This is a genomic window from Allobosea sp. AAP35, assembly GCF_001295925.1.
GTDB lineage: Bacteria > Pseudomonadota > Alphaproteobacteria > Rhizobiales > Beijerinckiaceae > Allobosea.
The window spans coordinates 1-57124 of record NZ_LJHQ01000018.1 but is presented as its reverse complement, the minus strand read 5'-3'; the positions used below and the strand labels follow the sequence as shown (position 1 = coordinate 57124).

54 protein-coding genes, 1 tRNA gene and 1 riboswitch (1 of these 56 cut by a window edge) are annotated in these 57124 nt (G+C 66.5%); of the genes, 25 read left to right on the top strand and 30 right to left on the bottom strand.

Annotated features, from left to right (window positions below; translation table 11 throughout):
* The 14 genes from IP69_RS07130 to IP69_RS07065 all read right to left on the bottom strand — a co-directional run.
* Positions 1-95, bottom strand: partial view of an FAD-binding protein gene (locus tag IP69_RS07130; protein ID WP_054142125.1) — the 5' end (the start) only. 853 nt of this gene lie to the left of the window's left edge; the window shows 95 of its 948 coding nt (coding positions 1-95); the start codon lies at positions 93-95; its stop codon lies beyond the left edge, outside the window.
* A 3-nt stretch (positions 96-98) separates the two neighbouring features.
* Positions 99-848: an electron transfer flavoprotein subunit beta/FixA family protein gene (locus tag IP69_RS07125; protein ID WP_054142269.1), complete on the bottom strand. Its 750-nt coding sequence runs from the start codon at positions 846-848 to the stop codon at positions 99-101.
* Between the two features lie 187 nt (positions 849-1035).
* A complete protein-coding gene (locus tag IP69_RS07120; protein WP_054142124.1) occupies positions 1036-1731 on the bottom strand; it encodes a rhomboid family intramembrane serine protease in 696 nt (231 codons plus the stop codon).
* 8 nt (positions 1732-1739) lie between these two features.
* Positions 1740-2321: a cob(I)yrinic acid a,c-diamide adenosyltransferase gene (locus tag IP69_RS07115; RefSeq protein ID WP_054142123.1), complete on the bottom strand. Its 582-nt coding sequence runs from the start codon at positions 2319-2321 to the stop codon at positions 1740-1742.
* A gap of 79 nt (positions 2322-2400) precedes the next feature.
* The gene (locus IP69_RS07110) at positions 2401-2853 is read right to left on the bottom strand and encodes an acyloxyacyl hydrolase (protein WP_197279728.1); all 453 of its coding nucleotides are present in this window, start codon (positions 2851-2853) and stop codon (positions 2401-2403) included.
* Between the two features lie 334 nt (positions 2854-3187).
* Positions 3188-3382, bottom strand: coding sequence for a twin transmembrane helix small protein (locus tag IP69_RS07105; RefSeq protein WP_054142121.1), 195 nt, complete (start codon positions 3380-3382; stop codon positions 3188-3190).
* 124 nt (positions 3383-3506) lie between these two features.
* The gene (locus IP69_RS07100) at positions 3507-4790 is read right to left on the bottom strand and encodes a glycosyltransferase (RefSeq protein WP_054142120.1); all 1284 of its coding nucleotides are present in this window, start codon (positions 4788-4790) and stop codon (positions 3507-3509) included.
* Positions 4791-4934: 144 nt separating this feature from the next.
* Complete coding sequence (locus tag IP69_RS07095) at positions 4935-5219, bottom strand: hypothetical protein (RefSeq protein WP_054142119.1); 285 nt, start codon at positions 5217-5219, stop codon at positions 4935-4937.
* Positions 5220-5258: 39 nt separating this feature from the next.
* On the bottom strand, positions 5259-6056 hold the full coding sequence (locus IP69_RS07090; protein ID WP_054142118.1) for a polysaccharide deacetylase family protein: 798 nt from the start codon (positions 6054-6056) through the stop codon (positions 5259-5261).
* The gene (locus tag IP69_RS22485) at positions 6053-7192 is read right to left on the bottom strand and encodes a glycosyltransferase family 4 protein (protein WP_054142117.1); all 1140 of its coding nucleotides are present in this window, start codon (positions 7190-7192) and stop codon (positions 6053-6055) included. The genes IP69_RS07090 and IP69_RS22485 overlap by 4 nt, the downstream gene beginning before the upstream one ends.
* Before the next feature lie 32 nt (positions 7193-7224).
* Positions 7225-8412 carry an ABC transporter permease gene (locus tag IP69_RS07080; protein ID WP_054142116.1) on the bottom strand — a complete coding sequence of 396 codons (1188 nt, stop codon included), beginning with the start codon at positions 8410-8412 and terminating at the stop codon, positions 7225-7227.
* A gap of 14 nt (positions 8413-8426) precedes the next feature.
* Positions 8427-9425 carry an ABC transporter permease gene (locus IP69_RS07075; protein ID WP_054142268.1) on the bottom strand — a complete coding sequence of 333 codons (999 nt, stop codon included), beginning with the start codon at positions 9423-9425 and terminating at the stop codon, positions 8427-8429.
* Between the two features lie 6 nt (positions 9426-9431).
* Positions 9432-11411 carry an ABC transporter substrate-binding protein gene (locus IP69_RS07070; protein ID WP_082359080.1) on the bottom strand — a complete coding sequence of 660 codons (1980 nt, stop codon included), beginning with the start codon at positions 11409-11411 and terminating at the stop codon, positions 9432-9434.
* Positions 11412-11427: 16 nt separating this feature from the next.
* On the bottom strand, positions 11428-13311 hold the full coding sequence (locus IP69_RS07065; protein ID WP_054142115.1) for an ABC transporter ATP-binding protein: 1884 nt from the start codon (positions 13309-13311) through the stop codon (positions 11428-11430).
* Between the two features lie 348 nt (positions 13312-13659).
* On the opposite strand from IP69_RS07065, the gene IP69_RS07060 reads away from it, so the two are divergent.
* The 3 genes from IP69_RS07060 to IP69_RS07050 are packed head-to-tail and all read left to right on the top strand — an operon-like array spanning position 13660 to position 18792.
* Complete coding sequence (locus IP69_RS07060) at positions 13660-16398, top strand: ABC transporter ATP-binding protein/permease (protein WP_197279726.1); 2739 nt, start codon at positions 13660-13662, stop codon at positions 16396-16398.
* Positions 16395-16844 (top strand): Crp/Fnr family transcriptional regulator, encoded by a 450-nt coding sequence (locus IP69_RS07055; protein ID WP_054142113.1) that lies wholly within the window; start codon positions 16395-16397, stop codon positions 16842-16844. The genes IP69_RS07060 and IP69_RS07055 overlap by 4 nt, the downstream gene beginning before the upstream one ends.
* Positions 16845-16860: 16 nt before the next feature.
* Positions 16861-18792, top strand: a complete 1932-nt coding sequence (locus IP69_RS07050; protein WP_156323333.1) for an adenylate/guanylate cyclase domain-containing protein — start codon at positions 16861-16863, stop codon at positions 18790-18792.
* 57 nt (positions 18793-18849) lie between these two features.
* On the opposite strand, the gene IP69_RS07045 is transcribed toward IP69_RS07050, so the two are convergent.
* A complete protein-coding gene (locus IP69_RS07045; RefSeq protein WP_156323332.1) occupies positions 18850-19455 on the bottom strand; it encodes a hypothetical protein in 606 nt (201 codons plus the stop codon).
* Positions 19456-19479: 24 nt separating this feature from the next.
* On the opposite strand from IP69_RS07045, the gene IP69_RS07040 reads away from it, so the two are divergent.
* The 7 genes from IP69_RS07040 to IP69_RS07010 all read left to right on the top strand — a co-directional run bounded on the left by IP69_RS07040 (position 19480) and on the right by IP69_RS07010 (position 27083).
* Complete coding sequence (locus tag IP69_RS07040; RefSeq protein ID WP_054142110.1) at positions 19480-20142, top strand: hypothetical protein; 663 nt, start codon at positions 19480-19482, stop codon at positions 20140-20142.
* Positions 20139-21380 (top strand): glycosyltransferase, encoded by a 1242-nt coding sequence (locus tag IP69_RS07035; RefSeq protein WP_054142109.1) that lies wholly within the window; start codon positions 20139-20141, stop codon positions 21378-21380. The genes IP69_RS07040 and IP69_RS07035 overlap by 4 nt, the downstream gene beginning before the upstream one ends.
* Positions 21377-22564 (top strand): glycosyltransferase, encoded by a 1188-nt coding sequence (locus tag IP69_RS07030; RefSeq protein ID WP_054142108.1) that lies wholly within the window; start codon positions 21377-21379, stop codon positions 22562-22564. The genes IP69_RS07035 and IP69_RS07030 overlap by 4 nt, the downstream gene beginning before the upstream one ends.
* 164 nt (positions 22565-22728) lie before the next feature.
* Positions 22729-23715, top strand: a complete 987-nt coding sequence (gene cobS, locus IP69_RS07025; RefSeq protein ID WP_054142107.1) for a cobaltochelatase subunit CobS — start codon at positions 22729-22731, stop codon at positions 23713-23715.
* Between the two features lie 14 nt (positions 23716-23729).
* A complete protein-coding gene (locus IP69_RS07020) occupies positions 23730-24146 on the top strand; it encodes a GNAT family N-acetyltransferase (protein ID WP_054142106.1) in 417 nt (138 codons plus the stop codon).
* A complete protein-coding gene (cobT, locus tag IP69_RS07015; RefSeq protein WP_054142105.1) occupies positions 24143-26044 on the top strand; it encodes a cobaltochelatase subunit CobT in 1902 nt (633 codons plus the stop codon). Before IP69_RS07020 ends, cobT begins: the two co-directional genes overlap by 4 nt.
* A gap of 34 nt (positions 26045-26078) precedes the next feature.
* Positions 26079-27083 (top strand): esterase-like activity of phytase family protein, encoded by a 1005-nt coding sequence (locus IP69_RS07010; protein ID WP_054142104.1) that lies wholly within the window; start codon positions 26079-26081, stop codon positions 27081-27083.
* A gap of 164 nt (positions 27084-27247) precedes the next feature.
* Here IP69_RS07010 and rpmB read toward each other — a convergent pair whose 3' ends face one another.
* Complete coding sequence (rpmB, locus tag IP69_RS07005) at positions 27248-27535, bottom strand: 50S ribosomal protein L28 (RefSeq protein ID WP_054142103.1); 288 nt, start codon at positions 27533-27535, stop codon at positions 27248-27250.
* A 299-nt stretch (positions 27536-27834) separates the two neighbouring features.
* Between rpmB and IP69_RS07000 the strand changes: the two genes are divergently transcribed.
* Entirely contained in the window at positions 27835-28644 is an 810-nt protein-coding gene (locus IP69_RS07000) for a DUF3108 domain-containing protein (protein WP_054142102.1), read from the top strand.
* 121 nt (positions 28645-28765) lie between these two features.
* Here IP69_RS07000 and IP69_RS06995 read toward each other — a convergent pair whose 3' ends face one another.
* Positions 28766-29110, bottom strand: coding sequence for an SMR family transporter (locus IP69_RS06995; RefSeq protein ID WP_054142101.1), 345 nt, complete (start codon positions 29108-29110; stop codon positions 28766-28768).
* Complete coding sequence (locus IP69_RS06990; protein WP_054142100.1) at positions 29107-30291, bottom strand: pyridoxal phosphate-dependent aminotransferase; 1185 nt, start codon at positions 30289-30291, stop codon at positions 29107-29109. Before IP69_RS06990 ends, IP69_RS06995 begins: the two co-directional genes overlap by 4 nt.
* Positions 30292-30554: 263 nt before the next feature.
* Between IP69_RS06990 and IP69_RS06985 the strand changes: the two genes are divergently transcribed.
* The 7 genes from IP69_RS06985 to denD all read left to right on the top strand — a co-directional run bounded on the left by IP69_RS06985 (position 30555) and on the right by denD (position 36936).
* A complete protein-coding gene (locus IP69_RS06985) occupies positions 30555-32417 on the top strand; it encodes an IlvD/Edd family dehydratase (protein ID WP_082359126.1) in 1863 nt (620 codons plus the stop codon).
* 210 nt (positions 32418-32627) lie between these two features.
* The gene (locus IP69_RS06980; protein WP_054142099.1) at positions 32628-33467 is read left to right on the top strand and encodes an isocitrate lyase/phosphoenolpyruvate mutase family protein; all 840 of its coding nucleotides are present in this window, start codon (positions 32628-32630) and stop codon (positions 33465-33467) included.
* Positions 33464-33790, top strand: coding sequence for a hypothetical protein (locus IP69_RS06975; protein WP_054142098.1), 327 nt, complete (start codon positions 33464-33466; stop codon positions 33788-33790). Before IP69_RS06980 ends, IP69_RS06975 begins: the two co-directional genes overlap by 4 nt.
* Positions 33787-34488 (top strand): GNAT family protein, encoded by a 702-nt coding sequence (locus IP69_RS06970; protein WP_054142097.1) that lies wholly within the window; start codon positions 33787-33789, stop codon positions 34486-34488. Before IP69_RS06975 ends, IP69_RS06970 begins: the two co-directional genes overlap by 4 nt.
* Positions 34489-34525: 37 nt before the next feature.
* The gene (locus IP69_RS06965; protein ID WP_054142096.1) at positions 34526-35272 is read left to right on the top strand and encodes an SDR family oxidoreductase; all 747 of its coding nucleotides are present in this window, start codon (positions 34526-34528) and stop codon (positions 35270-35272) included.
* 168 nt (positions 35273-35440) lie between these two features.
* Positions 35441-35923, top strand: coding sequence for a DUF5615 family PIN-like protein (locus tag IP69_RS21775; protein WP_248306748.1), 483 nt, complete (start codon positions 35441-35443; stop codon positions 35921-35923).
* Positions 35924-35952: 29 nt separating this feature from the next.
* On the top strand, positions 35953-36936 hold the full coding sequence (gene denD, locus IP69_RS06955; RefSeq protein ID WP_054142094.1) for a D-erythronate dehydrogenase: 984 nt from the start codon (positions 35953-35955) through the stop codon (positions 36934-36936).
* Between the two features lie 145 nt (positions 36937-37081).
* On the opposite strand, the gene IP69_RS06950 is transcribed toward denD, so the two are convergent.
* From IP69_RS06950 to rplU, 3 genes are all read right to left on the bottom strand, one after another.
* Entirely contained in the window at positions 37082-37735 is a 654-nt protein-coding gene (locus tag IP69_RS06950; protein WP_082359068.1) for a GNAT family N-acetyltransferase, read from the bottom strand.
* A 152-nt stretch (positions 37736-37887) separates the two neighbouring features.
* On the bottom strand, positions 37888-38154 hold the full coding sequence (gene rpmA, locus IP69_RS06945) for a 50S ribosomal protein L27 (protein WP_054142093.1): 267 nt from the start codon (positions 38152-38154) through the stop codon (positions 37888-37890).
* Between the two features lie 99 nt (positions 38155-38253).
* On the bottom strand, positions 38254-38928 hold the full coding sequence (gene rplU / locus IP69_RS06940; RefSeq protein ID WP_054142092.1) for a 50S ribosomal protein L21: 675 nt from the start codon (positions 38926-38928) through the stop codon (positions 38254-38256).
* 340 nt (positions 38929-39268) lie between these two features.
* Between rplU and IP69_RS06935 the strand changes: the two genes are divergently transcribed.
* Positions 39269-39358: transfer RNA gene (locus IP69_RS06935), tRNA-Ser, on the top strand.
* A gap of 158 nt (positions 39359-39516) precedes the next feature.
* Here the strand turns inward: IP69_RS06935 and IP69_RS06930 are convergent.
* Together IP69_RS06930 and IP69_RS06925 are read right to left on the bottom strand one after the other, a co-directional pair.
* Positions 39517-40653 (bottom strand): MlaD family protein, encoded by a 1137-nt coding sequence (locus IP69_RS06930; protein WP_054142091.1) that lies wholly within the window; start codon positions 40651-40653, stop codon positions 39517-39519.
* Positions 40654-40822: 169 nt separating this feature from the next.
* A complete protein-coding gene (locus IP69_RS06925) occupies positions 40823-41095 on the bottom strand; it encodes a hypothetical protein (RefSeq protein ID WP_054142090.1) in 273 nt (90 codons plus the stop codon).
* Between the two features lie 135 nt (positions 41096-41230).
* Positions 41231-41358: riboswitch (TPP riboswitch) on the top strand.
* 106 nt (positions 41359-41464) lie between these two features.
* Between IP69_RS06925 and IP69_RS06920 the strand changes: the two genes are divergently transcribed.
* The 6 genes from IP69_RS06920 (at position 41465) to IP69_RS06895 (ending at position 47547) form a co-directional block, all read left to right on the top strand.
* Positions 41465-42544 carry a hypothetical protein gene (locus IP69_RS06920; protein WP_197279724.1) on the top strand — a complete coding sequence of 360 codons (1080 nt, stop codon included), beginning with the start codon at positions 41465-41467 and terminating at the stop codon, positions 42542-42544.
* Between the two features lie 4 nt (positions 42545-42548).
* On the top strand, positions 42549-44000 hold the full coding sequence (locus IP69_RS06915; RefSeq protein ID WP_054142088.1) for an acyl-CoA reductase: 1452 nt from the start codon (positions 42549-42551) through the stop codon (positions 43998-44000).
* Positions 43990-44754, top strand: coding sequence for an ABC transporter ATP-binding protein (locus IP69_RS06910; RefSeq protein WP_054142087.1), 765 nt, complete (start codon positions 43990-43992; stop codon positions 44752-44754). The genes IP69_RS06915 and IP69_RS06910 overlap by 11 nt, the downstream gene beginning before the upstream one ends.
* Positions 44751-45500: an ABC transporter permease gene (locus IP69_RS06905; protein WP_054142086.1), complete on the top strand. Its 750-nt coding sequence runs from the start codon at positions 44751-44753 to the stop codon at positions 45498-45500. The genes IP69_RS06910 and IP69_RS06905 overlap by 4 nt, the downstream gene beginning before the upstream one ends.
* 153 nt (positions 45501-45653) lie before the next feature.
* Positions 45654-46613 carry an ABC transporter substrate-binding protein gene (locus tag IP69_RS06900; RefSeq protein ID WP_054142085.1) on the top strand — a complete coding sequence of 320 codons (960 nt, stop codon included), beginning with the start codon at positions 45654-45656 and terminating at the stop codon, positions 46611-46613.
* Between the two features lie 166 nt (positions 46614-46779).
* On the top strand, positions 46780-47547 hold the full coding sequence (locus IP69_RS06895; protein ID WP_054142084.1) for an SDR family oxidoreductase: 768 nt from the start codon (positions 46780-46782) through the stop codon (positions 47545-47547).
* Here the strand turns inward: IP69_RS06895 and IP69_RS06890 are convergent.
* The 7 genes from IP69_RS06890 to IP69_RS06860 all read right to left on the bottom strand — a co-directional run.
* Positions 47544-49895 (bottom strand): xanthine dehydrogenase family protein molybdopterin-binding subunit, encoded by a 2352-nt coding sequence (locus IP69_RS06890; RefSeq protein ID WP_197279722.1) that lies wholly within the window; start codon positions 49893-49895, stop codon positions 47544-47546. The two genes, IP69_RS06895 and IP69_RS06890, sit on opposite strands and share 4 nt — an antisense overlap.
* Positions 49896-49990: 95 nt before the next feature.
* Positions 49991-51616: a glucose-6-phosphate isomerase gene (pgi, locus tag IP69_RS06885; RefSeq protein WP_282568231.1), complete on the bottom strand. Its 1626-nt coding sequence runs from the start codon at positions 51614-51616 to the stop codon at positions 49991-49993.
* Between the two features lie 134 nt (positions 51617-51750).
* A complete protein-coding gene (locus tag IP69_RS06880) occupies positions 51751-52506 on the bottom strand; it encodes a transporter substrate-binding domain-containing protein (RefSeq protein ID WP_054142082.1) in 756 nt (251 codons plus the stop codon).
* A 26-nt stretch (positions 52507-52532) separates the two neighbouring features.
* Positions 52533-53042 carry an RNA pyrophosphohydrolase gene (locus tag IP69_RS06875; protein ID WP_054142081.1) on the bottom strand — a complete coding sequence of 170 codons (510 nt, stop codon included), beginning with the start codon at positions 53040-53042 and terminating at the stop codon, positions 52533-52535.
* An 11-nt stretch (positions 53043-53053) separates the two neighbouring features.
* Positions 53054-54277 (bottom strand): divergent polysaccharide deacetylase family protein, encoded by a 1224-nt coding sequence (locus IP69_RS06870; RefSeq protein WP_054142080.1) that lies wholly within the window; start codon positions 54275-54277, stop codon positions 53054-53056.
* Positions 54278-54411: 134 nt separating this feature from the next.
* Positions 54412-55749 carry a S41 family peptidase gene (locus IP69_RS06865; RefSeq protein WP_054142264.1) on the bottom strand — a complete coding sequence of 446 codons (1338 nt, stop codon included), beginning with the start codon at positions 55747-55749 and terminating at the stop codon, positions 54412-54414.
* Positions 55749-57124: peptidoglycan DD-metalloendopeptidase family protein (locus IP69_RS06860; RefSeq protein ID WP_054142079.1), on the bottom strand; the 1376-nt coding region annotated here is incomplete at its 5' end. The genes IP69_RS06865 and IP69_RS06860, both read right to left, overlap by 1 nt.

Sequence of the window (57124 nt, the reverse complement as noted above, 5' to 3'; positions counted from 1 at the left end):
ACGGGCGCGCCGAGCTGGGTTGCGGCGGTCAGGGCCTTGCGGGTGGCCTCGTTGAGGCTGGCATTGTCGTGCTTGGCGAGAAGCAGCGTCGTCATGATTCAGAGAACTCCGGCTTCGTTCTTGAGCTTGGACACCAACTCTGCGGCGGAGCCGACCTTGATGCCGGCCGAGCGCCCTGCGGGCTCGACGGTCTTGAGCACCTTGAGGCGCGGCGCGACATCGACGCCGAGCGCGTCGGCCGAGGTCTCGTCGAGCGGCTTCTTCTTGGCCTTCATGATGTTGGGCAGCGAGGCATAGCGCGGCTCGTTCAGGCGAAGATCGGTGGTGACGATTGCGGGCAGCTTCAGGCCGACCGTCTGCAGGCCGCCATCGACCTCGCGGGTGACGTCGATCTCGCCGTCGCCGGCCACGACCTTCGAGGCGAAGGTGCCCTGAGGCCAGCCCAAAAGCGCGGCCAACATCTGGCCGGTCTGGTTGGAATCATCGTCGATCGCCTGCTTGCCGAGGATGACGAGCTGCGGGCTTTCCTGCTCGACGACCTTCTGCAGCAGCTTGGCAACGGCGAGCGGCTCGACTTGACCCTCGACCTTGACCAGGATGCCGCGGTCGGCGCCCATGGCCAGGCCCGTGCGGATCGTCTCGGCGGCCTGCGCCGGGCCAATCGAGACCACGACGACCTCGGTCGCCTTGCCGGCTTCGCGGAGACGCAGGGCCTCTTCGACGGCGATCTCGTCGAAGGGGTTCATCGACATCTTGACGTTGGCGAGCTCGACGCCCGAACCGTCCGCCTTGACGCGGATCTTGACGTTGTAATCGACAACCCGCTTCACGGGCACAAGGATCTTCATCGTCATCATCACCGTTCAGAAAAAGAGGCTGACTCAACCGCCGCTTGGCCACACCCTTGGCCGCGGCGCTACCGAGGGCGGGATCGCGGCATTGCGGCGCCCGGATGGAATGCGAAGGGACCGTAGCGACGGCCGTTTGCGCTTGTCAACGCCGCCAATTGCCCATGCGCGGGGCCAAACCGCGCCTTCAACTCCGGACAACGCGCCCAAACAGCGCGACACGGCCGTGGATGAACAAAGGTGTCAGAGCCGCCCCCATGCCAAGCCCGCCGAGATGGGCCCACCAGCCGACATGGCCCTGAGGATCGATGAACGCCTGGGCCAGCTGGAACAGGATCCAGGCCGCGATCGCATAGAGCGCGGTGATGCGCAGCGGAATCCAGTTGAAGGCGAGGCCCCAGATCCGGATGCGCGGATAGAGCATCAGATAGGCGGCGATGACGCCCGAGATGGCGCCGGAGGCGCCGATCAGGGGCTGGTCGGAAGCCGGGTTCACCCAGGCATGCGTCAGGCTTCCGCCGATCCCGCACAGACAGAAAAACGCGAGGAAACGCGAATGCCCCATCGCGTCCTCGACATTGTCGCCGAAGACCCAGAGGAACAGCATGTTGCCAGCCAGATGCGCGAAGCCGAGATGCAGGAGGACGCTGCTCGCAAGGGTCAACCAGGATGGCAGCTGCAACAAGTCGGTGGGAAGTTGCGCCGTGCCAAACAGCACCGACGGAATCAGGCCAAAGCCCGCGGCGACGGCGATCTGGCCCGTTTCGCTCTGGCGCAGGGTCAACAGCAGGTAGACGGCGACGCAGAGCGCGATCAGCCCGTGCGTGACGAAGGGCTTGCGCAGGAAGCGCAAGGGGACGCCGTCATGCAGGGGAATGAACACGCCGTGACCTAGCGATTCTGGCCCGGCACCCAGAGCACATCGCCCCCAGCCCTGGCATTCAGATAGCGCGACGCGACGAACAGGAAATCGGAGAGGCGGTTGACATAGTGCAGCGCCGGCGTGCCGACGATTTCGCCGGGCGTCTGGGCCAGTTCGGTCATCATCCGCTCCGCACGGCGGCTGACCGTCCGCGCCAGATGCAGATGCGTGGCAGCCGGCGTCCCGCCCGGCAGCACGAAGGAGCGCAACGGCGCGAGATCGGCGTTCAGCCGATCAATGTCGGCTTCGATCCGCTCCACCTGAGCCTCGACGATGCGCAGCGGCTCATAGGCCGGCGGCTCACCCGTATCGGGGGTCGACAGGTCGGCGCCGAGATCGAACAGATCGTTGCTGATCAGCCCGAGCATCGTGTCAAGTGTGGGGTCCTCGATGGCGGCATGCAGCCGCGCGATGCCGATGCAGGCATTGGTCTCGTCGATGGTGCCGTAGGTGGCGACGCGCAGATCGTATTTCGCGCGCCGAGGCCCTGCCGCGAGGCCGGTGGTGCCGTCGTCGCCGGTGCGGGTGTAGATTTTGTTGAGCTTGACCATGACCGCCTTATAGCGCGGCGCCTGCCGAACGGAAGGCGTCCCGTGAGCGCAGGCTTGCTTTGTGCCAGCCGTGTCGGCGTCAGAACGTGTAACCGAGTCGGGCCCCGACATTGGCAGGGCCGCGCGGCTGGTTGCGGTCCGAGCAGCCGGCTGTGCTGAAATGCTCGAGCGTCGCCACCAGGCTCCAGCGATCATTGAGGCGCACGCCAAGCGCGGCAGCCTCGCGCGTGCCCGTGTTGCAGCCGAGATTGAGCCGATCCTGCGGTATCACGGCGCCGGTCTTGCCGTCGTTGACGGCAGCGCCGAGGCTGGCCTCGACGAAGACGGTCTTGCTCAGATCCACCGTCCAGGTCGCGCCGGCATAGGCATAGCGCGTGCCGTTGAAATTGGCGCTGGCGCCGAGATGGAAGCGTGGGACGATGGCATTGGCGAAACGGTCGGCCAGGGTGAAGGGCCGTGGTGTCGCGATCTCGCCGCTGAAATTGAGAAGGCCGCTCTCGCGGCCGCCTGGATTGGCGACGGCAGTGCCCACGCGCGCTTCCCAGGACAGGGTTGGTGAGGGTTCGCTTGCCGGGGCATAGCTTGAGACTCCGGCCGGGAGACCCTGCGCCTGTGCCGCCGGAGGCCAGCTTGTCAGGAGACCGGCGAGGAGCAGCAACGCGACGCGAACCATGAGCAATCTGTTCTTCTTGTCGGCAAGATGAGCGTTAGCAGATCGCAAAGACTCGTGACCGGATTATGGCCGCACTGGGGCAAAGCCCCGTTCATCGTCGGGGTCGTTGCGATTTATTGTTTGAAATCAACGACTTGTTCTGGCGTGGGCGCGTCTGCCCGGCGGCGCCCGGTTCAGACCGATGGCGCAGGGCTCAGGCGCTGCGCCACCACATCACAAACAGGATCACCAGGATCGCCACGAATTGCAGGATCACCCGCAGGCGCATCAGTTTCTGGGACGTCCCCGCGCTGCCGCCGCGCAGCATATTGGCCAGGCCCAGCAAAAGAACGACGGCGACCGCGCCGACGGCGACGGGGACGAGTGAACCGGTCAATGTCATGCTCATCCCATAAAGTGCCGCTGCGCGCTTTGCCAGCGCAGGGGCAGGCCAGTGACGCAAGGCCGCAGGAGGTATTTGTGCCGATCGGCGGCTTTGATGAGCCGAGCCGCATCGCGCGTGGCGGGGCGGGCTAGCTGGTCAAAGCCGCGTTCTGCGCGAGCAGACGACTCCGGATCGGCATGGACAGGTCGTCGGCAAGAGCCCGGCTGATGGCAGGCAGACCGTCGAGCAGGCTCGGCACGAAGGCTTGCGATGGCGGCAGGCGTCGCGGCAGCGCATGCAGCGCTGCAGCCATGACGAACGGGTCGCGCTCGCCGTCGCCATTCTCGGACGGATCGTGGAGCACATCGATCAGCTTGAGTTCGTCGGCCCGCTCGGCGCGGATCGCCTGTTCGAGCCGCGGCTTGACGCGCGGCACGATCAGCGCGGGCTTGTCGAAGGACAGCACCTCGCAGAAGGTGTTGTAGCCGCCCATCGCCACGACGCAGTGAGCGCGGTTCATCAGCAATTCGAGGCGTGGCTCGAAGCCCAGCCCTTCCAGCTTGGGGTTCTTGGCGATGCGCTCGGCAAAGTCCTTCCGGCGCTCACGCGACATGAAGGGGCCGAACACAATCAGCGCCGGCAAGGCGATGGTCGGATCGGCCTCATAGGCGGAAATGACCCAGTCGATGACGCCGGCGCCATCGCCGCCGCCACCCGGGGTCACCAGGATAAAGGGCCCCTTGGTGATGCGCGGATAGCGGTTGGGCGGGATCGGGCTCGGCACGGCGCGCTTCAGGTAACCGGTATAACGGATCTTGTGGGCAAAGAGATGCTGGTTAGGCAGGCCGGCCAGCGGCTGGTAGATGCCCTCGAGGCCGTAGACGAAGATGTCGTCATAGATCTGGTCGAGCGCCTCGAGAGCCCCGCTCTGGCGCCATTCCTCAAGCAGTTTGGCGGGCTCGTCGAGAACGTCACGCAAGCCCAGAACGATCCGCGCGCCGCGGCGGCGCAGAATGTCGAGCGCCGGTACCAGTTCGCCGCGCAGGCCGATCGGCTCCTTGTCGACGATGACGACATCGGGATCGAAGGAGAGCACGACCTGCTTGATGATGTCGGTGCGCAGCCGGATCGTGTCGTTCAGGTCGAGATTGAGATGATGAGGCCCATAGCGGCCGTCACTCTGCTTCTCGATGCCCGGAATGCGGACGTAATCGACACCATCCCCGAACTGAAAGCTCGAAATCACCGACGAGCCCGAGACGATGATCACCGAGATGTGGGGATAGCTGGCGACGAGCGAATTGGCGATCGCCCGGCAGCGGCGAATATGGCCGAGGCCGAACGTGTCGTGGCTGTAGATCAGGACGCGTGGCGCATGGGGACTGCGCGGCGCGCGCTCGGTGCCCGAAAGATCGACGACATTGAAAGGCATATCCGCGTCGCCCCCCGCAGATAGATTACACGACCTCGAGCGAGGACGAACGCACCTGAGAATACGCCGGCCGCTTATAGCGTGGCGCCGAAGGCGATCCAAGCCCGGTCATGCGGCGAGAATCATCCCGCCCTGCGACGGTCGTTACGGGCAGATGTATCCCGCGCCGTCTGGCACGCAACGGTTGCCGTTCGGCAGAACCAGCGCGCCGCGTGCATCGCGCAGGACCCGCTCGCCATTGGGAAGCAGGAACCCGCCTGTCGCATCCATCGGTGCGCGCGATCCGTCGGGCAGGACCACCTCGCTGCCGACGATGCTGATGCGTTTGGCCGGTGTGGCGCTCGGCATGCCCTCCAGTTGCGGCCTGGGGGGCGCGCTGCAGGCGGCGAGGGTGAGGGTGGCGAGACAGGCGGCGATCAGTTTTTTCATACGCGCTCAACGTCTTTGATGGGATCGGGTTCCGTCCATTTAACCGGCGTCTTGCCGTGAGGGAATGCCGATCCCAAAGAGTTTGCGCGGATCGGTCGCCACGATGGCGGGATGGCCTAGGGTTAAGGCAAGGAAGGCTTCCAGGAATGCCCAGGCTGTCGCATCATGGTCGAGATGATGGAGCAGAACGCCGAACGTCACCTCGCCCTCCGTGTCATCCCGGTGGGCAGCCAGCAGCCGGCACGTTTCCGCGATCAACTCCGCCGGAGAACGCCCGACCCGGCCGCCGCCCCAGTCCATGATGTCGAGATCGGTGTTGGCGAGACGGGGGCCGCCTGCCGGCCCAAGGCCAAAGCCGCGAAAGCAGGAAAGTCCGCTGAACCCCAAAGCCGGCAGCAGCGCGGCCCGGGCGGGATCGATCCGGTTCCAGGGTGGGACGAAGACCGGCAGGAGCGCCGGCCCGAACAGATCGTCGAGCCGGCTACGGGCTTCGCCAATTTCGCCTGAAATCGCGCCGGCCGAACGCTGCCGCCCAAACTCGGACTTCTTGGCGCCATCAGGGGCAAGATTGCGGTGCCAGCAGCCATGCTGACAGGGCAGCAGCGCCGGCATCGTCTCGAGGGCGCGCGCGAGGGCGGGTTCCGCCAGCATCGGGATGACGGCGAGCAGGACGGGAAGCTCAAAGCGTTCGCCGAGCGCGGCCAAGCAGTCCAGCGAGGGGCTGGGCGCGATCGCGTCGTCGTCGCGCAACCAGAGCCGGATCCTGCGGCCGGCCGCGCTCCAGCGGTCCAGTTCGGCGAACAGCGGATGCCAGTTGTCCTGCGTCGCACCGGTCATGAGGTCTGCTCGCTTTGGCCAACGGCTTCCCGTGCCCGGCGGTTGGCGGCCGCGACTGCCAGAGCCCGTTCGAGAATGACGGACGCCCGCGCGGGGTTGCGCTCGGTCAGGGCGAAGCTGCGCGCGGCCTTGCCCATCGTCATGCGCAGTGCAGGGTCGTCGAGCAGGCGCCGCAGGGCGCGGCCAAAGCCGGGTTCGTCGCCCTCAGCGGCGAGCAGGGCGGTCGTCCCGTCGCAAACGGTGGCGGAGACGCCACCGCTGTCGAAGGCCACGATCGGCAGGCCGACGGCCTGCGCCTCGAGATAGACCAGCCCATAGGCCTCGCGGACGCCGGGCCAGACGAAGATGTCATGGGCCGCCAATTCGGCGACGACGCGATCATGCGGAATGGCGCCGCGCCAGGCGACCCGCCCCTCCGGCAGATCAGCGAAGGCCTGCTCGATATCGCCACGCTTGCGGCCGTCACCGATGATGGTCAGCGTCCAGGCTCGATCCGTCAGGGCGGCGAGCAGGCGGGCGAGAACCCGGTAGCTGTTTTCCTTGGTGCCCTCACGCATCATCGCGACCGTGACGAGGCGCGGCACCGGCGCCGGGCTCGCCCGTGCGGGAGGCTCGTCCTGGAAGGCGATGAAGGGCGGCAATTCCATCAGCGCGGTCTGGGCGCTGCGCCAAGGTTCGAGACCCTGCCTGTCGCGATCGGTGAAATACAGATGCAGGTCGGCGGCTGCCAGTCCGGCACGCACGATATGGGTATGGGCAGCCCAATCGCCGCTGGCGCGCCGCTGGGCATCGCTGGCCTCGGCCACGACATAGGGGATGCGCAGATGGGCGGTGACGGCCGGCCCGAGCAGATCGGGGGCCTTGTAATAGTTGTGATAGGTAAACCAGAGCTCGGGCGGAGGCTCGCCTTCGCGCCAGCGCGCCCGCAGGCTCTCGATGCGGGCGGCCGCCTCATGCTGGTGGCGGGCGAGCCTTTCAGCATCGGAACTCGCCATGAAGTCGCGCGCCGCCAGCACCGGCTCGACGCTATGGCCCAACCCTGTGAGTACGGCGACGAGCTGGCGCGCCATGCGACGGTCGCCCGAGATGCGGCCGTCACCATAGGCATTGAGCGGCGTGTGGAAGGCGATGCGCACCGGTGCTCGGGCTCGAAGGAAACGCCGTGCCCTCAGCGATACGGATCGGCCGCGTCGCGCAGGCCGTCGCCGAGGAAGTTGAAGGCCAGGATGATCAGGATCACCGGCACGACCGGATAGAGCAACCAGGGATACAACGCCACCACGTTGATGTTCTGGGCCTCGTTGAGCATCACGCCCCAGCTGGTGATCGGCGGGCGCAGGCCCAGGCCCAGGAAGCTCAGCGCGGTTTCGCCGAGGATGGTCTTCGGGATCGTGATCGTCGCCGAGGCGATGAGATGGCTCATGAAGCCCGGCACCAGATGCAGGCCGATGATGCGGGCGGGTTTGGCGCCCATCAGCTGCGCGGCGACGACGTAATCCTCCTCGCGCAGCGACAGAAGCTTCGAGCGCACGGCGCGCGCCAGCCCGGTCCAGTCCATCAGGCCGAGGATCACGGTGATGCCGAAATAAACCAGGATCGGGCTCCAGGAGGGCGGCATGATCGCCGCCAGCGCCAGCCACAGCGGGATATGCGGCAGCGACTGCACGATCTCGATCAGGCGCTGGACGACGAGATCGACCTTGCCGCCGTAATAGCCGGCAATGCCGCCGATGATGACGCCGAGCACGAAGGAGACGAAGACGCCGAGCAGGCCGATCGAGAGCGAGATGCGGCCGCCATAGAGAATGCGCGAGAGCATGTCGCGGCCGAGCCGGTCCGAGCCGAGCAGGAACAGCGTGCCCCCCTCCGGCGCGCAGACGAGACGGCGGTTGCCGGGGATCAGACCCCAGAACAGGTAATCGTCGCCCTGGCAGAAGAAGCGCAGCGGCTGCGGACGGCTGCGGTCGACATCGTATTCGCGCTTCAGATTCTCCATGTTGAGGCGCTGGACGTAAGGGTAAACGAAGGGTCCGATCAGGCGCCCTTCATGGAAGAGATGAACCTCCTGCCGCGGCGCCCGGATGAAATCGGTGTTGCGCGTGGTGTAGTGATAGGGGGCCAGGAACTCGGCGAAGGCGGCACAAGCGTAGATCACCAGGATGACGACGCCGGAGATCACCGCCAGCTTGTGGCGACGGAATTTCCACCACATCAGCTGCCATTGCGAGGCGAGATAGACCCGCTCCTGCTCGGGCGTCATCACCTCGACGGCGTTGGGCTCGAAGGGTGCGGTCGATGCCGTATGCGGCAGCGGTGCGCCTTCGGGCGGCAGCGTTGGGGTCGAGGCCCGGCCCATTTGTGCGGTGTCGCTCACTTGGTCGCCGCCCCCTGCAGGCGGATGCGCGGATCGAGAATCGCAAGCGCAATGTCGGAGATCAGCACACCGATCACGGTCAGGAAGGACAAAAACATCAGGAATGAACCGGCGAGATACATGTCCTGGCTCTGCAAGGCGCGGATCAGGAGTGGGCCGGTCGTCTGCAGCGAGAGCACGATCGCGACGATCTCGGCGCCCGAGACGATCGAGGGCAGGATGTCGCCGATGTCCGAGACAAAGAAATTCAGCGACATGCGCAGCGGGTATTTGCGCAGCGCCTTGCCGGGGGGGAGGCCCTTGGCGCGGGCGGTAACGTAATACTGCTTCTGGAGCTCGTCGAGCAGGTTGGCGCGCACGGAGCGGATCATGCCGGCCGTGCCGCCGGCGCCGATGATGATCACCGGAATCCAGAGATGCTCCAGCACGGACATCGCCTTGGCCCAGCTCATCGGCTGGTTGAGATATTGCGGATCGACGAGCCCGCCGATCGAGGTGCCGAACCAGACATTGGCTGTGTACATGAAGACGAGCGCCAGCAGGAAATGCGGCACGGCAAGCCCGATCAGCCCGACGAAGGTCAGGCCGTAATCGCCCCAGCTATACTGATGCGTTGCCGAATAGATGCCGATCGGGAAGGCGACGACCCAGGTGAAGATGATCGTGAAGAAGGAGACGATCATGGTCAGCATCAGGCGATCGCCGACGATCTCCCGCACCGGGCGCTGATATTCAAAGGAGTAGCCCATGTCGCCCTGGAGCAATCCGGTGACCCACCAGAAATAGCGCTCGTGCACGGGCCGGTCGAAACCGTACTCCTTCTTGAGGAATTCGATGCGCGACAGGTCGGCCTTCTCGCCCTGCGCCTGCATCTCGGCGGCCAGCGTCTCGAAATAGTCGCCCTCGGGAAGGTTGATGACCGTGAAGATCAGCGCGCTGGTGATCAGCAGCGTCGGGATCATCACCAGGATGCGCTTAAGGATGTATTTCAGCAGCACGGTTCAGCTCTTGGGCTTGTCGAGACCGGCCGTCTTGGCCGTGTCGAACCAAAAAGTGTCGGGCATGTATCGCCCGAAGAAGGCGCCCGGTTCGAAGCTGTAGAGGCCCTTCTGAGGCACGTTCTTCAGGTCGCGCGAGACCACCACCGGCTGCAGCGTGCCGTTGATGACACCGATCGCAAACAGCTGCTGCGCATTGATCTCCAACATGCGCTGCCAGATCTGCCGGCGTTGAGCCCTGGTCTCGCTGGTTCGCCAGCCATTGTAGAGCGCCACCAGTTCGCGAACCTCGGCGACGTCAGGCTCCTCGCCCTCGCGTCCACCGGTTTCCAGGAACTGCCCCCAGCGCGGCCAGTTGAACTGGGCCGAACTGGTCGGGGCCAGGGCTTCGGGCTCCATATCCGCCGAGACCAGGCCGTTATCCATGCCCGCCCAGGCCGACATGACGGTCTGGCCGGCCACGATGCGGCGGCGGAAGACGTCGCGCTGGGTCGAGCGTGGATAGATCTTGATGCCGACGGCGTAGAAGTCCTGCTTGATCAGGTCGAGGATGTCGGTCTCCTCGGTGCTCTCGCCGGCGGTCTCGATGGTGAATTCGAGCCGGCGTCCGTCCGGCAGCAGGCGCACGCCGTCGCTGTCGCGCTTCCTCAGCCCGGCCTCGTCGAGCAGCCTGTCGGCGAGAGCTGGATCATACTGCATCCACATCCTGGCATAGTCGGGGTTGTGGAGCGGGCTTTCGGGCAAGGCGGTGTTGCCGCTTTCCTTGGCCAACCCGAAGAAGATGACCTGGTTGATGTCCTTGCGGTTGATCGCGACCGACAGGGCCTTGCGATAGCGCAGGTCGCGGTTGAGATCGCGCCAGACGGGGTCGATCGCGTTCATGTTCGGCATCAGCGCGAAATACGAGCCCTCGGCCCGCTTCCACAGCCGGACGTCGAAGTTCATCCGCTTCGAGGCGTCCTTCAGGAAGGTGTAGTTGTCGAAGCGCAGATAGCGCGCCTGGAGATCGGCTTCGCCGGCGGCGGCCTTGGCGGGCACGAGCGAGCTGGTGCCAACGGTCAGCGTGGTCTCGTCGACATAGGGCAGTTGCCGCCCGTTCTGATCGACGCGGTGGAAATAGGGATTGCGCTGGAAGGTGAACTGTTCCGCCGGCAGCGGCGTGATGTTGCGCCAGGGATCAAGCGTCGGCAGGTCGGGATTTTCGGGGCGATACATCCGCGAGAGCCGCTCATGCAGCGCGCCCCAGTCGCGAACGCGGGCCTGCTTGACGCGCGAATGCAGCGTCACCGGATCGGCGTGGTCGATGTGGAACTGCTTCAGATAGCCCGAGGGCATGCAGATATAGGTCGGCTGCGCGCCGGCGAGCGAGGGCAGGAAGATCGGGTTGGGCTTGGCCCAGCTGTAGCGGATCTCGGTCTCGCTCAGCACCTCGAAGACCGGGGGTTCGCCGCCCGCGAGTAGGGCCTGGGGCGGCCCGCCCGGCGACAGCCGCCGATTATTGGCGACATGCTCCCACCAGTAGCGGAAATCTTCTGCCGTAAAGGGCGAGCCGTCCGACCAGCGATGCCCGGGGCGCAGCCGCAGCGTGAAGATGCGGCCGTCGCGTTCCTCGTAGCTTTCGAGCACGTCGGGCACGATGTCGAGATTGGTATCGTAGCCGACGAGCCGCGTGTAGCCGTAGAGCGTCATCATGCGGATGTCGCGCTGGTCGCCCATCAGCATGCGCATCGTGCCGCCATGGCGGCCGGGCCGGCGGTCCTCGCCCGACACCTCGACGATGCGCGGCGATGACGGAAGGCGCTGGGCGATCGCGGGCAGGGTTCCCGCGGCAACCTGCGAGGCGAAGAAGGGGCTGTCGATCCATTCGGTCGGCCGGGCGGTGGCAGCTGGGGCGAGCCGCGGCAGGCCCAGCGAGGCGAGGGCGGCCGACCCCAGCAGCAGGGTATCGCGCCGGGTCGGACGAGACGAGCGTCGCCGGATCATCGCGCAACCTCCCTGATCATGCCATCTCCCGGATGTCGGCGCCCGGGCGGGCGAGAACGAAATGCCCGTCGCCCAGCGGCAGATGGGCCAGCGGCTGCCCATCGGGATCGCGCCTGAAGGCGGGTGCCCAATGGGTCGCGTCGGAGGCGCCGCCCGGCGCTGCGAGCTTGAAGTCGAGCTTGCGGTCGAGATCGGCGAAGGGCACCGATTTGAGCAGCGCCCGGGTGTAGGGGTGCATCGGCTTCGAGAACAGCGCGTGGCGCGGCGCTATCTCGACGATCTTGCCATTGGCCATCACCGCGATGCGATCGGCCATGTAATTCACCACGGCAAGATTGTGGGAGATGAACAGGAAGGTCAGCCCGCGCTCGGCCTGGAGATCCTTGAGCAGGTTGAGGATCTGCGCCTGGACCGAGACGTCGAGCGCCGAGACGGGCTCGTCGCAGATGATCAGATCGGGGTCGAGGGCGAGGGCGCGGGCGATGCCGATGCGCTGGCGCTGGCCGCCGGAGAAGGAATGCGGATAGCGGTTGAGGAAGCGGACATCGAGCCCGACATCCTCCATCAAAGCCTTCACCCGCTCCGTCTGGTCGCTGCCGCTGCCCTTGCCGTGGATGACGAGCGGTTCGCGCAGGATGTTCATCACGGTCATGCGCGGCGACAACGACGAGACCGGGTCCTGGAAGATCATCTGGACACGCGGACGGAAGGCGCGCAGCGCCTCGCCCTCGAGACCCAGCACGTCGACCTGTTCGCTGCCATCGTCGAAGCGGATCGTGCCCGCATCGGGCGTGACGGCGCGCATGATGATCTTGCTGACGGTGGTCTTGCCGCAGCCGCTTTCGCCGACGAGCCCGAGGCATTCGCCGCGCTGGATGTCGAAGCCGACATCATCGACCGCGAGCACCGTCTGCTGCGTACCCTTGCCGAAGAAGCTGCGCGAGCCGGTGGTGTAGGCCTTGCGCAGGCCACGTACCGCGAGCAGCGGCGCGGCTTCGACGCCGGGCTGAGGCGGGGCGACACTGCGTGGCGCGGCCGGCGGGCGCGGCCTGGCTTCGCGCAGCGCCACCAGCCGCTCGCCGTCTTCCATGTCGAAATGCGGCGAGGCCTTGAGCAGGGCCTTGAGATAGGGGTGGCGCGGGCGGCGGAAAATGTCCTCGACCGGGCCGCTTTCCATGATCTCGCCGTGATAGATCACCACGACCTCGTCGGCCATGTTGGCGACGACGCCGAGATCATGGGTGATCAGCAGGATCGCCATGCCCATCTCGGCCTGGAGATCGCGCATCAGATCGAGCACCTGGGCCTGGATGGTGACATCGAGCGCGGTGGTCGGCTCGTCGGCGATCAGCAGGGCCGGCTGGCAGATCAGCGCCATGGCGAGCATGGCGCGCTGGCGCAGGCCGCCCGAGAGCTCGAACGAATAGTTCCCGTAGGCGCGCACCGGATCCTTGAAGCCGACACGGCCGAGCATGGTCTCAATCAATCCGCGGGCTTGCGCCTTGGACATCGGCCGGTGCAGCAGCAGCGCTTCCTCGATCTGGTTGCCGATGGTGTGGACCGGCGAGAGCGAGGACATCGGCTCCTGGAAGATCATGCCGATGCGCCCGCCCCGCAGCGCGCGGATCTCCTTGCCCTCGGCGGGAAGGCTCGCAATGTCGATCGCGGTTTCGGGCGCCAGCGGATCGCGAAACAGGATTTCGCCACCGGTGACGCCGCCGGCGCGCGGCAGCAACCCCATGATGGCCTGCGAGATGACCGATTTGCCGGATCCGGATTCGCCGACGAGCGCAACCGTGCGGCCGGCCGGGACGCGCAGGCTGACACCCTTCACGACTTCGCGAGCGAGCCCGTGAACCGTGAAGCCGATGCGCAAATCGCTGACCCGAAGAATATCCATCGGCCCCTTTCGGCGGAATTAAGTCATTGGCCCGTGACATGGCCCCGAGGCCACTAGACGTGGAAAGTGCCACCTTGCCAATGGCTTTTGACCACAGCCATCGGTACGTCGGACCATGAGCGGGGCAGATGACATCGTCGCAACACGGCCAGGGAGCAAGGTTCGTCAAAGGGGCGGGCCATTCCAGGCGCCTGGGACCGACCCTGGGTCGAGGCTGGCGGCGCCGGGGTCTTTCCTTGTCCCGCGATCGGCTGCCGCGCGCCTCATTGCGGTTTGCGCGAAGCTGGCACACATATGGTCGCTGCGGGCGAGACGGGCGCGCAGAGCTGGCGCCGGCGAGGATTTCCCTTGGAGACCAATCTCTTCCGATATGTCTGGGAGAAGAGCCGCAGCGAACAGATCGTCGTCCTGCTGATCATTCTCGGCTCGATCCCGTTCTACTGGGCTTCTTTCGACGTGCCCAAGCGCATCGTCAACGACGCCATCCAGGGCGGGGCGTTCAGGGACGGCAAGACCACCGCGACGTTGCTGGAGTTTTCGATCGGGCTGCCGTCCTTTCTCGGGGGCGCCAGTGTCAAGCTGTTCGACGGCTTTCAGGTCGGCCAGTTTGGCCTGCTGCTGGGCTTGAGCGGCTATTTCCTGTTTCTCGTGCTGATCAACGGCGCGTTCAAATACGTCATCAATGTTCGCAAGGGGATTCTCGGCGAGCGCATGCTGAGACGCATGCGCTATGATCTGTTCAGCCTGCTCATGCGCTTCCGCCCGGAGGACATCCGCGCGGTCAAGCCGGCCGAGGTCGCCAGCATGATCAAGGACGAGGTCGAGCCGATCGGCGGCTTCGTCGGCGATGCCTTCATCCAGCCCGTGTTCCTGCTGACGCAGGCCCTCACCGCGCTCGTCTTCATCATGGTTCAGAGCGTCTGGCTGGGTTCGATCGCGCTCTCGATCGTGCTGGCCCAGGCGATCATCATCCCGATCCTGCGGCGCGAGCAGCTTCGTTTGGGCCGCGAGCGGCAGATCGCCTCGCGTCAGCTCGCCGGCCGCATCGGCGAGATCGTCGATGCCGGACCGACGATCCAGGGCCATGGCGCCACCACCTATGTGCAGTCCGACATCGCGGGCCGCCTGGGCCGGCTTTTCGACATCCGCTATGCGCTGTTCAAGCGCAAATTCGCGGTCAAGTTCCTGAACAACCTGCTCGCCCAGATCACGCCGTTCTTCTTCTACGCGATCGGCGGCTTCTTCGCGCTGCAGGGCCGGATGGATATCGGCCAGCTTGTCGCCGTCATCGCCGCCTATCGCGACCTGCCGCCGCCGGTGAAGGAGCTGATCGACTGGGACCAGCAGCGCAACGACGTCACCATCAAGTACGAGCAGGTGATCGCCCAGTTCAACAGGGACGAAACGGTCGAGATCGACGAGGCCAATGGGGTCGCGCGCCTGCGGGAGAAAGGCACGATCAGGCTCGAGAGCGTGCAGATGCTGGACAACCGGGGGCAACCCCTGCTGACGCCGCTTTCGGCGCAGATCCCCAGGCCCGGCACCGTGGCTGTGATCGGGCCGCGCGGTGGGGCCATCGATGTGCTCGGTCGCATCCTGGGCCGACAGGCGATGAGCTATTCCGGCCGTGTCCTGATCGACGGCGCGCCTCTGGCGCGCATGTCCGTCGAGCGGGCGAGCCACCTGATCGGCTATGCCGGCACCGAGACGGAAATCATCGCCGGGACGATCCGCGAAAACATCCTGCTGCCCCTGAAGCGGCGCCGGCCCGATTGGCGGCCCGAAGGCAAGATGTCGTCAGACCAGCACCGGCGCTTCCTGGAGGCGGTGCGTTCGGGCAATACGCCCTTGCCGTTCGAGTCGGACTGGACCGATTACGAAGGCGCCGGCGTGGCCGACGAGGCCGCCCTGGCGGAGCGTGTCCGGGCCGTCCTCGACGTTCTCGGCTGCGCGGAGGATGTCTACGAACTCGGCCTCGACGGCAAGGTCACGGCGTCCTTGCGGGTCGAGGCCAAGGCGCAGATCGTCGATGCGCGCGCGGCGGTGGCGGAGGAGCTTGCGCGCAGCAAGCTCGAGGGGTTGATCACAGCCTTCGATCCCGAACGCTACAACGCCAACGCCTCGATCGCCGAGAACCTGATCTTCGGCGCCCGCATGGGGCCGCGCTTCGCCAATGAGACGCTGCTGTTCGAGCCCTATGCCCATGCGATCCTGAAGGCTGAATCCCTGATCGACCCCCTGGTCGAGGTCGGATCGCGCATCGCGGCGACGGTCGCCGAAATCTTCTCGGGCCTGCCGCACGGGCATGCCCTGTTCGAGCGCTACTCGTTCGGGTCCGGGCTGGAATTCGATCGCCTGGGCGAACTGGCGCTGCTGCTGACCAAGCACGACATGCGCGTGCCGCTCGAAGCCGTGGCCGAGCGTGATCTGGTCGCGCTGGCGCTCGGTTATATCGAGCCCAAGCACCGGCTCAATCTGCTCGACGAGCGTCTGCGCGAGCGCATCTTGCGGGCGCGCGCGAGCTTCAAAACGCATCTGCCTGCCGATGCCGCCGAGGATGTCGACTTCTACGACCCTGGCCGGGTCATGCTCGGCGCCAGTCTGCGCGACAACCTGATGTTCGGGCGCATCGGCTATGGCGTGGCGGATGCAAGCCGGAAGGTCGCGAAAATCGTGCGCAAGGCCCTGGCCCGTGCGGGGCTCGATGGCGATCTCTACCGGATCGGCCTCGACACCGATTGCGGCATCAGGGGCCGTTTCCTGCCGACGCGGCTGAAGCTTGCCGTGCCGCTGGCGCAGGCGCTGATCAAGGCGCCGCAGATCGCGGTTCTGGATGTCGGCGCCTTCCTGGCGACGGCGTCCGAACCCGATCAGGTCGTCGCCAGGCTGCGAGAACATTGCGCTGGCATGACCCTGTTTCTTCTTGTCGAGGATGCTAGTCTGATCGACGGCGTCCCGCTGCGGATCGTCTTCGACGGCCCGGCCGGTGCTGTCGAAAGCGATAGTGACACGGAGGATGCAGGGCGCGCAGCCCTGGCCTCGTCGCAGCAGCGGGGCGGTACCCAGCAGATGGAGGCGCGACCATGACACTCGAAGCGGATCTGTCCTGCCTGCGCCAGCTGCCGGTCTTCGCGGCCCTGCCGGTGCCGCGGCTGAAGCTGGTGGCGCTGATGGGGGAGAAGCTGCATTTCGACGCCGGCACGCTGATCATCGCAGAGGGTGAGAAGCCGGAGGGCGTCTATGTGATCCTTCACGGCGCACTGGAGATTTCGCATGAGGGCGCCGACGGAACACGCGCGCGGCTTTCGCTCCATTCGGGTAGCTTGATCGGCGACGTGCCGCTGCTGTCGGGGCAGGCTTATGTCGGCGCGGTCACGGCCAAAACCGACGTGACGGCGTTGCGTCTGCCGAAGGATTTGTTCTTCGAACTTCTCGAGACGATTCCGGACTTCAGTCTGGCGCTGGCGCGCGATCTCGCGGCGCGACTGTACCGGCTGGCGAATTATACCCTCCATGGGGAGAAGGTGCATTGATGATGCAGGTGCCGGCATGAGCCTGCCGCAGTCAGCCCCGGTGCGCTCCCCCGGCATGGGCGCGGGGATGGGCCAGGTCTCGTCATGGAGCCGGGATATCCGCTTCGCTTCGGGCATGGTGCTGCTGTTCTTCTCGGCCACCCATTTCCTCAACCATGCCGTGGGGATCGTCGGCATCGAGGCGATGGAGCAGGTGCAGGAGTGGCGCTACTGGCTCTGGCACTCCTGGTTCGGAACGGTGCTGCTCTACGCGTCTCTGGTGGTGCATCCGTTCTTCGCCCTGGTGCGCGTGGCGCAGCGCCGCACCTTCAAGATGCCGGCGCGCGAGATGCTGCAGATCGCGCTGGGCCTGGCGATCCCGCTGTTCCTGATCGATCATATCGTCGGGACGCGGGTGATGGGCAGCTTCTTCCATCTCGACGAGAGCTATCGCGCCGTCCTGCGCCGGCTCTGGCCGGGTCTGGCCGATTCGCAGTCGCTGCTTTTGCTGCTGGTCTGGGTCCATGGCATCATCGGCCTGCATTTTTCGCTGCGGGCGCGTGATGCCTATCAGCGCTGGCGGGACCCGTTCCTGCTGGCTGCGATCCTGATCCCGATCCTGTCGCTGATCGGCTTTGCCGTCGGCGGGCGCGAGGCCGGCCAAATGGCGATGGCGCCGGAGGTTGCGACCGACGCGCAGATCGTCATGTTCAACCAGAACGTCACCTGGGCGAAGACGGTGTTCTACGGACTCGTCGGCGGTTTCGTCGCCTTCGTCGGCTTTCGCGAGATCCGGGTCCGGACGACGCGGCAGATCACGGTGCGGTTCGTCGGCCATGGCGTGCGCAAGCTTGCCCCGGGGCTGACCGTGCTGGAGATGTTCCGACGCTTCGGCATTCCCCACGCGGCGCTGTGCGGCGGGCGGGCGCGCTGCGCCACCTGTCGCGTGCTGGTGCTGGACGGAGGCGATGATCTCCCACGGCCGGGGCCCAACGAGGCCAAGCTGCTGCGCCGGATCGCTGCCCCCGAGCGGGTGCGCCTGGCCTGCCAGATCAGGCCGAAAGACGATCTGCAGGTGCAGATTCTGCTGGCATCGCGCCTGAAAGCGACGACGCCAGGCGATTTCGAACCCGACACCAATGTCGGCAAGCGCGGCCTGACCGTGGTGGTGGCGGATCTGCGGGCGTTCTCGGCTTTGTCGGAGCGGCAGCTGCCGCAGGAGCTGATCGGCCTGCTCAACCGCTTCTTCGACGAGATGGCGCAGGCGATCGCGGCCCATGGCGGCCGCATCGACGCGTTTTACGGGGACGGCTTCATGGCCGTGTTCGGGCTGGAAGGCACGCCCGCCAAGAGCGCGCAGACGGCGATCGCTGCCGCCGCCGACATCGTGCGCGCCGTCGAGGCGCTGAACCGCGAGTTCGGCGCGGCGCTGCCGCTGCCGCTGCGCATCGGCATCGGCATCCACACCGGGCAGGCGATCACCGGCGCGGTCGAGAACGACAGCCTGGGCCGGCGCGACATTACCGTCGGCAACACGGTGGCGGTGGCTGCGCAGCTCGAACTGGCGACGCGGCGCGTGCTGGCGGATATCCTGGTATCGGAGGACACGATCCGGGCGAGCGGCCGCAGCTATCGCGGGACGACGGCACTGAAGATCACGATCCGCGGGCGCGAGAAGCCGCTCAATGCTGTTGGCTTCGCCAGTGCGCCGGAGATCGCGGATGCGCCGGCCCCGGATCCGGAGCCGATCGCACCCGCTGCATCGATCGCGGCTGATGACACCGATCCGGGTGTCGTCGAGCGGTCCGACGGGGTCACCCTGGTTGCGGCGCCGCAGGAGGATGTTCTGGCGGTCGTGGAGAACGGGAAGGCGGTTCCTGCCGACGAGCCGCCGCCGCCCGCCGCTCGGCCCACGCCACGCAGGAGAGCGCCGAAGAAGCCGGCGGCGCCTGACGAGACGGGAACGTAAAGGCCTCCGCCGCGCTCACAGGGGTAGAGCCAAGCCCTGTGGCGCGGCAGCTGGAGTTCAATCCGTCACGGCGCTTGTCGGTGCGGCCTCGAAAACCAGGAAGCGCCGGCGGTCGAAGCCCGCAGCCTGCAAGGTCTCGTCATTGATCGTCAATTCAAGATCGATGGCCGGGGGCGTGCGGCGGGTCGCCAGGAGTGCGCCGATCTGCCCCTGCGCCCGCTCCAGATCCAGTGCGTAATCGATCACCAGAACATCGGCGGACGCGGCCAGCGCCAGCAGCTCCGATGGGATCGCGCCCTGCCGTCCGAACGGCTTGAGGGACAGGCCCAGCAGGATGAGCGCATAAGGATGCGCCGGCGCGAGCGTGATCTCCTGCAGCTTGGCGGCGCGGTGGCGCAGGCGGCAAGGCGCGCCGTTGAGCCGCTCGGCCGCAAAATCCGGGATTTTTGGGTCGATCACGGTCACGCTGTCGGGGCGATGCGTCAGGAAGCCGGTGATCGGCAGGCCGGCGCCGCCGATCTCGACGATATGGTCGCAAGACCGCACCGCATGGGCGGCGAGCACCTGCCGCAGGGCCGCTGCCGGGTTTGCCAGATGGGGCAGGAGCGTGCCCGCAGGCGCGTCGCTGGCCTTTGCCAGCGTGCTTGCATATGGTCCCGCCACCTTCAAACCGCCTCCCGATCCGGCATGACTCACGACACGCCTCCCGACGCCTTCTATGACATTCTGCGCGGCGTCGCAGCCCTCACCGGCAATAGCGTGGTGGCCGATCTGGCGCGCCTTATCGCCGATGGGATGCCGCAAGATCTCTGGATCGCCTTCAACCATAAGCAGATCGGCTCGAAGCGCTGGCTGGTCGATGCGCTGGCGCAGGTCATGCCCCAACCGCAGGGTCCGGTCTTTGTGCTCGGCGCCTGGTATGGCGTGCTGGCTGCGCTGCTGCTGGCCGATGAGCGTCTGGCGATTCCTGCGGTCGTCAGCGTTGATCTCGACCCGGCTTGCGCGCCCGTGGCGGAGCGGCTGAACCGGCGCCATGTCGCGACGGGCCGTTTCCGGGCGCTGACCGCCGATATGACCACGCTCGACTTCGCCGCGCAGGAGCCGGCGCCGGGCCTCGTGATCAACACGAGTTGCGAGCATCTGGCGGATGTGCCGGGCTGGCTGTCGACCCTGTCGTCGGGAACGCCGCTGCTGCTCCAATCCAACGATTATGTGCGCGAGCCCGACCATCGCAGCTGCGTGCCCTCGCTCGAGGCGTTCCAGGCGCAGGCGGGGCTGTCGGAGACGCTGTTTGCCGGCGCCCTGCCGACGAAGAACTATACCCGCTTCATGCTGATCGGCCGGCGATGAGCGCGCCGCGCATCGCGATCGCGATGAAGGGCTATCCGCGCCTGTCGGAGACCTTCATCGCGCAGGAACTGCTGGGCCTGCAGCAGCGTGATGTGCCGTTTGAAATCTGGTCGCTGCGCCGGCCGACCGATGTCGCCCGCCACCTGATGCATAACCAGATCACCGCGCCGGTGAGCTATCTGCCGGAGTATCTGCATGAGGAGCCGGGCCGCGTCCTGCGTGGTGTGATGTCAGCGCTGCTGCGACCGGGTTTTCTCTGGCTGCTGCCGGCCTTCCTGCGCGATCTCGCCCGCGACCGCACGCGCAACCGGCTGCGCCGCTTCGGCCAGGCCTGTGTGATGGCGCGCGAACTGCCGGCCGAAATCACGCATCTGCATGTGCATTACCTGCACACCCCGGCCTCGGTGATCGCCTATGCGGCGGTGCTGCGCGGGATCAGCTGGTCGTTTTCGGCCCATGCCAAGGACATCTGGACGACGCCGGACTGGGAGAAGCGCGAGAAGATCGCGGCCGCCACTTGGGGCGTCACCTGCACGCGGGACGGGTATCGCGAGCTCGCCCGCCTCGCCGACAGGCCTGACAAGGTCGCGCTGGTCTATCATGGGCTCGACCTGGCGCGCTTTCCGCAGCCGCCCGCGCGGGTGGCGCGTGACGGCAGCGATCCCAGCGAGCCGGTGCGCTTCGTGACGATCGGGCGCGCCGTCGAGAAAAAGGGCTTCGACGACCTGCTGGCCGCGCTGGCGCAGCTTCCCGCCAGTCTGCACTGGCGCCTGACGCATATCGGCGGCGGCGAAAAGCTGAAGGCGCTGCAGGCGCAGGCGGTTGATCTGGGCCTCGCCGATCGTATCACCTGGGCGGGCCCGAAGGCGCAGGGCGAGGTCGTCGCGGCGCTGCGCGAGGCCGATCTGTTCGTGCTGCCCTCGAAACAGGCCGGCGATGGCGACCGCGACGGCCTGCCCAATGTAGTGATGGAGGCGGCAAGCCAGGCCCTGCCCATCGTCGCCACCGATTTCGCCGGCATTCCGGAATTCGTGCGCGAGGGGGTCGAGGGTCTGCTGGTCGCGCCGGGCGACACGGCGGCACTGGCGCGAGCATTGGCGACGTTGGCGGCCGATCCCGCGCGATGCGCGGCGCTGGGGCAGGGCGCGCATGAGCGGCTGACGGGCGCGTTTTCGGCCGGCTCCGGTCTCGATGGCATCGCCGCGCGGCTGCGGGCCTCCGCCGGGCTGTCGCCATGAGCCCGACCGTGCTGATCGCGGTGACGCATCTGCTCGGCAGCGGGCATCTGGTGCGCGCGGGCCATCTTGCCCGCGCGCTGGCGGAGGATGGCTTCGCCGTGACGCTCGCCAGCGGCGGCCTGCCGTTGCGGGCGATGGCAGAGGAGCCCTTCGCTTTCGTGCAATTGCCGCCGGTGAAGGTCGAGGGCGTCGATTTCCGCAATCTGCTCGACGAGGACGGCATGCCGATCGCGACGTCCCGGCGTGCGGAGCGACAGGCCGTGCTGTCCGGGCTCGCGACGAGGCTGCGGCCCGATGTCGTGATCACCGAGCATTTCCCCTTCGGCCGACGGCAACTGGCCGACGAATTCCTCGGGTTGATCGCGGCGGCGAAGGCCGCCAACCCGCGTGTCCTGGTGCTGGCCTCGGTGCGCGACGTGCTGGTGACGCCGCGGCCCGACCGGATCGCGGAAGCGCAGGCCCGGCTGGCCGCGCTGTTCGACGGCGTCCTCGTGCATGGCGACCGCGCCTTCCTGCCGCTGGAGGCGTCCTGGCCCGTTTCGCCCGCGCTGACGGAGCGGCTGCATTACACGGGGTATCTGGCGCCTCCGTCATTGCGAGAAGGTCGTGCTCTGCGTTCCCCTGGATTGCTTCGCTCCGCTCGCAATGACGGATCGGGCGAGATCCTCGTCTCCGGTGGTGGCTCGGGGGCGGCGCTGCCCTTGTTTCGGCTCTGCGTCGCGGCGGCCCGGCTCGGCGATCCCTCCCGGCGCTGGCGTATCCTTGTCGGGCGGGGGCTCGCCGAGCGCGATTTCGCCGCACTGCGGCAATCGGCCTCGCCAAACGTCACCGTCGAACGGGCGCGTTCGGATTTCCCGCAACTGCTCGCCGCCTGCGCGCTCTCGATCAGCCAGGCGGGCTACAACACCGTGCTCGATCTCGTCGAGGCCGGGTGTCGCGCCATCGTCGTGCCGTTCGACGAAGGCGCCGAAACCGAGCAGAGCCTGCGGGCAGAGGCGATGGAGCGGGCGGGATTGGCCCATTGCGTGCGGCTTTCGGGGCCGGAAGCCGCTTCGGCTGCGTCCTTTGCCGCTGCGGTCGCCACGGCGTTGACCGGTGACGCGCCCGGCCGCGCGGCGATCGACCGGGACGGGGCAGGGCAGGTCGCAGCCCTCGTGAAGCAGCTCCTGGCGGAGCGTGGCTGACGGCCGGTTCCCGATCCAGGCATGTCTCTTGCGAAAGCCCGACCCGGCGCTTTGCGAATTGCCGCTGCCGGGCTTTGCCTCTAATCAGGAAGCATTGCCTCCCTCCTCGGTCGGCGTTGGGACACCCGGTGACTTCCGGCCATGCTCCCACGCCCGGAGACTTGATGATGACAACGACGACTGCCGCCGGCCTGCCCGACATCAAGCTGTCGGTGCGCCAGACCTTCGGGATCGATTCGGATCTGGAGGTGCCGGCCTATTCGACGACCGAGGCGCATGTGCCCGATCTCGACCCGGATTACCGTTTCGACCACGACACCACGATCGCGATCCTGGCGGGCTTCGCCCATAACCGGCGCGTGATGATCTCGGGCTATCACGGCACCGGCAAGTCGACCCATATCGAGCAGGTCGCCGCCCGCCTCAACTGGCCCTGCGTGCGCGTCAACCTCGACAGCCATGTCTCGCGGCTCGATCTCGTCGGCAAGGACGCGATCGTGCTGCAGGAAGGCAAGCAGATCACCCAGTTCCAGGACGGCATCCTGCCCTGGGCGCTGCAGAACAACATCGCGCTCGTTTTCGACGAGTACGATGCCGGCCGCCCGGACGTGATGTTCGTGATCCAGCGCGTGCTCGAGCAGTCCGGCAAGCTGACGCTGCTCGACCAGAAGCGCGTCATCCGCCCCCATCCCTGCTTCCGTCTGTTCGCGACCGCCAACACGGTCGGCCTCGGCGACACGTCGGGCCTCTATCACGGTACGCAGCAGATCAACCAGGGCCAGATGGACCGCTGGTCGATCGTGACCACGTTGAACTACCTGCCGCATGACAACGAGGTCGAGATCGTGCTGGCGAAGTCCAAGCACTTCCAGGGCACGCCGGAGGGCCGCAGCGTCATCGACAAGATGGTGCGCGTCGCCGATCTGACCCGCAACGCGTTCATGAACGGCGATCTCTCGACCGTGATGAGCCCGCGTACCGTCATCACCTGGGCCGAGAACGCCGCGATCTTCAACGATATCGGCTTCTCCTTCCGCGTCACCTTTCTGAACAAATGCGACGAGATGGAGCGCACGCTGGTAGCCGAGTTCTACCAGCGCTCCTTCGGCAAGGAACTGCCGGAGAGCGCGGCCAATGTGGTCCTGAGCTGACGGGCGCTCCCGCCATGGCGACCCTCCAGCGCGAAACCGATGTCGCGGCGACGAGGGAGGCCGTGGTCGCGGGGCTCAGCGCCTATAACGCGGCGGTCGTCGGCGCGCGCAACAGCGTGCCAATGGCGCTCAGCCTGCGCGACGATGACGGCGCGATCGTCGGCGGGCTGATCGGCGAGCTGAAATGGGAATGGCTCCATGTCGATCTGCTCTGGATCGACGCGGCGCATCGCGGCAAAGGCCATGGCGAGGCTTTGGTCGCGATGGCCGAGGCCGCCGCGCGCGAGCATGGTGCACGGGGCGTCTATCTGAGTACGATGAGCCTGCAGGCGCCGGATTTCTATCCGAAGCTGGGCTATCGGCAATATGGCGTGATGGAGGACTATCCCGTCGCTGGCCACCGGATCCACCATTTCGCGAAGGCGCTATGAGCATCTCAAACCGCAAGCCCGGCACGACCAAGGAAGCGCCAGCCGAGCCGCTGAAGCGCGCGATCTCCTCGACGATGAAGGCGATCGCGCGCAAGCCGGAAATGGAGATCGTCTTCGCCGCGGACAAACCCTCGCTGGTCGGCGACCGTGCCCGCCTGCCCGAGCCGCCGCGCAAGCTGACGGCGCAGGATATCGCGATCCTGCGCGGCCACTCCGATTCGATGGCGCTGCGACTGGCCTGCCATGACGCGAGCGTGCATCGCCGCGCCGCGCCGGAAGGCGATGCGGCGCGTGCCGTGTTCGACGCGGTCGAGCAGGCGCGCGTCGAATGCGTCGGCTCGCGGCGGATGGCCGGCATGGCCGGCAACATCACCGCCATGTTGGAAGACCGCTACCACCGCGGCGGGCGCTATGAGGAGATCACCGACCGCGCCGACGCGCCGCTGGAGGATGCGCTGGCTTTGATGGTGCGCGAGCGTCTGACCGGCCTGAAGCCGCCCAAGGCTGCGGAAAAGCTGGTCGATCTCTGGCGCGAGCAGATCGAGGCCAAGGCCGGGGCCGATCTCGACCGGCTGGGCAAGGCGGTCGAGGACCAGCGCGCCTTCGCCCGCACGGTGCGCGACATGCTGGCCTCGCTCGACATGGCCGAGCAGACCTCGCAGGGCGAGGATTCGGACGAGGACGAGGACAACAAGGACCAGTCCTCCGAAGAACAGCAGCAGCAGGACGGCGAGGCCGAACAGGAAAGCGCCGGCGAGCGCTCCGAGGTCGAAGTCTCGGATGATGCCACCGAGGAGTTGCAGGAAGGCGCGAGCGAGGCCTCCGACGCGCCCTCGGGCGACTGGGATGACGAGGACGAGAACTCCGAGGCCGATGAGGCTGGCGAGGCGCCGCGTCCGCGCGAGGGCAAGCCCAACGACCGGCCGCAGACCGACTACAAGCCTTACACCCAGAAGTTCGACGAGATCGTCACGGCCGAAGACCTCTGCGACGCCGAGGAACTGACGCGCCTGCGCGCCTATCTCGACAAGCAGCTCGCGCATCTGCAGGGCGTTGTGGCGAGGCTCGCCAACCGGCTGCAGCGGCGGTTGATGGCGCAGCAGAACCGCTCCTGGCAGTTCGACCTGGAGGAGGGCGCGCTCGATCCCGCTCGCCTGCCGCGCATCATCATCGATCCTTATCAGCCGCTGTCGTTCCGGCAGGAATCGGACGTCAATTTCCGCGACACGGTGGTGACGCTGCTGATCGACAATTCCGGTTCGATGCGTGGCCGGCCGATCACGGTCGCGGCGACCTGCGCCGACATCCTGGCGCGGACGCTGGAGCGCTGCGGCGTCAAGGTCGAATTGCTCGGCTTCACCACGCGGGCCTGGAAGGGCGGGCTTTCGCGCGAGAGTTGGCTGCAATCGGGCAAGCCCGCCAATCCCGGCCGCCTCAACGATCTCAGGCACATCATCTACAAGGCGGCCGACGCGCCCTGGCGGCGGGCGCGGAAGAATCTCGGGCTGATGATGCGCGAGGGGCTGCTCAAGGAGAACATCGACGGCGAGGCGCTGGATTGGGCCCATAAGCGCATCCTGGCCCGGCCGGAACAGCGCAAGATCCTGATGGTGATCTCGGACGGAGCGCCGGTCGATGATTCCACGCTGTCGGTCAATGCCGGCAATTATCTTGAGCGGCATCTGCGCCACATCATCGCCGAGATCGAGACGCGCTCGCCGGTCGAACTGATCGCGATCGGCATCGGGCACGACGTCACCCGCTACTACCGCCGCGCCGTCACCATCGTCGATGCCGAGGAACTCGGCGGCGTGATGACCGAAAAGCTCGCCGAGCTGTTCGAGGAGGATGCGGGGCTCAACGCCAAGCCCTCGCGCGGAGCGCGGCGGCGGCAGTGAGAGAGCGGATGCGCTGTTCCGGTGACGGCATGCCATGCGCCTGACCCGTCGGGGCGTTCTCGCCGGGCTCGTGGCCGGCACAGGCGTGCCCTCCATCTTCCGGGCGGAGGCTGCCGAGACCGGGCGGGTCCCGGTCGCCGTCTCCGCACGGCCGATCGCCGCCTTCGAACCGCGCAACCCGGAGAAGATGCGCTTCGGCCAGCTTGTCTTCCGCAGCGGGCTGGTGCTGAGCGGCAGTCATGACCGCTTTGGCGGATTATCGGGCCTGTGGCGGGGCGCCGGCGGCGATCTGGTCGCGGTCACCGATAACGGCTTCTGGCTGACGGCGAAGCTGGCCTCCAGGGAGGGGCGGCTTACCGGCATCGAGGACGCGCAACTGGCGCCGATCCTGGGCGCCTCGGGCAGGCCGCTGCACCGCTCTCGCTATTACGACACCGAAAGCCTCTGCATCGCAGATGGCGTCGCCTATATGGGCGTCGAGCGGACGCATGACGTGCTGCGTTTCGATTGGGCGGGCGAGGGCGTGATGGCGCGGGCGCGGCTCGTGCCGGTGCCGCGCGAGGTCAAGCGCCTGCCGGATAATCGCGGGCTGGAGGCGATCGGCGTCGTGCCGGTCGGGCAGCCGCTGGCAGGCTCAATCGTCGCCATCGCCGAGCGGTCCGGTAGCGATGATGAGCCGACGCTGGGCGTCATCCTGGGGGGACGGCAGCCGGGCCTGTTCAAAGTCGCGCGGCATGACGGCTTCGACATCACCGACCTCGCCTTCCTGCCCAATGGCGACATGCTGCTGCTGGAGCGCTGGTATCGGACACTGCGCGGGGTCGGGATGCGGATCCGTCGCGTGCCGGCCGCGAGCCTGAGAGTGGGCGCCTTGCTGGATGGACCGACGCTCATCCAGGCCGATCTCGGGCAGGAGATCGACAATATGGAGGGGCTTGCGGTGCATCAGGAGGGTTCGAAGACCGTGCTCACCCTGATTTCGGACGATAATTTCTCGTTCCTGCAACGCACCGTGCTGCTGGAATTCGAGCTGGGGTGAGGGTGAGCGTCGTTCGCAGCGTCATGCTCGGGCGCAGACCTGAGCATCTCCTGCGAGAGATTCTCGGGTCTGCGCTTCGCTCCGCCCGAGAATGACGCGGCACTGCCCAAACGAAAAAAGCGGCCTTTCGGCCGCTTCGTTTCGTCCAGAAGAGGCAACGCCGCTCAGGCGGTGGCGAGCTTCTTCTCGATGTCGCGCTTCAGCGTCAGGGCGCCGGTCGAGAGGTCGGCGGCCGGGGCCTTGACCAGGAAGGCGTCGAGGCCGCCGCGGTGATCGACTGTGCGAAGCGCGTTGGCGGAGATCCGCAGACGCACCGAGCGGCCGAGCGCGTCGGACTGCAGGGTGACGTTGACCAGGTTCGGACGGAACACGGTCTTCGTCTTGTGGTTCGAGTGGCTGACGAGGTGGCCGGTCTGGGTGGCTTTCCCGGTCAGTTCGCAACGGCGCGCCATGGTATCGTTCCCTAAATCCAACCGGCTGGCTCAAACAAAAATGCCGACACGCGACGTGCCGGACATGAGCACCGGAAGTCAAATTGAAGTCGCGGTTGCATAACCAAGCCCGGCAGGCACGTCAAGGAAAAGTCATGCAATCCTTGGCGGTCTCGCGTCCGTGATGCCGGCCTGTCTCCCTCGCGCGCTTTGTCACTCGCCAACCCGGACAAAAAGGGCCACGATTCGGACCGAATCGCTGTGCATCTAACGCTTCGCGTCCAGCACGCACAACAGACAGCACAATCCGGAGGAAATGGATGAAACCCGCCATCGCATCGTCCCTGGCCGGGTGCATTTTCGCCTTTGCCGTTCCAGCCGGCGCCGCCTCGCTCGATGCCCGCTACGACATGTCCTTGCTGGGTTTGACGCTAGGCACCGCCAGCCTCACGGGCGGCATTGACGGATCGAGCTACAAGCTCGATCTCGCCGCCAAGATGACCGGGCTTGTCGGCGGTTTCACCGGCGGGCGCGGCTCGGGCGCTGCCAGCGGCAGTCTCAACGGCGCGAAGCTTTCGCCGACGAGCTTCGCCGTCAGTTCGGCCAGTTCCAGCGAAAGCCGCACCGTGCGCATGGCGCTCGACAGCAACAATGTCGCGGCCGTCGAGATCGAGCCGCCGATCGAGGCGAAGGCCGATCGCGTGCCGCTCAACGACGGCCATCGCCGCAACATCGTCGACCCGCTGAGCGCCTTCCTGATGCCGGTCAACGGCAAGGGCCTGGCGAATGCCTGCAACCGCACCCTTCAGATCTTCGATGGCGCGGCGCGCTACGACATCAAGCTCAGCCAGGCAGGCACGCGCGAGGTGAAACTTGAGGGCTATAGCGGGCCCGTCGCGGTCTGCCAGGTCCGCTATGTGCCGATCGCCGGCCATCGCGCGCTGCGGCCGAGCACCAAGTTCATGATCGAGAACAAGGATATCTCAACCTGGCTCGCGCCGGTGGCGGGGACCAATCTGATGGTGCCGGTGCGCGTCTCGGTCAAGACGATGATCGGGACCGCGGTGCTCGAAGCTTCGAGCTTCAAGGTCGATCCGGGTGTGACGGCCAGCACGGCGAAGCGGAACTGAGGTTTTCGGCGTCGTGCTCGGGCTTGACCCGAGCATCTCATCCCGAATGAGGCACCGGAGTCTCGTCCTGCCGGAGATCCTCGGGTCTGCGCGTCGCTACGCCCGAGAATGACGCCCGCCTTCAATGTGCGCTGGATTTCGAGAACAGGTTGATCACCAGCACGCCGGCGACAATCAGGCCCATGCCGAGAATGGCGGGCGCATCGAGCTTCTGGCCGAACAGCACCCTCGCGATGATGCTGATCATGACGATCCCGACGCCCGACCAGATCGCATAGGCGACGCCGACGGGAATCGTGCGCAGGGTCAGCGTCAGGAAGTAGAAGGCCGAGAGGAAGGCGGTCAGCATGATCAGCGTCGGCACCGGCCGCGTGAACTCCTGCGAGGCCTTCAGCGCCGAGGTGCCGATGACCTCGCTGACGATCGCCGCCGCCAGATAGAGATAGCTCGCGTTGTTGAAGATCATGCGGCTTTCGCACTTTCGAGAAATTGGCCCATGCGCTCGAGCGCGCGCTCGATGTTGGGCAAAGAATTGGCGTAGGACAGCCTGATATAGCCCTCGCCATGGACGCCGAAGTCAGGCCCGCCGATGGTGGCGACGCCGGTCTCCTCCAGCAGCGCCGAGGCGAGCTTCTTGGCTTTCCAGCCGGTCTGCGAGACGTTCGGGAAGGCGTAGAACGCGCCCTTGGGCACGATGCAGGAGATGCCGGGAAGGGCGTTGAGCCCCTTCACCACGGCCTTCCGGCGGGTGTCGAACTCCGCGAGCATCATCGCCACGGCGTCCTGCGGCCCAGTCAGGGCGGCCAGCCCCGCCCATTGCGCCGGCGCGTTGACGCAGGAATGCGAGTTCACCGCAAGCTTGCGGGCATTGTCGTAGAGCGGCTTTGGCCAGACCGACCACCCCATGCGCCAGCCGGTCATGGCATAGGTCTTCGACCAGCCATTGAGCAGGATCAGCCGGTCGCGGATCTCGGGGTAGCTCAGCAAACAGACATGCTGCTCGCCGTCATAGAGCATCTGGTCGTAGATCTCGTCGGACATGATCGCGACGTCCGGGAAGCGCGCGAGACCGGCGACAAGCTTGTCGACTTCCGCCTTGGGCGTGACGCCGCCGGTCGGGTTGGCTGGCGAATTGATGATCAGGAGCCGCGTCTTGGGCGTGATCAGGGCCAGCGTCTCTTCTGCGGAGAAGGCGAAGCCGTTCTCTTCGCGGATCGGCACCGGGATCGGCGTCGCGCCGGTGTATTCGATCATCGAGCGGTAGATCGGGAAGCCGGGGTCGGGATAGAGGATCTCGGCGCCGGGCTCGCCGAACATCAGGATCGCCATGAACATGGTGACCTTGCCGCCCGGCACGATCATGACGCTCTCGGGCGAGACCTCGACCTGGAAGCGCTTGTGAAGATCGGCGGCGACCGCCTCGCGCAGCGGCAGGATGCCGTTGGCGGGCGTGTAGCCATGATGGCCGTCGCGCAGCGCCTTCACCGCGGCCTCGACGATATGGTCGGGCGTCGGGAAGTCCGGCTGGCCGATGCCGAGATTGATGATGTCCTGGCCCTGACGCTGCAGTTCGGTGGCGCGGGCCAGCACGGCGAAGGCGTTTTCCTCGCCGATGCGGGCGAAGGACGGGACAACATGGAGAGCCATGGCGGCGTTTCCTTGGGCGCGGCGTTGCGGACGAGGCCCGCTTGCATCGGGCTCTTGCCCTCTCTTGGCTTTAAAATGGGCTGCCTTGCAAGCTTGCGGTCAGCGCCCGATGCGGCGGTACGCTGCGGGCGCTTTGCATAAATAGTATGACTATCTCGCATCCGTGGGCTTGCTCCGTCCCATCCGATCGGCATGATGACGTCGCTACGGTGATGACCGACAAGCGGCCGCCAGTGCCGCGTCGTGCGAGAGGAAAGACCAGGATGGCCAAGACGCCCGAAAGCAATGTGCCGCGCGAAGACCGCCCGGTGGCGACCACGAACACCAAAGCCCGGCACCGCATCGCGCCGGAGCAGCTGCGCTCGAAGGCCTGGTTCGACAACCCCGCCAATGCCGACATGACCGCGCTCTATATCGAGCGGACGATGAATTTCGGCCTGTCGCGCGACGAGCTGCAGTCTGGCCGGCCGATCATTGGCATCGCCCAGACGGGGTCGGACATCGCGCCGTGCAACCGTCATCATATCGAGCTGGCCCACCGCGTCCGCGACGGCATCCGCGAGCGCGGCGGCGTGCCGTTCGAGTTTCCGATCCATCCGATCCAGGAAACCTGCAAGCGGCCGACCGCGAGCCTCGATCGCAACCTGCAATATCTTTCGCTCGTCGAGATCCTCTATGGCTATCCGCTCGACGGCGTCGTGCTGACGACGGGCTGCGACAAGACCACTCCGGCGCAGCTGATGGCAGCCGCGACCGTCGACATCCCTGCGATCGCGCTGCCGGGCGGGCCGATGCTGAACGGCAATTTCCGCGGCGAGCGCACGGGCTCGGGCACCATCGTCTGGAAGGCGCGCCAGATGATGGCGGCCGGCGAGATCGACTATAAGGGCTTCGTCGATCTGGTGGCGTCCTCGGCCCCCTCGGCCGGCCACTGCAACACGATGGGCACGGCGACGACGATGAACTCGATCGCCGAGGCGCTGGGCATGACGCTGCCGGGCGCGGCCGCGATTCCCGCGCCTTATCGCGACCGTTACGAAATGGCCTATCTGACGGGTCTGCGCATCGTCGACATGGTCTGGGAGGATCTGATCCCCTCGAAGATCATGACGCGCGAAGCCTTCGAGAACGCGATCGTGGTGAACTCCGCCATCGGCGGCTCGACCAACGCGCCGATCTCGGTCAACGCCATCGCCAAGCATGTCGGCGTCCCCCTCGACAATGAGGACTGGACGAATGTCGGCTACGACATTCCGCTCCTGGTCAATCTGCAGCCGGCCGGCGAATATCTCGGCGAGGATTACTACCGCGCCGGCGGCGTGCCCGCCGTGGTCGCGGAGCTCGTCGCCAAGGGCAAGATCAAGCCCGCGATCACCGCCAATGGCCGCACGCTTGCCGAGAATTGCGAGGGCTTCTTCGCCGAGGATCGCAACGTCATCAAGGCCTATGACGCGCCGATGAAGGCCCAATCCGGCTTCCTCAACCTGCGCGGCAATCTGTTCGATTCGGCGATCATGAAGACCAGCGTGATCACGCCGGAATTTCGCCAGCGCTATCTGGAAAACCCCAACGACCCCAACGCCTTCGAGGGCAAGGCGATCGTCTTCGACGGGCCCGAGGACTACCACCACCGCATCGACGATCCCGCGCTGGAGATCGATGAACACTCGATCCTGTTCATTCGCGGCGTCGGCCCGGTGGGCTATCCAGGCGCCGCCGAGGTGGTGAACATGCGGCCGCCGGATTACCTGATCAAGAAGGGCGTGACCGCGCTTGCCTGCATCGGTGACGGCCGGCAGTCGGGCACCTCGGGTTCGCCCTCGATCCTGAATGCCTCGCCGGAAGCGGCGACGGGCGGCGGGCTTGCCCTGCTGGTGACGGGCGACAAGGTCCGCATCGACCTCAACAAGCGCTCCGCCGACATCTTGATCTCGGCGGAAGAGCTGGACGCGCGCCGTGCCGCGCTGGAGGCTGCGGGTGGCTACAAATATCCCGCCAGCCAGACGCCCTGGCAGGAGATCCAGCGCAACATCGTCGGCGAACTCTCCGAGGGCATGGTGCTCAAGCCGGCGGTCAAATACCAGCAGATCCACAAGACCTTCGGCATCCCGCGCGACAACCATTGAGGGTGCCTCATCATGCTCGGGCTTGACCCGAGCATTTCCGGGACGAGATTCTCGGGTCGGCGCATGCGCCGCCCGAGAATGACGCTCACGGCCGCCATTCCGCCCGCGCATCGGCGCCGATCCCGTCGCGCGCGTCTGCAGGGCTGACAAAACGATGCGGCGCGGACAATATGGTATTCCGCCGTTCCGGCGCATCTGAAACGATTTAAAATGAGCTATTCCTCTCAGGTCGAGACGTTCCGGGCGCTGCATGCAGCCGGCTACTTCGTCATGCCCAATCCCTGGGATGTCGGCTCGGCCCGCTGGCTGCGCGGGCAAGGCTTCAAGGCTCTGGCCTCGACCAGTGCGGGCTTCGCCTTCACGCAAGGCAGGGCCGACCAGGACGTGCCGCGCGACATGATGCTGGCGCATCTGGCCGAGCTGGTGAAAGCGGTGCCGGACCTCCCCATCAACGCCGATTTCGAAAACGGCTATGCCGATACGCCCGACGGGGTCGCGGCGAATGTGAAGCTGTGCATCGCAACAGGCGTGGCAGGGCTCTCGATCGAGGACGCGACGGGACGTGCCGATGACCCGCTCTATCCGTTCGACCTTGCGGTCGAGCGTATCAAGGCGGCGCGCAAGGCGATCGACGAGACCGGCTCGGGTGTGATGCTGACGGCGCGGGCGGAGTGCTTCCTGACCGGGCATCCAGATGCCCTCGCCGAGTCGGCGCGGCGCATCGAAGCCTATGCGCAGGCCGGTGCCGATGTGCTCTATGCGCCTGGTCCGAAGACGCGAGAGCAGATCGCCACCATCGTCGGTGCAGCCGGTAGCAAGCCCGTCAACGCACTGGTCTTTGGCGATTTCGGCCTCTCGGTCTCCGATATCGCTGCGCTGGGAGTGCGACGGATTTCGATCGGCGGAGCGCTGGCACGCGCGGCTTGGGCCGCCTTCATCGAGGCGACGCGGCTGATCAGTGAGCAGGGCAGTTTTGCGGGCTTTGCTGGGAATGGGCCGTCGGCGCCGCTCAACCCGTTCTTCACCGCAGATCTCAAGGCGCGCTCGTGAGCGGGACGCTTCTCATCGCACCGGCCTGGCTTGGGCTGAGCGGTCTTTGGACGCTCGACGCCAAGGGGCGTCGCAAAGCGATCGATGCCGAGGACCTCGATCTGTCGGAGGATCTGGCTGACCGGCTGGAGGGCTGGATGGACGCGTTCGACGCGATCTACGAAGAAGAGCAGGAGGCGCGCTCGCGCTTCCCCAGCGAAGCGGAGCAGCGCGCCTGGGAAGCCGAGGGCACGGTGATCGCCCGCGATATCGCGGCAGAACTCGGTCCGGACTGGACGGTGTCGACCGATCTGACGGGCTGGCAGGAGATGACCAAGCCATGACTTCGATTCCGGCGGATAGTGCCGCCACCCCCTTGCTCGAAGGCTGGACGGCGCCGCCCTTCCCGCCGGCCCGCGTGCTCGAGGGGCGCTACTGCCGGCTGGAGCCGGTCGATCCCGACCGCCATCTCGACGACATCTGGGCGGTGAATGCCGGACAGGATCACATCTGGCAGTGGATGCCGGCTGATCCGCCGCAAACGCGGGAGGCTTATGGCGACCTGCTAGCGATGATGGTGTCGAAGTCGGGCATCGTCCCGTTCGCGATCATCGACAGGGCCGATGGCAGGCCCAAGGGGCATCTCTGGCTGATGGAGATCCGGCCGGAGCATGGCGTCTTCGAGGTTGGCTTCATCACCTATTCGCCACTGTTACAGAGGACGCGGGTGGCGACCGAGGCGATCCATCTCTGCGGCGCCTATGGCTTTTCGCTGGGCTACCGGCGCTTCGAATGGAAGTGCAACAATCTGAATGAGCCCTCCAAGCGGGCCGCGCAGCGTTTCGGCTTTCAATATGAGGGCCTCTTCCGCCAGCACATGGTCGTCAAGGGCAGGAACCGCGACACGGCCTGGTTCTCGATCCTCGACAGCGAATGGCCGGCCGTGAGCGCCGCCTTCGACGCTTGGCTCGACCCAGCCAATTTCGATTCGGACGGGTATCAGAGGGCGCGTCTGGAAAGCTTCAGGACCCAACGGATCTGACGATATTCAACCAAGAAAAGCAAAGGCGAGGCACATCATGGCAGGACGTTTGAAGGGCAAGGTGGCGGTCGTCACCGCGGCGGGGCAGGGCATCGGGCGCGCGATCGCGGAGGCCTTCGTCGCCGAGGGTGCCACCGTCTGGGCGACCGACAAGGACGTCGCGCTGCTGGAGGGCATTCCAAAGGCCAAGAAGCGCAAGCTCGACGTGCTCTCGAGCAAGGCGGTCGAGGCGTTCGCCGAGAAGGTCGGGGCGATCGACATCCTCGTGAACGCGGCGGGCTTCGTGCATCACGGCACGGTGCTCGACACCGACGACAAGGCCTGGGATTTCTCCTTCGACCTCAACGTCACCTCGATGCACCGCACGATCAAGGCGTTCCTGCCGGGCATGCTGGAGAAGGGCGCCGGCTCGATCGTCAACATCGCCTCGGGGGCGGGCTCCGTGCGCGGCATTCCCAACCGCTACGCCTACGGCACGACCAAGGCCGCCGTCATCGGCCTGACCAAGGCGGTGGCCGCCGACTTCATCAAGAAGGGCATCCGCGCCAATGCGATCTGCCCGGGCACGATCCAGTCACCCTCGCTCGACCAGCGCATCAAGGACCTGGCTGCGGCAAGCAAGACGACGGAAGCCGCTGCCCGCCAGGCCTTCATCGACCGCCAGCCGATGGGGCGGCTCGGCACCGCCGAGGAGATCGCGTGGCTGGCCGTCTATCTCGGTTCCGACGAGGCGAGCTACACCACAGGCCAGATCCATCTCGCCGATGGCGGATTTGCGCTATAGTGGCGCTCGTCCACAGGAGGTGAGCCATGGCCTTCCCGCGTCGCGAGCGAGCTTATATCCCGGCTGAGATCGTTTCAAATCCGAGCATCCTGGGCGGCGAGCCCTGTGTCTCCGGCACGCGCGTGCCGGCGATGACAATCGTCGAAGAATTAAGAGAGGGACGAAAGGATGGCGCCATTTTTGGCGACTATCCGTCCCTGCCATTCGATGGGATTGAAGCGGTTCGGCTTTGGGCGCGGAAGAATGCCATATCCATCGAACCAGTTTGACGCCGCCGTCCGCTTCCTCTTCGACGAGTGCCTAACGCCGCGGCTCGTCGAACTGGTCTTCGATCACGGATATGTCGGCAGCCATGTCGTCCAGTCTGGACTTGGGGGCCGACCAGATTGGATGATCGCCAATTATGCAGTGGAGGCCGGCCGGATCTTCGTCACCAATGATGGCAAGGATTACCGGCCCATCTACCGCAAGTTCAATCGCCATCCAGGTCTGATCGTGATCCTGCCATCTGTATCGGCGGCCCGGCAGATCGATCTCCTGACACGGGTTCTCCGGTTCATCGACGATCAGATCACGGTCGTCGATCAACTCGTTCAAATCGACAAGCATGGCAAAATAACCATGCAAGACTGGACCGCTCAGCCGATCTGAAGCGGCCATAGGAAGGAAGTTACCGCCCAATGCATATTCTCGTTCTCGGCGGCGCCGGCATGGCCGGCCGCAAATTCATCGAACGCCTCGCCCGTGACGGGCATCTGGGGGGCAAGCCCATCGCCAAGGTGACGGCGCAGGATGTCGTCGCGGCGCACGCGCCGGCCGGCGCGGCCTTCGCCTTCGAGGCTGTCGTCTCGGATCTGTCGGTGCCGGGCGAGGCGGAGAAGCTGATCGCCTCGCGGCCCGAGGTGATCATCCATCTGGCGGCGGTGGTTTCCGGCGAGGCTGAGGCCGATTTCGAGAAGGGCTACAAGATCAACCTCGACGGTACGCGCTATCTGTTCGAGGCGATCCGCCTGACCGGCGATGGCTACAAGCCGCGCGTGGTCTTCACCTCCTCGGTGGCCGTGTTTGGCGCGCCGTTCCATGACAAGATCGGCGACGAGTTCTTTACGACGCCGCTGACGAGCTACGGCACGCAGAAGGCGATCTGCGAACTGCTGCTGTCGGATTACTCGCGCCGCGGCTTTTTCGACGGGCTGAGCATTCGCTTTCCGACGATCTGCGTGCGGCCGGGCAGCCCCAACAAGGCGGCCTCGGGCTTTTTCTCCAACATCATCCGCGAGCCGCTGAACGGCATCGACGCGGTGCTGCCGGTGTCGGACCAGGTGCGCCACTGGCACGCCTCGCCGCGCTCGGCGGTCACCTTCCTGATCCATGCCGCGACCATGGACCTCGCCGCTGTCGGACCGCGCCGTGCGCTGAACATGCCCGGTTATTCCTGCACCGTGGCGGAGCAGATCGAGGCGCTGCGCAAGGTCGCTGGCGAGAGCGTCGTGTCGCGCATCAAGCGCGTGCCCGACCCGGTGATCGACAAAATCGTCGAAGGCTGGCCGCGCAATTTCGATCCGCAGCGGGCGATCGCGCTCGGCTTCAAGGCGGAATCGAGCTTCGATGAGATCATCCGCATCCATATCGAGGACGAGTTGGGTGGGACGTTTGTGAAATAGTCAGTACGCCTTTCCCTGCGCGCGTCATCCCGAACAAGCGGCGTAGCCGCGCTGCTCCGGGATCCATCATAGGGCAGGACGGCGCTCTATGATGGATCCCGGAGCGCCGCTGTGCGGCGTCCGGGATGACGGTGCGGTTGTCAGCTCACGCCGGGCAGGGTTCGCCCGGCGTATCGACGGCGACCGACGGCTCGATCTCGGGCGCATGGGCCCAGCCGCTGGCGCCCCAGCTCTTCAGTGCAGACCAGGTCGAGCGGTCGAGCCGGTACTGCTCGCAGGGGAACAGCCCGCCGCGCGCGGGCAGCGACTTCAGGAACGAGCCCTCGGCGCGGAAGCCGGACTTCTCCAGCACGCGCCGCGAGGCCGGGTTGATGACCCGCGTATCGGCCTCGATCGCCGGCAGGTCGACGAGCGAGAACAGCGTGTCGATCAACGACTGGACTGCCTCGGTCGCATAGCCCTTGCCCCAATGCGGGGTGCCCAGCCAGTAGCCGATGAAGGGGATTCCCGTCGCCTGCTTGTGCGCGCCGATCATGCCGATCAACTCATTGGGCTTCGAGCGCGGCGTGATCGCCAGCACCAGATGCTCGCCCAGCGCATTGCCCTTGCGCATGGCGAAGATGAAGGGCTCGACCGCATCGACCGGATAGGGATGGGGAATCGACGCCGTCATCTCGGCCACGGCTTTCTCCCCCGCCTGGCGCAGAATGGCGGAGGCGTCCGCCATGCGCGGCCAGCGCAGCCAGAGGCGGCGGGTTTCGAGCCGGAAGACGTCGTCGCGGGTCAATTCGGGGAACATGGGTCTCTCCGTCGGCGCAAACGCAAAAAGGGAGCTGGGACTTGTCCCATCTCCCTTTCGCTGACCTTGGGTGACCCCTGAGAGGGACTAGACCCCTGATCCGTTCCGGTTCGATGGAACCGGCGGATCGAGGAGTGTCCCTATCCGCCGTCTTATTCTGCGGCCTCTTGGGCCGGGACTACGTTCACGAAAGCTCGGCCGAGTTTGGTCGTGAATCGGACGCGGCCGTCCGTCAGCGCAAACAGGGTATGGTCTTTGCCCATGCCGACATTGGCGCCGGGATGCCAGGTGGTCCCACGCTGCCGAATGATGATGTTGCCCGGAATCACGGCCTGGTCGCCGAACTTCTTGACGCCCAGGCGCCTGCCTGCGGAGTCGCGACCGTTGCGGGATGAACCGCCTGCCTTTTTATGAGCCATAACGCCCTACCTCAAAACTGATGTCTGTCTCTAACCCGAATCGGCGGCAAAAGCCAGCCGGTCCGGGCAGCGAAAGCGAAGTCGACCTGACGGGTGGCGTCAGTAGTCCTCGCCGGAAGCCTGTTCGGCCTGGTCGGCCTTGGCGCGCGGGGGCTTGCCGGCCAGCAATTCCTGAGCCTGAACGACCCATTCCTCGCGGGTGGCGCGGCCGCGGAGCTTGAGCTCCTCGTCCCACTTGGCGACATCGGCCTCGCTCCACGACGCGATGTCGTTCCAGGAGGTGATGCCGGCAGCGCGCAGCTTCTTCTCGATGGTCGGGCCGACGCCCGAAATCAGCGAGAGGTTCGAGGCGTCGAGCGCGTCGGAAGACTTGGCGGCCTTCGGAGCAGCCTTGGTCTCGGTCGAGCCGGCCTGCAGCGCGACAGCCGAGGCCTCACCCTTCTTCATCTCCGGCTTCTTGCCGCCGGTGAGGATATCGGTGATGCGAATGACGGTCAGCTCGGCGCGGAAGCCGCGCTTGCGCTTCGAATTCTGGCGGCGACGCTTCTTGAAGGCGATGACCTTGTCGCCACGAGCCTGCTCGACGATCTCGGCGGCAACCGTGATCTCGGAGAGGGCCTTGGCGTCGAGCGTGGTCTTCTCGCCATCGGTGAGCATCAGCACGGTCCCGAAGGCGACGGTGTCGCCCGGGTTGCCTTCGATCTTGGCGGTTGTGATGCGGTCGTTGGCGGCAACGCGGAATTGCTTTCCGCCGGTCTTGATGACTGCGAACATTTTATCCTCCATGTTCGGCCCTGCCCTGTCATGACCTCCGGGGAGGCCGATGCGGGACAGCTTTTTGGCAGTCGTTACGGGTCGGGGTTCGCTCTTCCGGCCGAGGCGCGCAATGTGCGAAACCACGAGGCCAAAAGAGATCGGGCGCGGGTTTCCCCACGCCGGACGAAGGGTCGATAGGCGCAAAGGGGGTGCCGGGTCAAGGGCAAGCCCCCGCTCGAGCGCCAAAAAGGGTGCTCGCCGTTGAAATATGACGACCGCACGACTTGTTTTGACCGAAGACTTGTTTTGGCCCGACGGCGCGTGTAGTAACCCGCCTGCTTCGACCGAAGGCGACCGCGGACAGGTGGCAGAGTGGTTGAATGCACCGCACTCGAAATGCGGCATACCCGCAAGGGTATCGGGGGTTCAAATCCCTCCCTGTCCGCCACTCGGTTCTCGCAGACGCACTGATGGACCCTGGCGGGTGTCCATGGCGAAGCGCCCGAGACTCAAAGCCAACAGCCCTTGACGCGCGGTTCCGTGGTCGCGGCAGCCCTTCATGCCATGGCCCTGCGGGCAGCAGACCATGACCTGCGGCGCTGCTGATCAGCGCGACCCGCTATAGGGCGGCACGGTCGGCTTGCTGCCGAAGATCAATTGCTGGGGGTCCTGCTCGACCTGGCGCAGCGTGCGGCCGACGCCTGTCAGGGCGCGCCTGCCGCCATTGATGAGAGGTTCGAAGCTGCGCAGCCCGCCGGCGGTGAATTTGGCGATCTCGGCGGTGATGCCGGCGGAACTCTTGTCGAGGTTCTCCGCCAGCACGCGGAGGTTCCGGGCCGCTTCGGCGACATCCGAGAACATATTGCTCCCGTTTTGACCCGCAGCTGTGTTGAGGAAATCCTGGGCCCCTCTCAGCACGCCGTCCATCTGGTCTGCCACCCGGTTGAGCCTGCCGGAGATGGATGCGGTATCCTGCAGCGCCTTGCCGACCTCGCCGCTGGCGGTGCCCAGCGTCGCGGCGAGCCTGCTCGCGTCCTCGACCGTCGCCACGATAGAAGTGCGATCGATCGCGCGGATCGCGCCGGTCATGTCCTCGCTGAAGGCGCCGAGTTTCGCCGTGACAGGGGCCACGACATCGGCGACCGCGCCAATGCCCTGCATCAGTTTGGCGACGCCGTCGGCGCTGCCGCTCAGCGCGACCGAGAACTCTTCCACGCTGCGAATCCCCTGGGCGATCGGTCCCGCGTTCTGCTTGACCATCGCCTCGATGCCGCCGAGAGCGTCCTCGGTGCGCTTGGCGACGGTCCGCACGGTCTCCAGCAAGCCGTCCGACGATTCAGCCGTGATGGTCGGCAGGTCCTGGCCGGCCCGAGCCGTCAGTACGGCGGCATGCGGTTCGCCGCCGAGAAGCTGAACGGCAACAACACCGGCCAGCCCCACGGCCTCGGTGCGGGCGCGGGTATCGACACGCAGCGGCGTCGATTGGTCGATCCTGATCACGGCATAGATCTGGCGCGGATTTTCGGGATGCAGGGCAACGTCTGTCACCTCACCGACGCGCAACCCGTTGAAGAGAACGCTGGAGCCGCGCCCGAGGCCCGAGACCCTGTCGTTGAAAACCAGACGGACGTCCGTCTTTCCCGCGCCGCGGCCGCTGCCGAACCAGAACACGACGCCACAAAGCATCGCCAGAAGCGCCAGCGCGAATAATCCGATCAGAGCATGACTGGCTCGCGATTCCATTCGTCAGGCCGTTCCCCGTAGCTCAATGACCGGGCCTGTGCGCCCACGCACCGCCAAAAGCGGCGGCGAGGACAGAGGATTATCGCTGGCGCGGAAGAATAGCCATGGGCTTTGCCGCCGCCACCCGGACTGGCGGGCGTCGGTCCCTCCAACAACTCGTTTGAGCGATCTAGATCTTGGGCGGAAGCGAGCCGCGATCGAAGACAGGAACCGTCTCGATGGGGCCCTCGGGACGCTGGGCGGTCGGGATGTCCTCGGCAGCGTGGCGGACCGCCTCTTCCGAGTCTGTGAGCCCGTCGGCGGTATCGTTGGCGTCACTGCCTTCGTCATGGACATTGGTCCGCAGGCTCACCTGATGGAGGGTCGCCGCGCCTTCCGATTCGGTCAGGAGGCCACCTTGATCGGCGATCTCGAGGGCAAGATTGTCTTTCACCGTTTCCATGGTCGAACTTTCGGTTTGATCTCGTTGTCGGGTTCAACGCGCATCCCGCGGCGAAGGTTTCTCCCCGGGCAGCCGACGGCTGGCGCCATGCACTGCGTTTTCTTGACATCGTGTCGGACGCGCCCCCATGTTGGCCGCTGTTCCAAGGGGTGCCCCGCGAGGGGGCTGAGATTCCGCCGGTCGAGCCCATAAGCCCGACAGCGCGGTGACCCTCCGAACCTGATCCGGGTCATGCCGGCGTAGGGATGCGGGACATCGGGTGCCAACATGCGCGCCCCTTATCCAGGCTCGCGCCGTCAATCCGGATCTGCTGTCCCATGCCGGGCATCGTGCCCGACCATGCGGGCTTGGCGGAAGGCGTGGCTGGACGTGACCGAAGCACAGATCATCGCGGCCCTGCTCGGTTTCATCGACCGGGGCGAGGCATCCGAAGCAGCGTTCGAGGAGATGGCGCTTGCCGTCTTCGCCTATCAGTTCGCGCATAACCAACCCTATCGCCGCTTCGCCATCCAGCGCGGGCGCACGCCGCTGACAGTGCGTCGCTGGCGCGACATTCCCGCCGTCCCGATCACCGCCTTCAAGGATCTGACGCTGAGCTGCACCCCGCCGGAGGAGGCGCAAGCCGTCTTCATGACCAGCGGCACGACCCAAGGCGGCATCAGGGGCAAGAGCCACCATCCGACGCTGGCCGTCTGGGACCGCTCGATGCTGGTGAATTTTCGCAACCGCTTCATGCAGCAGCGCGAGCGGATCGCGATGGGAATCCTGTTCCCCGACGAGGCGGCGCTGCCGAATTCCTCGCTGGCGCATTACCTTGCCCTGGCGAAGCGCGAATGCGGGACGTCCGACAGCGCGGGCTTCATCGGGCCAGACGGCCTCGATATTCCCCGGCTGATCGCGGCGCTGGAGCGCGCGGAGGCGTCCGGCGAGCCCTATGCGCTTTTGGGTGCAAGCTTCAGCTTCGTGCATCTGCTCGATGCGCTGGCGGCGGCGGGGCGGCGTTTCGCCTTGCCCGAAGGCAGCCGGATTCTCGACACCGGCGGCTTCAAGGGCCAGTCGCGCGAGATGGGGGCGGATGCGTTCTATGATGCGCTCTCAGTCGCGCTCGGCGTGCCGCGCGCGGCCTGCATCAACATGTACGGCATGACCGAACTCAGCACGCAGTTCTACGATGACGGCAACGCGATCTACCCGCCGGTGAAATCGGGGCCGCACTGGATTCGCAGCCGGGTGGTCGATCCCGTTACCGGGCACGATCTGCCCGAGGGCGCGACAGGCGTCCTGTTGCATCACGACCTCGCCCATTTCAACTGCGTCTCGGCGATCCTGACCGAGGATGCCGGAATCATCGTCGAGGGCGGGTTCAAACTGCTCGGCCGCGTCGATGGCGCGGATTCCAAAGGCTGCTCGCTGGCGGTAGCCGCGTTTCTCAAGGCGGCACGAGGTTGACGCCGTGATCGAGCGGGCCGGGCATCTGCCGGGATTGGCGGCCGCGGAGGTCGCGTGGCTGCAGCTTGATTTTGCCGCCTGGGGCGAAAGCGTGCAGGTTTCCATGCCGGTGCTCACCGAGGAGCAGGCGCGTGCGCTCGCCGCCCATATACGGGAGAATGCCCGAGCCTATCTCAAGACGCTGCCGGTCGCGCAGATCGTCACGACGATCGACAAGGCCATCGCGCGCCTCCTCGACCGGGACGATCCCTGGCGGCGCAAGGCGGAAGCGATCCTGCCCATCGTCACCGGCTATGACCGGGAGACGGTGCGGCTGGGGCTATCGGGCTATCTGCGGACCTTCCGGGCGCCGCAGTTGCAACGCTTCCTTGCCGAGGATTTCGTCAATCCCGGGATCCTCGATGTCTTCCAGCCGGCGATGAAGGGCGGATTCTCGCGGGCTCATGGCCCTGAGTTGCTGCTGCATATCTGGGCCGGCAATGTCCCGGGACTTTCGCTCTGGAGCCTAATCTCCGGGCTTCTGGTCAAGGCAGGGACGGTCGGCAAGGTCGCCAGCGGCGAGCCACTGCTGGCCGGCTGGTTTTCGCAGATCCTGGCCGAGATCGACCCGAAGCTCGGTGAGTGCCTGGCGATCGTCTGGTGGAAGGGCGGCGACACGGAGAGCGACGAGGTCTGGCTGAACGAGGCGGACACGATCGTCGCCTATGGCGGCAACGAGGCGCTGGCGGCGATCCGGGAGCGCGTCCCTGTGACCACCCGCTTCCTGCCTCATGGTCACAAGATCGGCTTCGGGCTCGTCTCGCGCGCTGCGCTCGACACGCGCAAGGCCGGGCCGCTCACCCGCCTCGTTGCCCATGACGTGATGCGCTACGAGCAGCAGGGCTGCTACTCGCCGCAGATGCTGTTCGTCGAGCGTGGCGGCAAGGTATCGCCGCGCGAATTCGCCGAGTTGGTCTCGGGCGAACTGGCGCGCTTTGCGCGCACGCATCCGCGCCGGGCATTGTCGGTTGCAGAGGCTGCCGGTGTGGCCGCCTGGCGCGCCGCCGAGGAAATGCGCGCTTTCGATGGAGGTGGGCGAGCGGTTCTGGGCGATGCCGGCGATCCCTGGAGCGTCGTCTGTGTCGAGGCGTCCGAGGCGCTGGCGCCGAGCGGTTTGAACCGAACGCTGAAGATCGTGGCAGTGGACAGTCTCGACGCAGTCGTGCCGCTCGTGGCGCCGTTCCGGGCGTTTCTCCAGAGCGCGGCGGTCGCGGCTGCGCCCGAGGAGCTGTTCCGGGTCGCTGCGTTGCTGGGTGAGGCTGGCGTGACGCGGATCTGCGCCTTCGGGCGAATGACCGCGCCGGAGGCCGGCTGGCACAATGACGGGCGCTTCAACCTGCTCGACCTCGTCACCATCACCGAGATCGAGCAAGCGGCCGAACTCGCCGCCGAAGGCTTCGCAGCTTATGTCGATTGAGCGGCAGCGCGAGGGTTTCGTCGTCCTGGACGGTGCAAGCTACCGCTATGGCGCGGAAGCGCCCATCGTCGATCGCGTCGACTGGGCGATCCCGCGTGGTGCCTTCCATTGTCTGGTGGGGCGCAGCGGCAGCGGCAAGACGACCTTGTTGAAACTCGCAGCCGGTCTGCTGCGACCCGATACCGGTCAGGTTCGCATCGATGGCGCGGCCCTGAATGGGCCGGGCTCCCGGATCGGCTTCGTGTTCCAGCAGCCGACGCTGCTTGATTGGCTCAGCGTCCTCGACAATGTCCTGCTGCCGCTTTCGTTGAAGCGTGCGCTGCGGGCGGAGGACCGGGAGAAGGCCCGGGCGCTTCTGGGCCTCGTCTCGCTCGGGGATTATGCGCAGCGTCATCCGGCGCAGTTGTCTGGCGGGCAGCAGAGCCGGGTCGCGGTGGCGCGTGCGCTGATCACGGAACCGGATTTGCTGCTGCTCGACGAGCCTTTCGCCGCGCTCGATGCGCTGACCCGTGAGGAACTGCAGGACGATCTGCTGGCGCTGTGCGCGATGCATGCGACGACGGTGCTCTTCGTCACCCATGACATCGGCGAGGCGGTCTATCTCGCCGACCGCGTCGCGATCATGGCGGCGGGCCGGCTGCATCACGAGATGGCGGTCAACCTGCCGCGTCAGCGGGGCCGGGAGATGCGCTACGGCCAGCCCTTCAATGCGCTTTGCCGGGAGTTGCGGCAGGCGATGGACGCGGCGTCATGAAGGCGCGTCTTGCCTCGGCCCTGTTGCTGCTCGTGCTGCTCGGCGGGTGGGAGGCCTGGTGCCGGCTGGGCTCGGTGCCGGCGCTGATCGTGCCGGCGCCGTCTTCCGTCTTCGCAACACTCTGGAGCGAGATCGTCAGCGGGCGGCTTCTTCCGCATCTGGCGATCACCGCCACCGAGATGACTCTGGGGCTGGCGCTCGGCTGCCTGATCGGGCTCGGCGCCGGCATCCTGCTGGCGGAGGCCGAATTTCTGCGACGCTTGCTCCACCCCTACATCGTCGCCAGCCAGGTCGTGCCCAAGCTCGCCTTGGGCCCCCTCTTCATCATCTGGTTCGGCTTCGGCCTGACGCCGACGGTCGTGATTACGGCGCTGATCTGCTTCTTTCCGCTGATGGAGAACACGCTGACAGGGTTGTCCCAGGTCGATCCGGCCCGGCGCGAGCTGTTTCGCATGCTGGGGGCCAGCCGCCTCCAGACGCTGCTGCGGCTGAAATTGCCGAGCGCCCTGCCGATGATGCTCGCCGGGCTTCGCGTCGCGGTCGTGCTGTCGCTGGTCGGGGCTGTCGTCGGCGAGTTCATCGGCGGCCGGGCGGGGCTCGGCGCCTCGATCATCGCCGCCCAGAGCGTGATGGATTCGAGCCTGATGTTTGCGCTGTTCATCGTGATCACGCTGCTGGGCATGGTTTTCTACCAGGCGGCGCTCCTGCTCGAACGGCTGCTGCTGCGCCATCATTTGAAAGGGTAAGTCATGATTGCCATGGGTCGTTTCGTCTCCCCCAGCCCTCATCCTGAGGAGGCCCGCAGGGCCGTCTCGAAGGATGGTTCAGGAGGTGCCCGAGCCAACTGGACCATCCTTCGAGACGCCGCTTCGCGGCTCCTCAGGATGAGGGCTGTGGGGATGGCCGTCGCTCTGATGACGGTCGCCTCCAGCTTCGGTTCCGCCCACGCCCAAGCCCTCGACAAGGTGACGGTCGCAGGCTGGAGCCAGCCGATCAGCGAGATCACGAACCTTCTGGCCGAGCCGGATAAGGGCTTCTTCAAGGCCAGGGGAATCGATCTCGGCTATGTGCCCGGCAGCGGCGGCGGCTCGGCAATCCAGAACATGCTGACGGGCCAGGCCGATATCGCCTTCACCGATCCGGCCGCGCTGTATCTGGCGCTCGACAAGGGCGAGAAGCTGGTCGCGATCTACAACATCTATCCGCAGAACGTCTTCAACGTGGTCGCGCCCAAGGCCAAGGGCATCAAGGGCCCGGCCGATCTCAAGGGCAAGCGCATCGGCGTCTATTCGCTCTCCAGCGGCACGCGCCAGAACCTGCAGGTGCTGCTGCACCAGGTCGGGCTCACCGAAAAGGACGTCACGATCGAGGTCACCGGGCTGCTCAACTTCGCGCCGCTGATCCAGGGGCAGGTCGATGCCACCGCCGCGACCGATACCGGGCTCCTGGTCGCGAAGCTGAAGGGCCTGCCGGAGGTCGATGTGATCGAGGTGAAGGACCATCTCAACCTGCCCAGCGACATTTTCGTGGTGACGCAGGCGACCTATGAAGCCAGGAAGCCGCTGCTGAAGCGCTTCCTCGAAGCCTATCGCGACAGCGCCGCCTGGATGATCGCCAGGCCCGAGGAGGCGGCCAAGCTCGCGGTGACGCGGGCGATCAATGGCCGCGACGAGGCGCTCAACCTCGAGATCATCAAGCTGCGCAACCTCTCGACCGTGTCGCCGACGACGGATGCGAGGGGGCTCGGCCATTTCGATCCCGAGCTCATGCAGAAGGGCGCGGATACCTTCCACAAGCTCGGGCTAATCGGAAAGCCGCTCGACATGGGCGTGGTGGTCAAGTCGGATCTTCTGCCGTGATGGCTCTGTTTCCCCTGAAACGCGCCGTCGTCCCGGGCGGAGCGCAGCGCAGACCCGGGACCCATTCCGGAACGGTTCAGGCATGGATCCCGGGTCGCCCTTCGATCGCCCGGGATGACTCGGTGGTTTTCGTGCGAGTCTTGCGAACGCTGGACGGACAGAGATCATGAAATTCCGCGACAGGACGATCCTCGTGACCGGGGCGAGCCGGGGCATCGGCGCCGCCATCGCCAAAGCTTTTGCTGCGGAGGGCGGGCTGGTTTTTGTGAACTACCGCAGCAGCACGGCCGCCGCGCAGGCGGTGGTCGAGGCTTGCCAGGCAGCCGGCGGGCAGGCGGTCGCGATCGCGGCCGACGTCACCGTGCCCGGCGAGGTGGAGGCGATGGTCGCTCGGGTTGCCGAGGAAGCCGGCCGGCTCGACGTCGTCGTCAACAACGCTTTCGCGCCTTACGTCTTCGACCCCGACAACCGGGCGCGCTTCTGGGAGACGCCGTGGGCTTCCTATCAGGCGCAGATCGATGGCGCGGTGAAGGCGACCTATACTGTCTGCCAGGCGGCTTTACCGCTAATGCGACAGCGCGGCCGGGGCGCGATCGTCAACATGGCGACCGACCTCGTGGCGCGGCCGAGCATCGCCTATCACGACTACACCACCGCCAAGGCCGCCCTCATCGGCTTCAGCCGCAATCTCGCGACTGAACTCGGGCCGCTTGGCATCCGGGTGAACTGCGTCGCGCCCGGTCTGGTCTGGCCGACCGATGCCAGTGGCAAGACCCGCGAGGCGGTGAAGGATCAACTGATCGCGCAGACGCCGCTGGGGCGCATCGCGACGCCGGAGGATGTGACCGGGCCCGTGCTCTTCCTCGCCTCCGACTGGAGCGGCTTCGTCACCGGCCAGACGCTGCATGTCGATGGCGGGCTGGTGATGGCTTAAGGCTGTGCCGCCCGCGCATCCCGGATCGCGCGCCAGACCCTCGCCGGCGTCGCGGGCATGTCGAGATGCGTCACGCCAAGCGGGCGCAGTGCGTCGAGCACCGCGTTCATCACCGTCTGCGGCGCGCCGATGCAGCCGGCCTGGCCGGAGCCCTTGACGCCAAGCGGGTTGGCTTTCGTGGGCACCTCGACCATCTCGAGCTCGAAGAAGGGCATGTCGTCGGCGCGGGGCATGGCGTAGTCCATGAAGGTCGCGCTGAGGAGCTGCCCGGAATCGGGATCGTAGACCGCCTCCTCCATCAAGGCCTGGCCGATGCCCTGCGCCAGCCCGCCATGGACCTGGGATTCCGTCAGCAGCGGATTGACCAGCGTGCCGTAGTCATCGACCGCGACATAGCGTTCGAGCGAGATCGCGCCGGTTTCCGGGTCGATCTCGACCTCGGCGACCTGCGCGCCATTGGGGAAGGTGATGATGTCGCAGACATTGTCGCCATGGCTTTCGAGGCCTGAGCCGTCTCCGTCGCGGAGATGGCGGTCGATGGCGAAGAGGTCGATGTCGCGCGGCAGGCCGTCGGGGCCAGCCGCCGCCCGGAAGCGGCCGTTCTCGAAGACGAGGCCGTCGGCCGCCACCTGAAGCAGCTGCGCCGCGATGGGCTTTGCCTTCGCGATCAGATCGTCGGCGGCCATCACCAGGGCGGTGCCGCCGAGATGCAGCGAGCGGGCGCCGCCATGGCCGCCGCCGCGGGGTACGCGCATGGTGTCGGCCTGAACCAGGTTGAAGGTCTCGACCGGCAAGCCGAGTTTGGCTGCGGCGACCTGCGCGAAGGAGGTCTCGTGGCCCTGGCCGTTGGACTGGGTGCCCACCGCCATGTCGATGGTGCCGTCGTCGCGCAGGCGCAGCCAGGCTTCCTCATTGGGCTGGCCGCGCGAGGTCTCCAGAAAGCAGCCGATGCCGAAGCCGCGTAGCTTGCCACGCTTCTTCGCAGCTCGCTTGCGGGCGGCGAAGCCCGCGCGGTCGGCTGCCTTGAGCACAGAGTCGAGGTTTTCCGCGAAGGTGCCGCAGTCGATCGTGGTGCCGAAGGCGCTGCGATAGGGGAATTTTCGGATGAAATTGCGCCGGCGCAGTTCGGCCGGGTCGATGCGGAGCTGGTGGGCCGCTTTCTCGATCAGCCGCTCGATCAGATAGTTCGCCTCGGGCTTGCCGGCGCCGCGATAGGCATCGATCGGGGCCGTGTTGGTGAAGACGCCGCGCACATCCATCGTCATCGCCGGGATGTCGTAGAGCCCGCCCATGGCGGCGGCGGGTGCGTTGGTCGAGCTGCCCGGCCCCAGCGAGGAGACATAGGCGCCGAGATTGCCGATCGTCTCGACGGCGAGCGCGAGAAAGCGCCCGCGCTTGTCGAGCGCGAGCCGGGCCGTGCTGATGTTGTCGCGGCTGTGGACGCCGCCGGTGAACTCCTCGATGCGCTCGGCGCTCCAGCGCACCGGCCGGCCGAGCTTGCGCGCGGCCCAGAGCACCAGCGCATGTTCGGGATAGGTGACGTTCTTCATGCCGAAGCCGCCGCCGACATCGGGGCAGGAGACCTGAATCTTGTCGAGCGGCAGGCGAAAGACGCCCTCCGCCAATTCGCGACGGATGGCGTGGACCGAGGCGCCGCTGATTGCGAGGTGGTAGACGCCGGTTTGCGGATCGAAATGCCCGACCGCGATGCGCGGTTCGAGCGCGGCGGCGACGATGCGGTTGTTGACGAGATCGCAGGTGACGACATGGGCCGCCTCGGCGAAGGCCTTTGCGACTGCCGCCGCATCGCCGCGCCGGAAGCGATAGGCGATGTTGTCCGGCGCCTCCGGCCAGATCTGCGCGGCGTCGCTCTCAGGCGCGCTGCGCAACTCGGTGACCGAGGGCAGGATGTCGTAATCGACGACGATGTGCTCGCAGGCCTCGCGGGCCAGCGCCGCGCTGTCGGCGACGACGAAGGCGACGGGATCGCCGACATGCCGGACAATCTCTTGGGCCAAGGGCAGGCGCGGCGGCACGATCAGCGGCTCGACGGTCGCGACGACGATGTAGGAGGGCAGCGGACCTAGGTCGGCGAGATCAGCGGTCGTGTAGACCCCGTGCACGCCGGGCAGCGCTAAAGCCGCACTCGTATCGATCGAGACGATGGCGGCATGGGCATGGGGCGAGCGCAGAACGGCGGCGCAGAGCTCGCCGTCCAGCGCGCGGTCGTCGAGATAGTCGCCCCTGCCGGTCAGGAAGCGCTCATCCTCGCGGCGGCGCAGCGAGCGGGGGTCGTCGAGCGGAGATAATGGCGTCGATTTGGCCCGGGATATCAAACCGTCGTTCATCGTGGTCGCTTCGCCCCGGCTCGTCTTGCCTGCTTCTGCCGATGCAAGGCGCATGCTGTGGGGCGGATGGCAAGCATCGGGCGGGAGCGATGGCGTCAGGCCGGGCCGGTGAGGTACTGCGCCAACCCCGCCGTCGAGGAATCATGCGTGTCAGCCGGGGCCTTGCCCTCGATCACCGGCAACAGCGCGGTGGCGAGTTCCTTGCCGAGCTCGACGCCCCATTGATCGAAGGCGTTGATGCCCCAGATCGCGGCCTCGACGAAGACGCGGTGCTCGTAGAGCGCGATGATGCGGCCGAGGGTGAAGGGGTCCAGCTTGCGATAGGCGATCGTCACCGAGGGGCGGTTTCCGGGGAAGACCTTGTGAGGGGCGAGCGCTTCGACCGCATCGGGCGCCATGCCCTGTTTCGCCAGGATGTCACGCGCTTCCTCCAGCGTGCGGCCCTTCATCAGCGCCTCGCTCTGGGCGAGGCAGTTGGCCAGCAGCAGCCGATGATGCTGGGCGAGGTCCGGCTCATGGCTTTCCGCCGCGACGAGGAATTCGCAGGGGATCGTATCCGTGCCCTGATGGATCAATTGGTAGAAGGCATGCTGGCCGTTGGTGCCGGGTTCGCCCCAGACCAGAGGCCCGGTCGGCCGTGTCACGGGCGAGCCGTCCTTGCGAACGCGCTTGCCGTTCGATTCCATGTCGAGTTGCTGGAGATAGGCCGGCAGGCGCAGCAGGCGCTGGTCGTAGGGCAGGACCGCGCGGGCACGATAGCCGCAGATGTCGCGATGCCAGATCCCGACGAGGCCGAGCAGGACGGGGAGGTTGGTCTCCAGCGGCGCGGTGCGGAAATGCTCGTCCATCGCGTGCGCGCCGGCCAGGAACGCGCGGAAATGCTCGGCGCCAACCGCGATCATCACCGGCAGGCCGATCGCCGACCAGACAGAGTAGCGCCCCCCGACCCAGTCCCAGAAGCCGAAGATGCGGTCGGCCGCGATGCCGAAGGTGCCGACCTTGTCGAGGGCGGTCGAGACGGCGGCGAACTGGGAGGCGACGGCCGCTTCACCAAGGGCGCCCGCAATCCAGCGCCGGGCTGTCGCGGCATTGGTCATGGTCTCGATCGTGGTGAAGGTCTTGGAGGCGACGATGACCAGCGTCCGCGCCGGATCGAGCTTGGCGAGCGTGTCGGCGATATGGGCGCCGTCGACATTGGACACGTAATGCAGGCGCGGGCCGTCATGATAGGGCGCGAGCGCCAGCGTCACCATCACGGGGCCGAGATCGGAGCCGCCGATGCCGATATTGATCACATCCGTGAAGGGCGCGCCGTCGGCTGCCGCAATCGCGCCGCTGCGGATGCCCTCGGCGAAGGCCGCAAGCCTGTCCAGCGTGGCATGGACGTCCGGCATCACGTCGGCGCCGTCGACCAGGACGTGGCTTTCGGCCGGGGCACGCAGCGCGGTGTGAAGCACGGCGCGCTTTTCGGTGGTGTTGATCGCCTCGCCCGCGAACATGGCATCGCGCTGGCCGGCCATATTGGCGGCTTCGGCCAACTTCAGCAGTAGCGCCATCGTGTCGGCTGTGATGGCGGTCTTGGAATAATCGAGCAGCAGATCGTCCAGGCTGGCCGAGAAGGTCGTGAAGCGCGCGGCATTCTCGGCGAAGAGCGTGCGCAGGTGGCGCCCCTCCGTCGCAGCGCGATGCTCGGCAAGCTGCGCCCAGATCTCGTCCTGCACGATGAATCTCCTGTTCGATACGATGGGGCGGCTGTCACGAGCCTGCGCGCCGGCAAGCTGAACCGTGGATCCCGGTCCGGCGGTTGGCGGCAGGGTGGTCCGGGAGGCGGCGCGAATCAACCCCGTGGCGCTGCTCAGGCGACGCTCAGGCCCTCAATGCCATGCTTGCGGATCAGTTCGGCAATGAGCCCGGAGGTCTTCGCCGTCTCGACGAAGCGGGTCAGCCAGGCCAAGGCCGCATCGGTCTGCGCATCGCCATTCCGGGCGATGCCGATGGCCTGCTGCACGGTCATGAAGCGGCCATCGAGGATGCGGGCGCCGGTGAGTTGCTCGACATCGGTGATCAGCCGTGCGCGCAGGCCGGCGAGCGCGTCGAGGTCCTTGTCGCGGAAATCGGCCAGCGTCTCGTCCATCGTGGCGGTGCGGACGAGTTCGGCATGGCGGATGTTGCGGTCGAGCCAGAGGCCATAAGCCGTCTTGCCCGTGACCGCGATCCGGACACCAGGCGCATCAACCTCGGCGATGCCGTTCAGCGGAGAGCCTGCCGGCACGAGATAGGTCGCCTCGATTTCGGCATAGGCGGGCGTGAAGGCGATCGTCTCGGCTCGCTGGGGCTCGGCGCCGATCAGGCCGATATCCCATTCGTGGCGCGCTGCCGCATCGGCGAGGATGGCGGGGGAGGCGTAGGGTACGAGACGCAGGCCCACGCCGAGATGGTCGGCGATCGCGCGGGCCATGTCGGGCGAGACCCCGGCCGGGCCGCCATCGGGCGTCTTTGCCGAGACGAGCAGAAAGTTCGAGAGGTTGATGCCGGCGCGCAGGGTTCCGCCCGGGGCGAGGCGCTCGCGCAGAGCCGGAGAGACCGGTTCGAGATCGTCTTCAAACCGCATGTCGGTTTCCTTGGTGGCGCGCCTGATCAGGCTGCGGCGAAGGGGGCAAACAGCGCCGCCACCTCGCGATAGACACCCTGCTTGAACGGGATGATCAGCGACGGCGTCGCGTCCAGCCGCTCCCAGCGCCAGGCGTCGAACTCGGCCTTGTGTCCGCCGGCGGGCGTTGCGATGTCGATCTCGCTGTCGGGGCCGGTCAAACGGAAGGCGAACCATTTCTGCGCCTGCCCGCGCCAGCGACCCTTCCAGGCCTCCTTGCCGATATCGACGGGTAGATCATAGGTGAGCCATCCGGGCGCTTCCGCCAGCAGCGTCACCGAGGTGACATTGGTTTCCTCCTGCAATTCGCGCGTGGCGGCCTGGAGCGATGTCTCTGCGTCGTCGATTCCGCCTTGAGGCATCTGCCATTCATGTCCGGGCGCGACATGCTCGCGAAGGGATTTGTTGGCGCGCCGGCCGATGAAGACCAGGCCTTGCGCATTAAACAGCGCCAAGCCGACGCAGGGGCGATAGCCCTCGGGCGGAGTGTCGGTCATCACGGCTGTCGTCACCTCAGGGATCCGGTGGTCTTGGGGCTGCGCAGGCCGCGCGCCGCGCTGATCGGCACGATCTGGATGCCCTTGGCTTCGAGCGTCTGCGCCCAGCGCGCGATGCGCTCGACCGAAACCGGGAGGGCGCTGGCGCTGACGACGGCGAGGCCCTGATCGCGCGCTGCAACCTCGACGGCGGCAAGCTCCTTGTCGATGGCGTCGGCGCGCGCCACCGTATCGATGACGCGGTCGATTTTCATGGCTGGGATCTGTGCGCGGATGGCGGCAGCAGCGAGCAGGCTGCGTGCCGACGAACCGTCATCGACCACCATCAGCCCACGCCCGGCCAGTTCGCGCAGGATCGGCGAGAGCGCGGCCTCGTCCGAGGTCAGCCGGCCGCCGAGGAAATTGACGATGCCGACATAGCCGGTGAAGCGCCCCATTGCCCAATGCAGCCGGTCAAGGTTGTCCGCCGATTTGGGGCCGGTCAGCAGGGTGTGGGGGCCGGGGTCGCTGTCGGGATAGTCGAAGGGCTCCATCGGCAGCTGCAGGAAGACCTCGTGGCCTTCGCCGCGCGCACGCTGGACCGTGCGCTCCAGTTCGGCGCCATAAGGTGCGAAGGCGAGCGAGACGGCGCCAGGCAGCTTGGTGATCGCATCGCTGGTGCCGCTCTGGCTGATGCCGAGGCCGCCGACGAGAATGGCGACGCGTCCGGCGATCTTGCCGGAGGGCGGCGGACCGGCTGGCCGGGCATAGATCTGCGCCGGCGTCGCGCCGTCGGGGCCGATTTTGGGAAGCGGGCCGTGGCGCGAGCGCTCGACCAGCCGGCTGTCGGGGGCGGGCGCCAGCCGGATCGGGGCGGCGCTGTCGGGAATGGTGATGACGATGGCGCCGGGTGCATCCGAGCCGGGCCGCACCACGGTCACGCCCGATTCGCTTTCGAGCTGGCGGGCGCTGGATTGCGAGCGGGCCATGGCGCCCGGATCGGGCTGGGCGACCGGAACGGTCTCCCCCGGCGTCACGGTTGCAGGCGCGGCGCGCTTCTCAATCTGCGCGGTTGCCATCGGCTCGCCGCCGTCAGGATCGCGACCGACCGCGACGATCAGCGCGATGGAGGCCCAGACCAGACCGACCGCACCGGCGCAAGCGAGCGCGACCCAGCGGCCCCATGGCCTGCCATGAGGCGCGTCGCGATCCTGGCCAAGCGGCCGGTTGAGCTCAGTGAGCGGCGTTCCGGCCAAGCAAAGCCGTCCTCAAGCGTTGGCAAGCGGGCCCGAATCACCGGCCCGCCGCGCGGGAGCTTGTCAGATTCGAACGGAAACAGACAGCCTTGCCTGGTGTAAGTCTCGTGCCTGTTGCGGTCTGGCCGATCGCCTCAGTTCGGCTTGGGAGCCTCGGTCGCGGGCGATGCAGGAGCGGCCGCGTCCTTCTTGACGCCGCGGATCTGGTTCAGCGCCGCGATCAGCTGCGTGTCCTTGGTCGGGTCGGTGGGCACATAGGAGGCCGAGCCGGACTGCTCGTCCTTGCCGTCGCCGGCCTTGAGATGACCCTTGAGCGCCGCTTCGCCCTTGTTCTCGGCGAGCTTGTCCTTGAGCTCGGCCGGGATCTCCTGCAGCACTTCGATGTCGGGCGAGATGCCCTTCGCCTGAATCGAGGTGCCCGACGGCGTGTAGTAGCGTGCCGTGGTCAGGCGCAGACCGCCATTGCCAGCGAGCGGGATCACGGTCTGAACCGAGCCCTTACCGAAGGAGCGCGTGCCCATCACGGTCGCGCGCTTGTGGTCCTGCAGGGCGCCGGCGACGATCTCGGCGGCCGATGCCGACGAGCCGTTGATCAGCACGACGACCGGCTTGCCCTTGGTCAGATCGCCCGCCTTGGCGTTGAAGACCTGCGTCTCCTCGGCATTGCGGCCGCGCGTCGAAACGATCTTGCCGCGATCGAGGAAGGCGTCGGAGACCAGGACGGACTGGTCAAGACGGCCGCCGCGGTTGTTGCGCAGATCGATGACATAGCCCTTGACCTTGTCGATGCCGATATCGGCATTGACCTTGTCGATCGCCTTGCGCAGGCCCTCATAGGTCTGCTCGCTGAAGGTGCCGATGCGGATATAGCCGATATCGGCCTCGACGCGCTCCTCGACAGCCGGCACCACGATCGTGGTCCGCGTCAGGGTGAATTCCAGCGGCTCGGGCTTGCCCGGGCGGTCGACCTTGAGCTTGACCTGGGTGTTGATGATGCCGCGCATCTTCTCGACCGCCTGGGTCAGGGACAGGCCCTTCACCTCGGCGCCGTCGATCTGGCTGATGATGTCGTTGGCCAGGATGCCGGCCTTGAAGGCAGGCGTGTCGCGGATCGGCTTGGCGACCTTGAGGACGCCGTCATCCATCGTCACCTCGATGCCGAGACCGCCGAACTGACCGCGCATGTCGGTGTCCATGTCGCGAAACGACTTGGCGTCGAGATAGGACGAGTGCGGATCGAGCGAGGAGACCATGCCGTTGATGGCGGCCTCGATCAGCTTCTGTTCATCCGGCTTCTCGACATAGTCGGTGCGGATCTTCTCGAAGATGTCTCCGAAGAGATTCAGACTGCGATAGACCTCGGCCGAGGCCGCGACCGCGCTGGTGGAGGTCAGCAGACGCGTCTGCGTGACCATTCCGGTCAGGCCCGCACCGAGGACGGCTCCGGCGAAAACGAGAGAAACCTTGCGCATCATCCGCGAACCTTTTCGCCAAGCGGTTTCGTCCACCACGGCGCCGGATCAACCGACACGCCGTCTCTTCTGAACTCGATATACAAAACCGGCTGCCCGGTTCCCGAACCTACGATCGTTGCAGCAGCTTCGGATGTTTCGCCCATAATCGCAACCGGTTCCCCCGCGAGGACGAACTGGTTGAGCGCGACATCGATCCGCTGCATGCCGGCCAGCAGCATATAGTACCCCCCGCCGGCATTCAGGATCAAGAGTTGGCCAAACGAGCGGAACGGTCCCGCGTAAACTACCCAAGCGTCCGAAGGCGCCGAAACTAGGGCGCCGGAGCGGGTCTCGAGAGAAATCCCGCGCGTGACCCCGCCAGCACCGTCGGGATCGCCAAAGCCACGCAATCGTGATCCGGCTACGGGCAGGGGGAGCTGACCGCGTGCCTCGGAGAAGGCGATCCTGGGGCTGAGGCGGGCCGGGTCCTTGAAGGCCAGTGCCGCCATGCGCTGGCGCTGCTCGCGGGTTTCGGCTTCGAGCGCTTCCCGAGCGGCATCTGCCGCGCGGTTGGCGACCGAAATCTCTTTTTCCATGCGCTCGACGAAATCGCGCAGGCTGCGGGCCTGGGCCGCCAGTTCGCCGCCCTCGCCGCGCTGCGATTCGACGTCCCTGGCGGCGCTGGCCTCCCGCACACGCCGGGCCTCGACCAGCGAAGCGAGGCGCTGGCGCTCAGTCGCGAGCTGCTCGAGTTCTCCAGTCAGTGCCTGGCGCTCCTTGCCGATCCCCTCGCGCAGGCGGACGAGTTCGCCGAGATCCGTGCCGAGGATCTCGATCTCCTGGCGCAGATCCGGCACGACGGCGCCGAGCAGCATCGAGGCTCGTACCGCCTCGAGAATATCCTCAGGCCGGACCAGCACGGCCGGCGGCGGGCGACGCCCGATGCGTTGCAACGCCGCCAGCACTTCGGCGATCAGACCGCGCCGGCCCTCCAGCGAGCGGCGGATGGCGGCTTCGCTCGATTGCAGCAGGGCGAGGCGCTGTTCGAGCGCGCTGACGCGCTGCTCGGTGCCCTGTGCGCGGGCCGTGGTGTCGAGCAGGGCTGTGTTCAGCGCGGCACGATCGGCCCGGATCGCGGCGATCTCGGCATCGAGCTTCGCACGCGCCTCGGCATTGCCGGCGAGCCGTTGCTCGATCGCTTTCAGCTCAGCCTCACGCGCCTGTTTCTCGACGAGCTTCTGCATCGCCTCGCGGGCCAGCGCGTCGGGGTCGGGCGGCTGCGGCTGGGCGGCGGCGGGTGACAGGGCGAGTGCGATGGCGATAGCGATGGCGGTCAGGCGCGCCGCGCCTCCCTCCCCCCGCTTGCAGTGGGGAGGGGTGGGGTGGGGGGGCG

Coding starts and splice junctions, on each gene's coding strand:
- IP69_RS06995 (WP_054142101.1), bottom strand. CDS start 29,110: ATGATCTTCAACAACGCGAGCTATCTCTATCTGGCGGCGGCGATCGTC.
- denD (WP_054142094.1), top strand. CDS start 35,953: ATGCATATTCTCGTTCTCGGCGGCGCCGGCATGGCCGGCCGCAAATTC.
- IP69_RS07080 (WP_054142116.1), bottom strand. CDS start 8,412: ATGGGCCGGGCCTCGACCCCAACGCTGCCGCCCGAAGGCGCACCGCTG.
- IP69_RS06875 (WP_054142081.1), bottom strand. CDS start 53,042: ATGACCGACACTCCGCCCGAGGGCTATCGCCCCTGCGTCGGCTTGGCG.
- IP69_RS07115 (WP_054142123.1), bottom strand. CDS start 2,321: ATGGTCAAGCTCAACAAAATCTACACCCGCACCGGCGACGACGGCACC.
- cobT (WP_054142105.1), top strand. CDS start 24,143: ATGAGCATCTCAAACCGCAAGCCCGGCACGACCAAGGAAGCGCCAGCC.
- IP69_RS06990 (WP_054142100.1), bottom strand. CDS start 30,291: ATGGCTCTCCATGTTGTCCCGTCCTTCGCCCGCATCGGCGAGGAAAAC.
- IP69_RS07100 (WP_054142120.1), bottom strand. CDS start 4,790: ATGCCTTTCAATGTCGTCGATCTTTCGGGCACCGAGCGCGCGCCGCGC.
- IP69_RS21775 (WP_248306748.1), top strand. CDS start 35,441: ATGGCGCCATTTTTGGCGACTATCCGTCCCTGCCATTCGATGGGATTG.
- IP69_RS07125 (WP_054142269.1), bottom strand. CDS start 848: ATGAAGATCCTTGTGCCCGTGAAGCGGGTTGTCGATTACAACGTCAAG.
- IP69_RS07095 (WP_054142119.1), bottom strand. CDS start 5,219: ATGAAAAAACTGATCGCCGCCTGTCTCGCCACCCTCACCCTCGCCGCC.
- IP69_RS06925 (WP_054142090.1), bottom strand. CDS start 41,095: ATGGAAACGGTGAAAGACAATCTTGCCCTCGAGATCGCCGATCAAGGT.
- IP69_RS07040 (WP_054142110.1), top strand. CDS start 19,480: ATGACTCACGACACGCCTCCCGACGCCTTCTATGACATTCTGCGCGGC.
- IP69_RS07000 (WP_054142102.1), top strand. CDS start 27,835: ATGAAACCCGCCATCGCATCGTCCCTGGCCGGGTGCATTTTCGCCTTT.
- rpmA (WP_054142093.1), bottom strand. CDS start 38,154: ATGGCTCATAAAAAGGCAGGCGGTTCATCCCGCAACGGTCGCGACTCC.
- IP69_RS07070 (WP_082359080.1), bottom strand. CDS start 11,411: ATGATCCGGCGACGCTCGTCTCGTCCGACCCGGCGCGATACCCTGCTG.
- rpmB (WP_054142103.1), bottom strand. CDS start 27,535: ATGGCGCGCCGTTGCGAACTGACCGGGAAAGCCACCCAGACCGGCCAC.
- IP69_RS06950 (WP_082359068.1), bottom strand. CDS start 37,735: ATGTTCCCCGAATTGACCCGCGACGACGTCTTCCGGCTCGAAACCCGC.
- IP69_RS06900 (WP_054142085.1), top strand. CDS start 45,654: ATGGCCGTCGCTCTGATGACGGTCGCCTCCAGCTTCGGTTCCGCCCAC.
- IP69_RS06965 (WP_054142096.1), top strand. CDS start 34,526: ATGGCAGGACGTTTGAAGGGCAAGGTGGCGGTCGTCACCGCGGCGGGG.
- IP69_RS06910 (WP_054142087.1), top strand. CDS start 43,990: ATGTCGATTGAGCGGCAGCGCGAGGGTTTCGTCGTCCTGGACGGTGCA.
- IP69_RS06895 (WP_054142084.1), top strand. CDS start 46,780: ATGAAATTCCGCGACAGGACGATCCTCGTGACCGGGGCGAGCCGGGGC.
- IP69_RS07010 (WP_054142104.1), top strand. CDS start 26,079: ATGCGCCTGACCCGTCGGGGCGTTCTCGCCGGGCTCGTGGCCGGCACA.
- IP69_RS06905 (WP_054142086.1), top strand. CDS start 44,751: ATGAAGGCGCGTCTTGCCTCGGCCCTGTTGCTGCTCGTGCTGCTCGGC.
- IP69_RS06880 (WP_054142082.1), bottom strand. CDS start 52,506: ATGCGGTTTGAAGACGATCTCGAACCGGTCTCTCCGGCTCTGCGCGAG.
- IP69_RS07105 (WP_054142121.1), bottom strand. CDS start 3,382: ATGAGCATGACATTGACCGGTTCACTCGTCCCCGTCGCCGTCGGCGCG.
- IP69_RS06980 (WP_054142099.1), top strand. CDS start 32,628: ATGAGCTATTCCTCTCAGGTCGAGACGTTCCGGGCGCTGCATGCAGCC.
- IP69_RS07020 (WP_054142106.1), top strand. CDS start 23,730: ATGGCGACCCTCCAGCGCGAAACCGATGTCGCGGCGACGAGGGAGGCC.
- IP69_RS07055 (WP_054142113.1), top strand. CDS start 16,395: ATGACACTCGAAGCGGATCTGTCCTGCCTGCGCCAGCTGCCGGTCTTC.
- IP69_RS06865 (WP_054142264.1), bottom strand. CDS start 55,749: ATGCGCAAGGTTTCTCTCGTTTTCGCCGGAGCCGTCCTCGGTGCGGGC.
- rplU (WP_054142092.1), bottom strand. CDS start 38,928: ATGTTCGCAGTCATCAAGACCGGCGGAAAGCAATTCCGCGTTGCCGCC.
- IP69_RS07090 (WP_054142118.1), bottom strand. CDS start 6,056: ATGACCGGTGCGACGCAGGACAACTGGCATCCGCTGTTCGCCGAACTG.
- IP69_RS06985 (WP_082359126.1), top strand. CDS start 30,555: ATGGCCAAGACGCCCGAAAGCAATGTGCCGCGCGAAGACCGCCCGGTG.
- IP69_RS07050 (WP_156323333.1), top strand. CDS start 16,861: ATGAGCCTGCCGCAGTCAGCCCCGGTGCGCTCCCCCGGCATGGGCGCG.
- IP69_RS07035 (WP_054142109.1), top strand. CDS start 20,139: ATGAGCGCGCCGCGCATCGCGATCGCGATGAAGGGCTATCCGCGCCTG.
- IP69_RS07065 (WP_054142115.1), bottom strand. CDS start 13,311: ATGGATATTCTTCGGGTCAGCGATTTGCGCATCGGCTTCACGGTTCAC.
- cobS (WP_054142107.1), top strand. CDS start 22,729: ATGATGACAACGACGACTGCCGCCGGCCTGCCCGACATCAAGCTGTCG.
- IP69_RS06890 (WP_197279722.1), bottom strand. CDS start 49,895: ATGAACGACGGTTTGATATCCCGGGCCAAATCGACGCCATTATCTCCG.
- IP69_RS07030 (WP_054142108.1), top strand. CDS start 21,377: ATGAGCCCGACCGTGCTGATCGCGGTGACGCATCTGCTCGGCAGCGGG.
- IP69_RS06930 (WP_054142091.1), bottom strand. CDS start 40,653: ATGGAATCGCGAGCCAGTCATGCTCTGATCGGATTATTCGCGCTGGCG.
- IP69_RS06970 (WP_054142097.1), top strand. CDS start 33,787: ATGACTTCGATTCCGGCGGATAGTGCCGCCACCCCCTTGCTCGAAGGC.